Source organism: Bradyrhizobium sp. IC3123, assembly GCF_020193625.1.
Lineage (GTDB): Bacteria > Pseudomonadota > Alphaproteobacteria > Rhizobiales > Xanthobacteraceae > Bradyrhizobium > Bradyrhizobium yuanmingense.
In genome coordinates this window covers 115,343-172,083 of the sequence record NZ_JADYVF010000010.1, presented here as the reverse complement: position 1 = coordinate 172,083, position 56,741 = coordinate 115,343, and the positions used below count along the sequence as shown (strand labels likewise).

At 63.6% G+C, this 56,741-nt stretch carries 54 protein-coding genes (2 of these 54 running past the window's edge); 21 read left to right on the top strand and 33 right to left on the bottom strand.

The annotated features are described in order from the left end of the window. Positions 1–410: the 3' portion of a hypothetical protein gene (locus tag I6F20_RS27850; protein WP_225128732.1), read on the top strand. Its footprint begins 13 nt before the window's first position; only the last 410 of its 423 coding nucleotides appear in the window; its start codon lies beyond the left edge, outside the window; the stop codon is at positions 408–410. A gap of 1,735 nt (positions 411–2,145) precedes the next feature. Here I6F20_RS27850 and I6F20_RS27845 read toward each other — a convergent pair. Both I6F20_RS27845 and I6F20_RS27840 read right to left on the bottom strand, forming a co-directional pair. Beyond that, positions 2,146–2,538, bottom strand: a complete 393-nt coding sequence (locus I6F20_RS27845) for a hypothetical protein (protein ID WP_109145158.1) — start codon at positions 2,536–2,538, stop codon at positions 2,146–2,148. A 259-nt stretch (positions 2,539–2,797) separates the two neighbouring features. Continuing rightward, positions 2,798–3,043: a hypothetical protein gene (locus tag I6F20_RS27840; RefSeq protein WP_225128731.1), complete on the bottom strand. Its 246-nt coding sequence runs from the start codon at positions 3,041–3,043 to the stop codon at positions 2,798–2,800. Between the two features lie 489 nt (positions 3,044–3,532). On the opposite strand from I6F20_RS27840, the gene I6F20_RS27835 reads away from it, so the two are divergent. The 5 genes from I6F20_RS27835 (at position 3,533) to I6F20_RS27815 (ending at position 11,163) form a co-directional block, all read left to right on the top strand. Then, complete coding sequence (locus I6F20_RS27835) at positions 3,533–4,210, top strand: response regulator transcription factor (protein ID WP_192893334.1); 678 nt, start codon at positions 3,533–3,535, stop codon at positions 4,208–4,210. A gap of 12 nt (positions 4,211–4,222) precedes the next feature. Beyond that, positions 4,223–5,647 (top strand): sensor histidine kinase, encoded by a 1,425-nt coding sequence (locus tag I6F20_RS27830; protein WP_225128730.1) that lies wholly within the window; start codon positions 4,223–4,225, stop codon positions 5,645–5,647. A gap of 60 nt (positions 5,648–5,707) precedes the next feature. Continuing rightward, on the top strand, positions 5,708–6,631 hold the full coding sequence (gene rpoH / locus I6F20_RS27825; protein WP_036011601.1) for an RNA polymerase sigma factor RpoH: 924 nt from the start codon (positions 5,708–5,710) through the stop codon (positions 6,629–6,631). A gap of 81 nt (positions 6,632–6,712) precedes the next feature. Beyond that, positions 6,713–9,895 (top strand): efflux RND transporter permease subunit, encoded by a 3,183-nt coding sequence (locus I6F20_RS27820; RefSeq protein WP_225128729.1) that lies wholly within the window; start codon positions 6,713–6,715, stop codon positions 9,893–9,895. Beyond that, a complete protein-coding gene (locus tag I6F20_RS27815; RefSeq protein WP_036026697.1) occupies positions 9,892–11,163 on the top strand; it encodes an efflux RND transporter periplasmic adaptor subunit in 1,272 nt (423 codons plus the stop codon). Before I6F20_RS27820 ends, I6F20_RS27815 begins: the two co-directional genes overlap by 4 nt. 66 nt (positions 11,164–11,229) lie before the next feature. Here the strand turns inward: I6F20_RS27815 and I6F20_RS27810 are convergent, their stop codons facing one another. Continuing rightward, positions 11,230–11,541: a hypothetical protein gene (locus tag I6F20_RS27810; protein WP_225128728.1), complete on the bottom strand. Its 312-nt coding sequence runs from the start codon at positions 11,539–11,541 to the stop codon at positions 11,230–11,232. 365 nt (positions 11,542–11,906) lie between these two features. Here I6F20_RS27810 and I6F20_RS27805 point away from each other — a divergent pair, with 365 nt between their 5' ends. Continuing rightward, positions 11,907–12,287 (top strand): hypothetical protein, encoded by a 381-nt coding sequence (locus tag I6F20_RS27805; protein ID WP_225128727.1) that lies wholly within the window; start codon positions 11,907–11,909, stop codon positions 12,285–12,287. A gap of 115 nt (positions 12,288–12,402) precedes the next feature. On the opposite strand, the gene I6F20_RS27800 is transcribed toward I6F20_RS27805, so the two are convergent. From I6F20_RS27800 to I6F20_RS27785, 4 genes are all read right to left on the bottom strand, one after another. After that, positions 12,403–13,218, bottom strand: coding sequence for an IclR family transcriptional regulator (locus I6F20_RS27800; protein ID WP_036011591.1), 816 nt, complete (start codon positions 13,216–13,218; stop codon positions 12,403–12,405). A 113-nt stretch (positions 13,219–13,331) separates the two neighbouring features. Beyond that, the gene (locus I6F20_RS27795) at positions 13,332–14,426 is read right to left on the bottom strand and encodes an extracellular solute-binding protein (protein ID WP_036011588.1); all 1,095 of its coding nucleotides are present in this window, start codon (positions 14,424–14,426) and stop codon (positions 13,332–13,334) included. 32 nt (positions 14,427–14,458) lie between these two features. After that, entirely contained in the window at positions 14,459–16,249 is a 1,791-nt protein-coding gene (locus I6F20_RS27790) for an ABC transporter permease subunit (protein ID WP_225128726.1), read from the bottom strand. Further along, on the bottom strand, positions 16,246–17,400 hold the full coding sequence (locus I6F20_RS27785) for an ABC transporter ATP-binding protein (RefSeq protein WP_225128724.1): 1,155 nt from the start codon (positions 17,398–17,400) through the stop codon (positions 16,246–16,248). The genes I6F20_RS27790 and I6F20_RS27785 overlap by 4 nt, the downstream gene beginning before the upstream one ends. A 265-nt stretch (positions 17,401–17,665) precedes the next feature. Here I6F20_RS27785 and I6F20_RS27780 point away from each other — a divergent pair, with 265 nt between their 5' ends. From I6F20_RS27780 to I6F20_RS27745, 8 genes are all read left to right on the top strand, one after another. Then, entirely contained in the window at positions 17,666–18,451 is a 786-nt protein-coding gene (locus I6F20_RS27780; protein ID WP_225128722.1) for a CoA transferase subunit A, read from the top strand. After that, positions 18,451–19,209: a CoA transferase gene (locus I6F20_RS27775; RefSeq protein WP_225128721.1), complete on the top strand. Its 759-nt coding sequence runs from the start codon at positions 18,451–18,453 to the stop codon at positions 19,207–19,209. The genes I6F20_RS27780 and I6F20_RS27775 overlap by 1 nt, the downstream gene beginning before the upstream one ends. Next, positions 19,206–21,515 (top strand): molybdopterin-dependent oxidoreductase, encoded by a 2,310-nt coding sequence (locus tag I6F20_RS27770; RefSeq protein ID WP_225128719.1) that lies wholly within the window; start codon positions 19,206–19,208, stop codon positions 21,513–21,515. The genes I6F20_RS27775 and I6F20_RS27770 overlap by 4 nt, the downstream gene beginning before the upstream one ends. 14 nt (positions 21,516–21,529) lie before the next feature. After that, positions 21,530–22,099 (top strand): peroxidase-related enzyme, encoded by a 570-nt coding sequence (locus tag I6F20_RS27765; protein WP_036026687.1) that lies wholly within the window; start codon positions 21,530–21,532, stop codon positions 22,097–22,099. A 126-nt stretch (positions 22,100–22,225) separates the two neighbouring features. Beyond that, positions 22,226–22,885: a hypothetical protein gene (locus tag I6F20_RS27760; protein WP_346276767.1), complete on the top strand. Its 660-nt coding sequence runs from the start codon at positions 22,226–22,228 to the stop codon at positions 22,883–22,885. 19 nt (positions 22,886–22,904) lie between these two features. Beyond that, positions 22,905–23,597 carry an L-fuculose-phosphate aldolase gene (locus I6F20_RS27755; protein ID WP_036011567.1) on the top strand — a complete coding sequence of 231 codons (693 nt, stop codon included), beginning with the start codon at positions 22,905–22,907 and terminating at the stop codon, positions 23,595–23,597. Positions 23,598–23,629: 32 nt separating this feature from the next. Further along, a complete protein-coding gene (locus I6F20_RS27750; protein WP_225128716.1) occupies positions 23,630–24,592 on the top strand; it encodes a carbohydrate kinase family protein in 963 nt (320 codons plus the stop codon). A 58-nt stretch (positions 24,593–24,650) separates the two neighbouring features. After that, positions 24,651–25,397, top strand: a complete 747-nt coding sequence (locus I6F20_RS27745; RefSeq protein ID WP_225128714.1) for an SDR family NAD(P)-dependent oxidoreductase — start codon at positions 24,651–24,653, stop codon at positions 25,395–25,397. 27 nt (positions 25,398–25,424) lie between these two features. Here the strand turns inward: I6F20_RS27745 and I6F20_RS27740 are convergent, their stop codons facing one another. From I6F20_RS27740 to I6F20_RS27685, 12 genes are all read right to left on the bottom strand, one after another. After that, positions 25,425–26,399: a tripartite tricarboxylate transporter substrate-binding protein gene (locus I6F20_RS27740; RefSeq protein ID WP_225128712.1), complete on the bottom strand. Its 975-nt coding sequence runs from the start codon at positions 26,397–26,399 to the stop codon at positions 25,425–25,427. A gap of 24 nt (positions 26,400–26,423) precedes the next feature. Continuing rightward, a complete protein-coding gene (locus I6F20_RS27735; protein WP_050991723.1) occupies positions 26,424–27,140 on the bottom strand; it encodes a GntR family transcriptional regulator in 717 nt (238 codons plus the stop codon). Between the two features lie 23 nt (positions 27,141–27,163). Further along, the gene (locus I6F20_RS27730) at positions 27,164–27,904 is read right to left on the bottom strand and encodes an SDR family oxidoreductase (RefSeq protein ID WP_057026127.1); all 741 of its coding nucleotides are present in this window, start codon (positions 27,902–27,904) and stop codon (positions 27,164–27,166) included. Positions 27,905–27,928: 24 nt separating this feature from the next. Further along, a complete protein-coding gene (locus I6F20_RS27725; RefSeq protein WP_225128710.1) occupies positions 27,929–28,699 on the bottom strand; it encodes an SDR family oxidoreductase in 771 nt (256 codons plus the stop codon). 16 nt (positions 28,700–28,715) lie between these two features. Next, positions 28,716–29,096: a carboxymuconolactone decarboxylase family protein gene (locus I6F20_RS27720; protein WP_036011548.1), complete on the bottom strand. Its 381-nt coding sequence runs from the start codon at positions 29,094–29,096 to the stop codon at positions 28,716–28,718. Between the two features lie 29 nt (positions 29,097–29,125). Then, entirely contained in the window at positions 29,126–30,361 is a 1,236-nt protein-coding gene (locus I6F20_RS27715) for an ABC transporter substrate-binding protein (protein ID WP_036011543.1), read from the bottom strand. A 31-nt stretch (positions 30,362–30,392) separates the two neighbouring features. Then, the gene (locus tag I6F20_RS27710) at positions 30,393–31,625 is read right to left on the bottom strand and encodes an ABC transporter substrate-binding protein (RefSeq protein WP_225128708.1); all 1,233 of its coding nucleotides are present in this window, start codon (positions 31,623–31,625) and stop codon (positions 30,393–30,395) included. Between the two features lie 31 nt (positions 31,626–31,656). Then, positions 31,657–32,364 (bottom strand): ABC transporter ATP-binding protein, encoded by a 708-nt coding sequence (locus I6F20_RS27705; protein WP_036011537.1) that lies wholly within the window; start codon positions 32,362–32,364, stop codon positions 31,657–31,659. Then, positions 32,351–34,123, bottom strand: a complete 1,773-nt coding sequence (locus I6F20_RS27700; RefSeq protein ID WP_225128799.1) for a branched-chain amino acid ABC transporter ATP-binding protein/permease — start codon at positions 34,121–34,123, stop codon at positions 32,351–32,353. The genes I6F20_RS27705 and I6F20_RS27700 overlap by 14 nt, the downstream gene beginning before the upstream one ends. A 2-nt stretch (positions 34,124–34,125) precedes the next feature. Next, positions 34,126–35,061, bottom strand: a complete 936-nt coding sequence (locus I6F20_RS27695) for a branched-chain amino acid ABC transporter permease (RefSeq protein WP_036035780.1) — start codon at positions 35,059–35,061, stop codon at positions 34,126–34,128. A 79-nt stretch (positions 35,062–35,140) separates the two neighbouring features. Beyond that, positions 35,141–36,535, bottom strand: coding sequence for an MmgE/PrpD family protein (locus I6F20_RS27690; protein WP_225128706.1), 1,395 nt, complete (start codon positions 36,533–36,535; stop codon positions 35,141–35,143). Between the two features lie 30 nt (positions 36,536–36,565). Next, positions 36,566–37,459 carry an NAD(P)-dependent oxidoreductase gene (locus tag I6F20_RS27685; protein WP_057026133.1) on the bottom strand — a complete coding sequence of 298 codons (894 nt, stop codon included), beginning with the start codon at positions 37,457–37,459 and terminating at the stop codon, positions 36,566–36,568. A 247-nt stretch (positions 37,460–37,706) separates the two neighbouring features. On the opposite strand from I6F20_RS27685, the gene I6F20_RS27680 reads away from it, so the two are divergent. The 3 genes from I6F20_RS27680 to I6F20_RS27670 are packed head-to-tail and all read left to right on the top strand — an operon-like array spanning position 37,707 to position 40,295. Then, complete coding sequence (locus I6F20_RS27680; RefSeq protein ID WP_225128704.1) at positions 37,707–39,059, top strand: MmgE/PrpD family protein; 1,353 nt, start codon at positions 37,707–37,709, stop codon at positions 39,057–39,059. A gap of 28 nt (positions 39,060–39,087) precedes the next feature. Next, positions 39,088–39,477 carry a carboxymuconolactone decarboxylase family protein gene (locus I6F20_RS27675; protein WP_036011521.1) on the top strand — a complete coding sequence of 130 codons (390 nt, stop codon included), beginning with the start codon at positions 39,088–39,090 and terminating at the stop codon, positions 39,475–39,477. Between the two features lie 8 nt (positions 39,478–39,485). Beyond that, the gene (locus I6F20_RS27670; RefSeq protein ID WP_109145135.1) at positions 39,486–40,295 is read left to right on the top strand and encodes an N-acyl homoserine lactonase family protein; all 810 of its coding nucleotides are present in this window, start codon (positions 39,486–39,488) and stop codon (positions 40,293–40,295) included. 455 nt (positions 40,296–40,750) lie between these two features. On the opposite strand, the gene I6F20_RS27665 is transcribed toward I6F20_RS27670, so the two are convergent. The 12 genes from I6F20_RS27665 to I6F20_RS27610 all read right to left on the bottom strand — a co-directional run bounded on the left by I6F20_RS27665 (position 40,751) and on the right by I6F20_RS27610 (position 51,985). Then, positions 40,751–42,091, bottom strand: a complete 1,341-nt coding sequence (locus tag I6F20_RS27665) for a metal-dependent hydrolase family protein (protein ID WP_225128702.1) — start codon at positions 42,089–42,091, stop codon at positions 40,751–40,753. 539 nt (positions 42,092–42,630) lie between these two features. Next, a complete protein-coding gene (locus I6F20_RS27660; RefSeq protein ID WP_225128700.1) occupies positions 42,631–45,078 on the bottom strand; it encodes an efflux RND transporter permease subunit in 2,448 nt (815 codons plus the stop codon). Continuing rightward, complete coding sequence (locus I6F20_RS27655) at positions 45,075–46,316, bottom strand: efflux RND transporter periplasmic adaptor subunit (RefSeq protein WP_225128698.1); 1,242 nt, start codon at positions 46,314–46,316, stop codon at positions 45,075–45,077. Before I6F20_RS27655 ends, I6F20_RS27660 begins: the two co-directional genes overlap by 4 nt. Before the next feature lie 65 nt (positions 46,317–46,381). Further along, entirely contained in the window at positions 46,382–46,621 is a 240-nt protein-coding gene (locus tag I6F20_RS27650; protein ID WP_225128696.1) for a hypothetical protein, read from the bottom strand. Between the two features lie 38 nt (positions 46,622–46,659). Continuing rightward, entirely contained in the window at positions 46,660–46,938 is a 279-nt protein-coding gene (locus I6F20_RS38425; protein ID WP_157784060.1) for a twin-arginine translocation signal domain-containing protein, read from the bottom strand. A gap of 16 nt (positions 46,939–46,954) precedes the next feature. After that, positions 46,955–47,512 (bottom strand): HdeD family acid-resistance protein, encoded by a 558-nt coding sequence (locus I6F20_RS27640; protein WP_036026649.1) that lies wholly within the window; start codon positions 47,510–47,512, stop codon positions 46,955–46,957. A 147-nt stretch (positions 47,513–47,659) separates the two neighbouring features. Then, a complete protein-coding gene (locus I6F20_RS27635; protein ID WP_128262852.1) occupies positions 47,660–48,145 on the bottom strand; it encodes a DUF992 domain-containing protein in 486 nt (161 codons plus the stop codon). Beyond that, a complete protein-coding gene (locus tag I6F20_RS27630) occupies positions 48,146–48,745 on the bottom strand; it encodes a hypothetical protein (RefSeq protein ID WP_036035737.1) in 600 nt (199 codons plus the stop codon). Continuing rightward, on the bottom strand, positions 48,742–49,881 hold the full coding sequence (locus I6F20_RS27625; protein ID WP_192893330.1) for an AI-2E family transporter: 1,140 nt from the start codon (positions 49,879–49,881) through the stop codon (positions 48,742–48,744). The genes I6F20_RS27630 and I6F20_RS27625 overlap by 4 nt, the downstream gene beginning before the upstream one ends. Before the next feature lie 29 nt (positions 49,882–49,910). After that, positions 49,911–50,156, bottom strand: coding sequence for a hypothetical protein (locus I6F20_RS27620; protein ID WP_036011617.1), 246 nt, complete (start codon positions 50,154–50,156; stop codon positions 49,911–49,913). 30 nt (positions 50,157–50,186) lie between these two features. Beyond that, positions 50,187–51,626, bottom strand: a complete 1,440-nt coding sequence (locus I6F20_RS27615) for a basic amino acid/polyamine antiporter (RefSeq protein WP_225128694.1) — start codon at positions 51,624–51,626, stop codon at positions 50,187–50,189. Positions 51,627–51,754: 128 nt separating this feature from the next. Beyond that, positions 51,755–51,985, bottom strand: a complete 231-nt coding sequence (locus I6F20_RS27610; RefSeq protein ID WP_225128691.1) for a DUF6894 family protein — start codon at positions 51,983–51,985, stop codon at positions 51,755–51,757. A 238-nt stretch (positions 51,986–52,223) separates the two neighbouring features. Here I6F20_RS27610 and I6F20_RS27605 point away from each other — a divergent pair, with 238 nt between their 5' ends. After that, entirely contained in the window at positions 52,224–52,934 is a 711-nt protein-coding gene (locus I6F20_RS27605; RefSeq protein ID WP_225128689.1) for a Bax inhibitor-1/YccA family protein, read from the top strand. An 18-nt stretch (positions 52,935–52,952) separates the two neighbouring features. On the opposite strand, the gene I6F20_RS27600 is transcribed toward I6F20_RS27605, so the two are convergent. Next, the gene (locus I6F20_RS27600; protein WP_057026468.1) at positions 52,953–53,456 is read right to left on the bottom strand and encodes a DUF1269 domain-containing protein; all 504 of its coding nucleotides are present in this window, start codon (positions 53,454–53,456) and stop codon (positions 52,953–52,955) included. Between the two features lie 204 nt (positions 53,457–53,660). Beyond that, positions 53,661–53,846, bottom strand: coding sequence for a DUF3551 domain-containing protein (locus I6F20_RS38420; protein ID WP_225128688.1), 186 nt, complete (start codon positions 53,844–53,846; stop codon positions 53,661–53,663). Positions 53,847–54,149: 303 nt separating this feature from the next. Between I6F20_RS38420 and I6F20_RS27590 the strand changes: the two genes are divergently transcribed. Beyond that, positions 54,150–55,241, top strand: coding sequence for an efflux RND transporter periplasmic adaptor subunit (locus I6F20_RS27590; protein ID WP_225128686.1), 1,092 nt, complete (start codon positions 54,150–54,152; stop codon positions 55,239–55,241). Beyond that, positions 55,238–56,741, top strand: the 5' portion of a protein-coding gene (locus tag I6F20_RS27585) for an efflux RND transporter permease subunit (protein WP_225128684.1). The gene runs 1,565 nt beyond the window's last position; only the first 1,504 of its 3,069 coding nucleotides appear in the window; its start codon is at positions 55,238–55,240; its stop codon lies beyond the right edge, outside the window. The genes I6F20_RS27590 and I6F20_RS27585 overlap by 4 nt, the downstream gene beginning before the upstream one ends.

Below are 56,741 nucleotides of genomic sequence, written 5' to 3'. Positions count from 1 at the left end.
TTACGGTCTTGAAGATCCTGGTGAGCTATCCGGATGGCTTTGCCGTCATGGAAGACCTCAAGCGCGACATGGCGATCCTGGCGACCAGCGGCCGCGATTGGGCCGACCGGACGAGGCGTCTTGCCAGCCGGGTGCCGGACCTCGACATCTTTTCACAGGGGCTGGTCGAGCGCATCAGCGGTGGCTGGAGACTGACGTCGAAGGGGCGAGACATCTTGGCGTTCATGGAAGCCCGACCGGTACCAAGCGAGCCCAGCCTGGCGGCCCCGGTCGATGAGACGTCCCAGCCGGTATTGGAGATTGCTCCGCTTTCCCCGCTGCCGCAGCCAGCCGACCGGGCCAAGCGTCGGCGCGAGCGCCGAGAGCGCCGCCGCGAAGCCCGCGAACGGGCGCGGGCGAACGCCTACTGAACCGGGATTGAGGTCGGCAACGAACTAGCGGTCCATCGCCGCGCTCGAAGGGGCGCCAAGCCGGCGGCGACGCGGAGGCGACGGGGTGCTAACCACCCCATCTCTCGTAAGGATTATGACCTGGCTCTGGTTGATCATCATAGTGCGGGGCCGGTTGACGGCGGTCCGGCCGTGCCGGTGAATAAGCCCAGGCCGCAGTACTCCCAGTCGTCAGAACACGAGGATGCGCTTTTGCATGGTGCCGATGGACCTGGCCTGCCACCGCGGCGCTGACGGGGGCCCACAGGATAATCAAAAGGCTCAAAACGAGACCCGATCGCATGGGAGTTTCTCCGATAGACCTACGATGATGAGTTAGATGAGCCTCGGTCCACGCCCTCGCAATCGGTGACGCCTGCAAGACTGGTAACGTCCTCGGCATCACGCGCGGGTTGGCGGTCGAATTCGTGCGAATCTGTAAACCCCGCACTCGGCTTCATGCTGGCAGTTGCGTCACGGTTTGGAGTCTTTCGTCTCCGGGGTGCGTCACGCGATGATGAGCACACCGATTTGCCATTCGCGCAGGCGTGATTGTTCACCCACGTGTTTTTCCCGAGCGCATACCCACCTAATGCTCAACCAAGAAATTCGAAGGAAGCGCATTTCAACAGAGCAGCCGGTTCGAGTCAGCGCGAATGCTCCGCACGAAAACAACAGCCGTTCGGAGCACGACCATGACTGGATTCAGGACCTTTGTTATTGCAGCGATGATGTCGATTGGCGCGATAAGCTCTGCAAGCGCCCAGTGCCCATTGTGGGCGACTCAACATCCAGATTTGTTTCAGGCGCAATATCCCGATCGGGATGTGTTGAACGACTGCGAATTGACGCCAGCAGGCAGAATGGGCCTGGAACGCCCTGGCGGCGCGGCTCCCTTGTTTGGGCCCAACAGGGCCTACCAGACAACGCCTGGCGTTGCCCAGCACCGCGGCTTTCACCACCGATCGCGGTGAGTATCTGAAAATGGATCCGGATGGTCGGATTCCGGCGGAGAAACCGTAGCGCGCCAAGTCGAAATGATCAGAAATCAATCCGCGCACCTTCGGTACGCGACCGTTTTCAGCGATTCCTGAGTGCTGTCGGGACCAATCAAATGCGAGTCGATTAAGTCATTGGTTTCGCGTCCGTCGCCAAAAGATCGCGAGTCGTTTTAGGTCAATTCCAAAGATCTGCTAGTCGAATGGGTGATGACGCTAGATCTTGGGTTGGATGCCGCGATTTGTTGTCCAGATGTCGTGGTCTTGTGGAGCTGGGTGCTGCGAGCGCGGCCCGCAATGAGCAACCTGCTCGAGGAAAACCGTCGGGGCCAATTTAGTACAAGTCGTCTGAAGCGGTGGAACGCTATCGAGAGACCGATGTGCGATCGTCGAGCGCCGCGCCGGTCGAGGCTTTATAGTCGGGACGGGCCCAGGGGAGCGCAACAGCCTCCTCGATCGCGAGAGATGAGCGGGGCTCCGCCTTAGCTATTCTGCGGTCGCGCAGACCGCATCGCAGCGATTAGGCCGCCTTGCAGAAGTGCACGGAAGCACAGCGCGGGCAGCGCACCTCGGAAGAAGGAGGCGATGCTCACGAGCTTACCGCAGGGCGTGCCTGACGTGGCCACGCGCATAGAACGACGCACTTCATCGACTCCTGCCTCGACGCGAATGGCAATGCGCCCCCGCTGCTCCAGACCAATGGTTGCAGAGTGCGGCGGTTAGCTGCAGCTCAGCGGTAACGGCAGGTCGGGATGCAACTCGTACCAGTCGTAGCAATCTGGATAGGCGCCGTAGAATCCATAGCCGCCTCGGCGGAAGTGGTGAAACGCGTGCTGGCGCAGGCCTACGTCATGACCACCGAGGCCAAGGTGCTCGCCGCCGAACCGGGCGCCGCCGGCAAAATCTCCCTCATGGCCCATGCCGCCGAAATGCGCGCCGCCGCCGAAGGCCGCATGTCCACCGCCGAAGCCTGCATGTCCGCCGCCAAAGCCGCCACCGCCAAAACCACCGCCGTGGCCACCGCCACCACCGCCGCCATGGGCATTGGCCGCGCCAACGGCGAGCGTCGAGGCGAGTGCTGCTGTCGCCAGAATCATGATTGCACGTTTCATGGATGACTCCTCTTGTTGCGCTGTCCGGCCATGTTCCGCGCGAGGTTGCCGATGGCCGGGTCAGTGATGAGGGAGAGGTAGCTCCGGTACGAGGCGATCCAACTGAATTCGATGTCAGAATATCAGGCAAGCCGCTCGCGAAGAGCGTCTCGCGGATCGGCGCGACGCACGCGTAGGAGCGGGCCGACCAGCGCAGTCCGCTCCTCGTTATTGCAAAACGCGGCGAAGCTATAGGGCAGGCCGCGTCACCCAATCAGTACTAGCTGCCTGTGCCCGGCTCGCACGGTACGTTGTTGCCGGTCCACGGCGCGGTTGCAAAGGCGCCGACGCGCGGCGCCGGAACGCAGGCGCGCTCGCCCGGATAATGGAACGGCGTGGTCGCCGCGACTGTATCGGCGGCCACGTCGGGCTGCTGCGCGGCGCGCTGGTGCTCGCGCGCCATGACTGGGCCACCCAGCATTGCGGCCGCGATCAATCCTATCGACAATAGTTTGAACGTGGTCATTCGCTCTCTCCTCTGACGACATCAGGCCGATCAAGCCGGCTCAGCGACGATGTGTGAACGATCGGCCACGTTTCCAACGCACGTTTTGCTCACTGCATTTCAACCGCCCGAGAGCCGCTGCGGTGTCGCAACCACGATCGTGCGAATGCATAACATCCGTGGTCCCTGAGACGACGGCACGTGCGTTGACGGCATATGTTCGATCCAGTCGGTTGGCAGCGGAGCGCGGAAGATGATCATTGCATTTGTAACACGCGTGGTGCGGGTCCTCGTGCCGTTGGCGGCACGCACAGCCGACAACATGAACCGCAATTTAGTGGCGCGGTGCGCGCGGCAGAGCTACCTCATAGCGCAGCGGGCGACCGGCAACAGGCGGCATCAGCGACGCGCGTCCGACGTACGCGGGCACTGAGCATGACACGGCCCGACGCCGTACCCGTGCTGCCCAACCGCGCGTCGAGACGCCGTGGGAATTATGGTACGAGGCTCATGACCCGGATTCTCCTGATTGAGGACGACACTGAAACCGCCGAGGCGATCCTCGCCGAACTCGGCGATCGCGGCTTCGAGGTGCAGTGGGCCGGCAACGGCGTCGACGGTCTCGAGCGCGCGCGTGCGTCGAGCCCCGATGCCATGATCGTCGATCGCATGCTCCCGGGAGTTGACGGGCTGACCGTCATCGAGGTGCTGCGCAAGGAGCAGGTGAGGACGCCTGTGCTGGTGTTGAGTGCGCTTGGCGCCGTGAATGACCGGGTGCGCGGGTTGCGCATGGGCGGGGACGACTATCTCACAAAGCCGTTCGCGCTCATCGAACTGGTTGCGCGAATCGAGGCGCTGCTGCGCCGGCCGAGCGACAGCCGCGAAACCATCCTGCATGTCGGGCCCCTCGAGCTCGATCTGATCGAGCGCACCGCGCGACGCGGCGAGCGCAGGCTCGACCTGTTGCCGCGCGAATTCCGCTTGCTCGAGTACATGATGCGCCGGAGCGATCAGCTCTTGACGCGCGCGATGCTGCTCGAGGAGGTCTGGAACTACAAGTTCGTTCCGGCGACCACCAACTTGATCGACGTGCATATGGGCCGGCTTCGTCACAAGGTGGACGGTCCCGGGGAGACACAGCTCATCCACAATGTCCGAGGCTCCGGCTTCGTCCTTCGCTCGCGGTAGGAGAGACGGGCGATGCAGCAGACACAGTTGATCCGCTCCAGCACATTTCTCTGGGCTCTGGCCGTGGCGGCGTCCTTCGCGCTGTTCGTGGTCGCCTTGTTCGCCTTCATCTACTGGAAGCTCGATGCCTATCTGGTCGCGCGGTCCGATCGCATGATCACCACGCAGATCCACTTCGTCGCGGAATTGTCCCCGGCCCGCCGCGTCAGCGCCATCGCGGATCACCTCGCGCAGGATTCCAGGGGCGTTCAGTACGCGGGACTGTTCGATGCTGCCGGCAAAAGGCTGGCCGGGAATATCGACCGCCTGCCGCGCGAACTCGGGCTCGATGGGGCGGCGCAGGGCGTGCAACTCGATCTGCTGGAGAAGCCGACGGCGCATGGTCCCGTCGTCAGGGTGGTCGGCAGCCGTCTCGAGGACGGCGATGTCTTGGTGATGGGACGGAACGTCGACGAGACGCGCGAGATATCGATCGTGGTGGGCCAGGCCCTGGCCCTGGGTCTGCTGCCGGCCTTCAGCCTCTGCCTGCTTGCGGGTGCCTGGCTGAGCTTGCGCGCCCAGCGACGCGTAGAGGAGGTCAACCAGCGGGTCCAGCGCATCGTGGCCGGCGAGCTGCGCGAGCGGCTTCCGGAGGGCGGGACGGACGACCCGTTTGCGCGGCTGGCCGGGATCGTCAACGGCATGCTCGACGAGATGGAGACGATGATCAATGCGCTCGCCGGCGTCGGCAACGACATCGCTCATGATCTCAGGACGCCGCTGACCCGCGTCCGTCTGGCGCTGGAGCGCGGCCGGACCCATGCGGCGACGCTGGAACAGCTGCAGGACGTTGCGGACAAGGCCATCGCCGGCATCGACCAGTCGCTCGCGATCGTCACGGCCTTGCTGCGCCTGACAGAGATCGAGAACAACCGCCGTATGGCCGGGTTTGGCGACGTCGCGCTCGACGAGATTCTGCGGGAGGTGTGCGACGTCTACGAGCCGATCGCCGAGGACAAGCATGTCGGGCTCGGCGTCGTCACCGAGTGCAATGTGCAGGTGTGGGGTGACCGCGACCTGCTGTTCGAGGCAGTCGCCAACCTCGTCGACAACGCCATCAAATTCACGCCGTCCGGCGGGCGGGTGGACCTCGCCCTGCAGGCGGAGGACGAGACCGCGCTGGTGCGCGTTAGCGATACCGGGCCCGGCATCAGCGAGCAGGAGCGCGAAGCAGTGCTGCGGCGGTTTTACCGCTCCGACAAGATGCGCAATACGCCGGGCGTCGGGCTTGGACTGAGCCTGGTGGCGGCGATCGTCAAGCTGCACGGCTTCCGGCTGATCATTGGCCCGGCTCCCGGTGGGCGGATCGAGATCCTCGCCTGGACCGGGAGTGCGGGCAGGCCCATCGCGCGCCGGTCACGCGCATTGCTGCACGCAGAGGCCGGCCAGATGGGATGAGCCAAATGACGTGCGGTGCCTCCGAGATCAATCAGCCGGCCCGGACTATAGGAGTGACAAATGCAGACGAGCCATGAGGTGGTGTGCCGCGATCCTGTTGCCGTGCCGATCGCAGCGGTGTCGACGCCGTTCCTCACCGCCTATTCCGCCGCAATCCGGCGCTACGAGCTACTTGAATCAGGTCAGGAGCAGCAGCTGGCGCGTCGCTGGCAGGAAACGCGGGACCGGCGCGCCGCGGATGCGCTCGTCACCAGCCATCTTCGGCTCGCCGCCAAGTTGGCGAGGGGTTACAAGGGATACGGTCTGCCGCTGGTCGATCTGATCGCGGAAGCGAACCTCGGCCTCGTGATCGCGGCGTCGCGCTTCGAGCCCGGGCACGGCGCCCGATTCTCCAGCTATGCGATCTGGTGGATCAAGGCCACCATTCACGACTACATCCTGCGATCGTGGTCCCTGGTCAAGATCGGGACGACGGCTGCGCAGAAGAAGCTGTTTTTCAAACTCCGCGGCGAGATCAGGAAAGCCACCAGCAGTGCGATGGCCGGGCTCACACCCGACGTCGCCGAATTGATCGCCGGGAAGCTCGAGGTGACGGCGCGCGAGGTGATCGAGATGGACGCGCGACTCCACCGCGACATGTCGCTGAACGCGCGCGTCGGTGACGAGGACGGTGGAACCGAGCTGGAGGCCCTGCTGGTCGATGGTGCGGTCGACGCCGAGACGATGCTTGCCGATCACGACCAGACGGAGCAGCGCAGCAGGGCTTTGCGCGCTGCACTGGACGGGCTCGCGCCGCGGGAGCGTCATATCTTCGAGGCGCGGCGCCTGAAGGAATGTCCTGTTACGCGCGATCAGCTCGCCCGAGAGCTGTCCATATCCAGCGAGCGGGTTCGGCAGATCGAGATCCGTACCTTCGCCAAAGTCAAACGGGCCGTCGTGAACGCTGCGCATGATGTGTCACACGCCGCCGCGTGCAGCGACTGAATTCGTTTTCATTTGAACGGAGGCGCGGCCGCCCTCACTTGTCCGACGATCCTGCGTAACCCTGTTTCAGGCAGACCAATCATGGGAATTGTTCGCTTCGCGCTGCGGCTTCCGCATACTTTCTACGTGCTTGCGGCGTTGATCCTGTTCCTCGGCGGCATCGCAATTCGCTCGATGCCGACAGACATCTTTCCGGAGATCCGGATTCCCGTCGTCACTGTCATCTGGAGCTACACCGGCCTTTCCACGCCGGAGATGGAACAGCGCGTCAGCACCTACAGCCAGTATTCGATCAGCGCCAATGTCAGCGGTATCAAGAATATCGAGGCGCAGACCCTCAACGGCTTGTCGGTTCAGAAGATCTACTTTCAGCCGGACGTCAATCTCGATCTCGCGATCTCGCAGATCGTCTCGGCGACCAACGCCATCCGCGCTCTGATGCCTCCCGGCATCCAGCCGCCGATCATCGTGCAGTTCAATGCCTCAAGCGTGCCGGTGCTCCAGCTCAGCCTCGAATCGAACAACCTGAATGAGCAGCAGCTCTACGATTTCGGCATCTACCGGGTCCGCCAGCAACTGGCTCCCGTTCCAGGCGTGACCCTGCCCACGCCTACCGGCGGCAAATACCGCCAGATCATGGTTGACCTCGATCCGAACAAGCTGCTGGCGCGCGGATTGACACCGCTCGACATCGTCAACGCAGTGAACACGCAGAACCTGACGCTGCCGACCGGCACGACCAAGATCGGCGACACCCAGTACACCGTTCGTACCAACGCGACGCCGGCGACGATCCAGGATCTCAACATGATCCCGGTGAAGTTCGCGAACGGGGCGACGATCTTCCTGAAGGACGTCGCCCAGGTCCGCGACGGCGCCCAGGTTCAGCAGAACATTGTGCGCGAGGATGGCCACCGCGCCGTCCTGCTCAGCGTCATCAAGAACGGCAATGCCTCCACGCTGGTCGTCGTCAACGGCGTGAAAGCGGCCCTGACGTCGATCCGCGCGTCGGCGCCCGCGGGGCTGAAGGTGAACGAGCTGTTCGACCAGTCAATCTTCGTCACACACTCGGTCGATGGTGTGCTGCGCGAAGGCGCGATCGCGGCGGGCCTGACGGCATTGATGATTCTGGTGTTCCTGGGATCGTGGCGATCGACGCTCGTCGTCCTGATCTCGATCCCGCTGGCGATGCTGTCCTCGCTGATCGTCCTCTATTTCCTCGGCGAGACCCTCAACACCATGACGCTCGGCGGCCTTGCTCTTGCCGTCGGTATTCTCGTCGACGATTCGACGGTGACGATCGAGAACACGCACCGGCTCTGGACCGAGGAAGGCATGCCGCTGCCGGACGCGACTCTGCACGGAGCCGCCGAAATCGCCATTCCGACGCTGGTCTCGACGCTCGCGATCAGTTGCGTGTTCATCTCGGTCGTATTCCTCGAGGGTCCGGCCAAATATCTGTTCACGCCGCTTGGCCTTGCCGTGGTGTTCGCGATGCTGGCGTCTTATGGCCTGTCGCGGACGCTGACGCCGATCACCATTGGCCTGCTCCTGAAGGGCGAGCAACGTCATGGCGAGGGCAATCGGCCGTCAAACATCCTCGCACGCGCCTCCGCGGCATTCGAGCGCGGTTTCGAACGCCTGCGCGACGGCTACTCCGATCTGCTGCTGAAACTGCTGCGGCACCGCGCAGTGATACCCGTCGTCGCCGTGCTGGTGCTGGCGCTCGGCGCCACGATGTTCGCCTATGTCGGCCAGGACTTCTATCCCCTGATCGACGGCGGCCAGATCCAGCTCCATGTTCGCGCCCCCGCGGGCACGCGGATCGAGCGGACGGAAGCGATCTTCCAGGCAGTTGAGGACAAGATCCGCGAGGTCATTCCCGAGCACGACCGGGCGCTGATCGTCGATAATATCGGCCTGCCGGCGCGGCCCTATAACCTTGCTTTCACGGACGGTTCCACCATCGGGGTGAACGACGGCACCATTCTCGTGTCGTTGAAGGAAGGGCACCAGCCGACGGCGGATTACATCAGGAGGCTGCGGCAGGTGCTGCCGAGGGCATTCCCGGAGGACACGTTCTATTTCCAGGCGGCCGATATCGTCACGCAGATCCTGAACTTCGGTCTCCCGGCGCAGATCGATGTCCGCACGGTCGGTTACGGCAACAACAATCTCGCCGTCGCCAAGGAACTGCAAAAGAGTCTCGCCACGATCCCCGGCGTGGTCGATGCCCATCTGCAGCAGGAGGTCGATGCTCCCGCATTCTACGCCGACATCGACCGCACCCGCGCCGCGCAACTCGGTCTCAATGCGAGCACGGTGGCAACCAACATCAATGTCAGCCTCTCATCGTCCGCGCAGGTCTCGCCGAACTTCTGGACGGATCCGACTTCCGGCATTCCCTATTACCTGGCTGTGCAGACGCCAGAGTACAGGACCAATTCGCTGAACGCGCTGGGCAATACGCCGGTTTCGGCCTCGCTTGCCGCAAGCGGGCAGACGGTGCCGGGCCTGCTCAGCAATGTTGCGACCTTCAAGCGGGGCACCGTTTCGACCAACTCGAACCAAGCCAATGTGCAGCCGGTTTACGATGTCTATGCGAGCGTGCAGGGCCGTGATCTCGGCAGCGTCGCGGCTGACATCGAGAAGGTGACGTCCACGCTGCAGAAGCAACTCCAGCCGGGCAACTCGATCCAGGTTCTCGGCCAGATCCAGAGCATGCACCAATCGTTCCGCGATCTCTCCCTTGGACTGCTGTTCGCGGCCATCCTCGTCTACCTGCTGATGGTCGTGAACTACCAGAATTTTGGCGATCCCTTTGTCGGCATCCTGGCACTGCCGGCGACATTCTGCGGCATCGTGACGATGCTGTTTATCACCGGGACGACGCTGAACGTGCCTTCGCTGATGGGAGCCATCATGGCGATCGGCGTAGCCTCCGCGAACTCCATCCTGCTCGTGACATTCGCACGCGACGAGCAATTGAAGGGGCATTCGGCATTCCAGGCGGCGCTGAGCGCAGGCCGGACGCGAATCCGGCCCGTGCTGATGACCGCGGCGGCGATGATCGTCGGCATGATCCCGATGGCGATCGGCGGGCCCGGCGAGGAGCAGAATGCAGCGCTCGCGCGGGCGGTCATCGGCGGTCTGCTGTTTGCAACACCGACTACTCTGCTGATCGTGCCTTATCTCTTCGCCATGCTGCGCAAAGGCAACGACGGCAAGCCTCATCATGGGGTATTCGAGGAGCAACCGGAATGAGTGACGTTCGCGCAAGGACCGATGACGACGGGGCGACACACCGCCCGGGGGCGGAGAGCCTCCGGATTGTGGAATTGCCGGGAAAGGGCCCTCGATCCGGACGCCGTTACGGCGGCGCGCTGCTCGGCGGAGGCGTGCTCCTCATGCTTGCGTGCGGTCTCGGCATCGGCGGCTGGCGGCACTATGAGGCCATGCGTGGCGTTGCCGCTGTGGCAGAACAGGCTCGAACCAACCTTCCCGAGGTTCGGGTCGCGACGGTGAAGCCCGGAGGCGACATCATGAAGGTGAGCCTGCCGGCAACGACGACCGCGTTCGAGGCGGCCAACATCTTCGCGCGGACCAGCGGCTACATCGAGAAGCGCTACGTCGATATCGGCGATCGGGTCAAGAAGGGCGAGCTGCTCGTGGAAATCACTGCGCCCGAGCTCGACCAGCAGATCGCGCAGGCGCAAGCGACGCTCGCGCAGGACCAGGCCGCGCTTCAGCAGGCGGAGGCAAGCCGGGAACTGGCCGACGTGACCAACTCGCGCGACAGCAATCTCGTCAAGCAGGGCTGGTTGACGGCACAACAGGGCGACAACGATCGTCTCACCCTGCGCGCGCAGCAAGGCGCGGTGGGTGTCGCCCAGTCGAATATCACGGCGCAGGAAGCGCAGATCCGAGTTCTTCAGCAGGAGAAGTCCTATCAGCGTGTAGTGGCGCCATTCGACGGTGTGGTCACGCAGCGTAACGTGGACAACGGCAGCCTGGTATCAGCCGGGTCCACCTTCATGTTCACGCTGATGCATTCCGACGTGATCCGAACCCAGGTGTTCGTGCCACAGGACGAAGCGTTCGGCGTTGGCCCGGGCGTCGATGCGGATATCCGCGTCCCCGAGATTCCGGGGCGGACGTTTGCGGGCAAGGTCACGCGGATCGCAACCGCGCTGCAGCCGGGAAGCCGGACGCTGCTAACCGAGATCGACGTGCCCAATCCGGATGGCCTGCTCAGTCCGGGCATATATTGCACGGTCGAACTATCGATCCCGCGCAGGACAGCATCGACGACGATCCCATCCGATGCGCTCGTCTTCGACCAGAACGGCCTGCATGTCGTGGTCGTGCGCAACAACACGGTCCATTTTCAGCAGGTCTCGATCACCCGGGATTTCGGCACCACGGTGGAAGTGCGCGACGGCGTGCAGCCCGGCGACCAGGTCGTGCTCAATCCCGCGGTCAATCTGGCGGAGGGAAGCAAGGTCACCGTTCGCAAGAGCGAGGCGAGCTAGGACGCGAAAGATGATGCGAATTGTACTCGCAGCCACGACGGCGTTGCTGCTCGGAGGCTCTGCTGGTCAGGCACAGGTCGCAACGACCGGCACTACTGCAATGGATCTGCCGACGGTGCCGGGCGCGATCGTGGTCTCACCGCTCAACAGTCCCGGGCCGTTTTCCGCAATGACCGTGTCGGGTGCTCCGGACACGACGCTGGCGCCGGTTCCGCTCGCGTCGGATCCGACGACGCCGGGGACGGTGGTCGTCTGCGCTCCGCCGTCGTCATCGCCGACGCCGGTGCCGGCGACGCCGACCGTATCGCCGACAGGCCTTGCACCACCGGACATCGCGGCGCCGTTGCTGCCGGTGATAAGGCGGAACAGCAGCGCCACCGGTACGATCTCCTCAGCTGCGCCCTCAGAAACAGGTACGACGGTCGGATGCAGCTCGACGCCGGGGGGAGAGGTGACGAGCGCTGCGTCCCTGCCATTGTCGATCCCGCAAGTGGCTACAAGCCCCGCACCTGGTACGATTCAGGCGGAAGCCAGTGGTGCCGGTGGGACGGGTATAGACCCGAACGCTGCGGTTGTGCCCAGCCCGAACAGCTCGGCTTGCATGGAAGGCGTCTCGATGAATCTCGCCTCGCCTGCGTCTGTGCTGCCGGCGAACGCTTCAGGCGCAGCACCAACGCCCGGCGTGTCGCCGGTGCTGCCGCCCGGATGCTGAAGTCGGACGCAGATCGAACCCCTAGCGGCAGGTGCAAGACGCAGCAAGCATCGCACTGAAATTCATCAAGAAGGCTCGGCGCGATCCCGGCCCGTGTGTGGCCTATTGTTCGATGAGTGCTGTTTATGCATGGAGAAGGCTCCACCTGATTGCATTGACATTAGAAACCTGCGCTCGGGCGGGTATTTCCAGAACGCACGTCCTGCTCCCACGGCTGCACGACCGCGTTGCGCGCATCGCCTTGCCTTCGACCCTTGAGCGGCATTTGCTATCTCAGGACGGCCCGCGCGCGTGCGATCTCCCGGCTGCACGCGTCGATGTCGCCGCTGCGATCGGCGGCGCGGGCGCGGTCGAGCGAATCGAGCGCGTCCGTGAAGCCGATGCCGTTGTCGCCCTCGGCTTTTGCGAGTGAGCGGGGGGATGCCCACTTCCTGGCCGGGTATACGGGTGCGGACCTCGATCTGAAGTCCGCGATGGACGAGCAGCGGCTGCTTCCGTTGCCCGGCACCAACGCCGTCCTGGAAAGATCAGGTGGCTCGTCGTGATTGATGTGACTGTCTAGGACCGCCTCGCATTGCTGGATATGCCGCCGGCCTACTGGAATAGCCGAGGGCAGCGCCGATGGTTCGGGCTGCCTCCATCACGTGAACCGAATATTCTTTTATCTGCTTGCGCTTGATGCGGCTGTCGGGCCCGGACATGCCAATCGCTCCCACGAGTTCGCCGGAACGACCGAGGATGGCACAAGCGCAGGCCGCGATGCCTTCGCGCCACTCGCCGTGCAGCACGGAGGAGTAGCCCTGCGCGCGTGCCAGCTCGATGTCCTCCCGCAGCTCCTCGATCGTCGTTCGCGTCGTTTCCGTGTAGCGCCTCAGATGCGGACGGAACCGTTCCAGGTAGTCATCAGGCATATGTGCGAGCATCGCTTTGCCTGTCGCCATGGTGAAAGCGGGTGCGCGCATGCCCACGCTTGTATGGGCACGGATATGGTGAGCGCTTTCGATCTTGTCGACGTAGACCACGTCGGTGTCCTCGAGCACCGACAGGTGAATGGTTTCGCCGGTGATCTCGGCAAGCTTCGTCATTGCCGGTCGCGCGACGTTGATGAGATCCATCCGATGGATGACATGGCTGCCGAGCGCCCAGATCTTGGTCGTGAGCTCGTAGGTGCTGTGCGGGGGGATCTGGCGCACATAGCCTTGAGATTGCAAAGTCATCAGCAGCCGATGCACGTTGCTCTTGGTGAGCTTCAGCTCGCTCGCGAGGTCAGTGACGCCGCGGGGCTGCTCGCTCAGAGCAAGTGCTTCCAGGAGACGCAGTCCCTTGGTAAAAGCCTTATCCATCCACCAGCCAAAATAGAATGATATTTCACTCGATCTAGCATGGCCGCGCGAACGGCAATAGCCCGGGTGTGGAATTAACCCCGATCCTTTCGGATCGGGGCTGATCAGCCTGCTTACTGGGCCAGCAAGGCGTTGAGCTTCTCCTGCCCGTACTCTTCATTGGTGGAATTTCCAGCCGGCGAAGTCGCGCCCCAATAATCCGGGCTCCATTCGATCGCTTTCGAGACGTTGTCCGGGTTGTTGGCCCAGTAGCGCGCGAGCTTCTTGTCGGTTGCGGCCTCGAACACGACCTGGGAGGGAAGGGCGACCGGGAAGGTCGAGGTGAGCTGCGCCGCGCGCTTGGGCTCGAGCCGCCAGGACAGCAGTTTCAGCGCGTTGTCGTAGTTCGGCGCTCCCTTGGGAATCGAGAAGAAGTCGTAGTAGATGAAGCCCTGATTGAAAGTCAGCTCGATCGGGGCGCCCTCCAGCGCGAGCTTGCTCATCGAACCGGTGTAGGCCATGCACATGTCGGCCTCGCCGTCGAGCAGGAGCTGCGGCGGCTGTGCGGATGTCGTCCACCATTTGGCAATGTGTGGCTTGATCTCCTTGACCTTCTTCAGCGCCCGCTCCATGTCGATCGGGTAGAGCTTGCTCTTCTCTACGCCGTCGGCCATCAGCGCCGCCTCGAAGACGAAACGCGGCCAGGCGGGCATGCAGCGCCGGCCAGGGAATTTCTTCACGTCCCAGAAGTCGGCCCAGCTGGTCGGCACGTTCTCGCCCTTGTACTTGTCCTTGTTGTAGACGAGGCCGACGCCGATCACCTGCAGCGCCACGCCCTTCTTGCGCTTAAGATTGTCCGGCATGGCCGCCAGCGTCTGCTTGGCCGCGTCGGACAGCTTGGAATAGTCGATGTCGGCGAGACAACAGTCGCCGAGCAGCTTGGTCTCCTGGTCGAAGATGAACGTCAGGTCCCATTGAGCTTTGCCGGCCTCGGCCTGAGCCTTGATGCGTGGGCCGCTACGCGCCTCCTGGACGGTGACCACCTTGATGCCGGTCGCCTTCTCGAACGGATCGTACATGACCTTGCGCAATGCATCGCCATATCCGCCGCCCGGGTCCTGCATGATCACGACGTTGCTCTGAGCCTGAGCCGGGCCCGTCCCCATCGCGATGCACAGGGCCGAGGCCAATACGGAAACCGACAGTCGCCAGCGTTTCATTCCCAGCATTTTCTCTTTCCTCCAGTTGAAATTGATCTGTGTCACGTTGCCTTCCGCGACGTGGCGAGAACGGGCCGTGCAAGGACGAGCCCTGCGACCACCAGCAGCACCTCCAGCGTCGAGACCACGGCCAGCACCGGATTGAGCCGGTAATTGATGTCGCCCCACAGCATGAGCGGGAGCGTCTTCAGCTCCGCGCTCGACAGGAACAGCGTCAGCACCAACTCGTCGAACGAGTGCAGAAAGGCGAAGAATGTCGCTGCAGCGAGGCCCGGCATGATGGCCGGCAGCGTCACCAGGCGGAACACGGTCAGGGACGATGCGCCATGGACGGAAGCTGCCTGTTCGAGCCTGGTATCGACGCCTTGAAGCGATGCGGACAGGATCACCACGACGAGCGGAAGGCCGCCGATCGCATGCGCCGCGGCAAGGCCGAAGACGGAGCCGACCAGGTCGAAACGCAGGAACAGGCTGTAGAGCGACAGGCCGAGCACGACCGGAGGCACGATGATCGGACTTACGAGCAGCAGCATGATGGTGGACTTGCCGCGAATGCTGCTCCTGACGATGCCGAGGGCGGCCGACGCGCCCAGCACGATCGCGATTCCGGCCGACATCGCCGCGACGACCAAGGATGTCCAGAACGCCCGCATCCAGTTCGAATCGGAGAAGAACTGCTCATACCAGCGAAATGAGAAGCCCGGCGGCGGGAAGGTCAGATAGCTTGCGCTGCTGAACGAAATGATCATCACCACGATGATCGGCAGGATGAGAACGGTAATGACCAGTCCGCCCAGAAGGCGAACTGTCCAGGTCCCGAAGCTCGCCGGCAGCCGCCCGAAAAGTCTCAGAAGCGGCCAGCCTATCAAGTCGGCAGCTGAGGCGCCGAAACTACGGCGGCCGACATCGGCAGCGTGGCGGTCAGTCGTCGTCGGTGCGGCCTCGGTCAGCTTGCGGCCGCCCCAGATGAACTCGAAGCCGAGGAAGCGTCCGGCCACCGCGACCACCGCCAGCGTGATCGTCAGCAGCACCACGCCCAAGGCCTGCAGGAATCCCTCCGATGTGACCGAGTCCGCCTGCTGGGTGATATGCATGGCAAACATCTGGTCGCCGGGTCCCCCGAGCAGCGTGGGCGTAATGAAGAACCCGATCGCTGCGACGAAGACCAGCAGGAAGCCGGCGCCCATCCCGGGTAGGGTCAGCGGCAGCAACACGCGCCAGAACGCCGCAATGGGCCCGGCGCCGCTGGCCAGCGCCGCGCGGGTCAGGCTTTGATCGAGGCGCGCCACGCTGGAATAGATCGTCAGCACCATCAGCGGCAGAAGCACCGCGGTCATGCCGAGAAGTACCGTGCCGCGATTGAAGAGGAGCTGCACCGGCTCGCTCAATATTCCGACCGAAACCAGCAGCTTGTTGACCGGCCCGTTGCGGCCGAGCAGGACCATCCAGGCGTAGGTTCGGATCAGGATGGCGATGAAATAGGGCAGCACGATCGCGGTCGCGATCAGGGCCTGGGTCATGCCGCGGCTGCGGTGAATGAGCAGCGCCGTCGGATATCCGAACAGCAGGCACAGTCCGGCGACGGTGACCGAGATCTGCATCGTGCGGACGAGCGAATCCCAATAGAGCGGTATGGCGAATACCCGCTCGAAATAGGTCGACCACGACGGCCCGCTCACGCTGATGCGGATTAGATCGATCAGCGGGAGCAGATAGATGAAGGCCAGAAACGCGAGCGCGGGCAGGAGCAGCAGCGTCGGATCCTTCAACCTCCTGACGAGATCGAGATCCGCAGGACGGCCTGCTTGGGTGCCGATCGATGCCGCGGTCATGCAAGCACCCAGCAGTCCGCGGCGCCCCAGCTCACGTGCAGACGATCCCCGACGTTCGGCAATGGCCGGTCGGCCATGTCGGTGCAGCGGATCAGGAGCGGATCTCCGCCCTCCATTTGCGCCTCGATCCGCAGGATCTCGCCGAGGAAGATCGCAGACGTGACGCTGACGGGCGTGGAATTCGCAGCCGGCTCGTTCGACACGGCGATGCGTTCCGGACGCACGAGCACAGTTGCGCGTCCGACGTCGATCGAGTCCCGGCTTTCGGCGCTGAACACGTATCCTGCACGGTTCTTCATCGTCAGTGTCGATCCGCGCTTCTGCAGAATCTCCGCCTCGATCAGATTGCTCTCGCCGACGAACGAGGCGACGAAGCGATCTGTCGGATGCCGGTAGATGTCCAGGGGGCGGCCGATCTGAACGATCTTGCCGGCGTTGAGTACCGCGATCCGGTCGCTCATCGTCAGGGCTTCGCCCTGGTCATGGGTGACGAACAGGATTGTGCTGCCGATGGTCTGGTGAAGGTCGCGGATCTCGATCTGGATCTGCTCGCGCAACCGCCGGTCGAGGGCGCTGAGGGGCTCGTCCATCAGCACGACCTTGGGCTTCCTGACGATGGCGCGGGCAATCGCGACGCGCTGCTGCTGTCCACCCGACATTTGCGAGGGAGACTTCGTCGCATGCTCCGTCAGCCGCATGATCTCCAGCGTTTCGGCGACGCGCCGCTCCGCAGTCGCCCGGTCGACCCCCGCCATCCGAAGCGGAAACGCGACGTTCTGGCTGACCGTCATGTTCGGGAACAGCGCGTAGCTCTGGAACACCATGCCGAAGCCGCGCTTGTGCGTGGGTACGTTGTGGACCGGCTTGCCGTCGACGAGGATCTCGCCGCTGTCGAGGCTCTGGAATCCGGCGACAAGGTTGAGCAGCGTCGTTTTTCCGCTGCCGGATGGGCCAAGAAGCGTGATGAACTCGCCGGGCTCGATGTCGATGCTGATCCGGTCGACCGCATGAAAGTTGCCGTAAGCTTTCACCGCTTCGCGGACGGCAATGCTCGATCCGATCGCGTCGCGGTCCCGGAGGCGGCCGGTTGGCAATGTCCGAACGTTCGCATTGCCAGAGCGCATCACACGCTGAGCCGAAGGCTCGCCCATTCTATCCTCCCAGTGTGTTCTATATTGTAGAACGCTATTCCAATTATTGTTGGAGCAGCGCGTCGTCTTGTCAAGTCGCGCCGCCTGATCGCGGCGCAAAAGTGCGCTGCTGCGGCCGGCTGCGCGCGAAAGTCCTGGAAATGAAGGCTCCGCCGGCGAAGCCAGATTGACAGCATCGTCCAAATCCGCCTAACATAATTTGGAATTGCGTTCTACAATATAGAACAAAGCCGGGAGGGTGATGGTGTTGAGCGAGCCTCGCGTCATGGCGAAGCACATCGAGCCGGGCATGCGCGTCGCGCTGCCCGTCGATTACGCCGGCGTCTCCATGGCCATGACGCGTCCAATGATCGAGCATGGCGCGGGCGATCTCGATCTGGTCTGCGTGCCAACCGGCGGATTGCAGCTCGACCAGCTTGTCGGCGCAGGTCTGGTCCGGACGGTGGAGACCAGTGCGGTCTCGCTGGGCGAAGCAGGTGGAGCGCCCCGGTTCAACGCGGCGGTCAAGGAAGGCGCGGTTCGACTGAAGGACGCGACCTGTCCTGCCATCCATGCGGGCCTGATGGCGGCGCAGAAGGGCAGCCCCTTCATGCCCCTTCGCGGGCTGATCGGAACGGATCTGCTGCGCCACCGCGACGATTGGCGTGTCGTCGACAATCCGCTGGCGGATGGAGGCGATCCGATCGTGCTGATTCCCGCCATCAAGCCTGACGTCACGATCTTCCATGTGCCGATGGCTGATCGCTTCGGCAATGTCTGGATCGGGCGACGCCGCGAGCTTGCCGCAATGGCCTACGCTTCGCAGACAGTTCTCGTCACGGTGGAGCGCATCGTCGAGGAAAATCTGCTCGCCGACGAGATGAGCGCGGCCGGCGTGCTGCCGGCACTCTACGTCACGGCAGTCGCGCGCGCACCGAAGGGCGCATGGCCATACGGTTTATGGGGCGAGTATGCCGCCGATAGCGCGGAGATCGCGCGTTATGCGAAGGCCGCGCGAACGGCCGACGGCTTCTCGGCCTATATGGCGCAGGCGCAGATGGAGCCCGCGTGATGTCGGACGTTCTCCCTCGCGAAGTGCTGATTTGCACGATCGCGCGGCTGCTCGATGGCGTCAGGCATGTTGCCGTAGGCGCCTCCTCTCCGATTCCTGCCGCCGGCGCGATGCTGCTGCGTGCAATGAAGGAGGCGCGTGGCGCCGTTGGTCCACGCCTCTCCATCCTCGGTTCTGTCGAGCATAATTTCTTCACCAACGGTTCGGCGGAGCTGTTCGATTGTGCAGGTCAGGGCCGGATCGACGCGTTCTTCCTCGGCGGCGGCCAGATCGACGGCCTTGGCAACGTGAACCTCGTCGGCACCGGTCACTATCCGCGCTCCAGCGTGCGCTGGCCCGGCTCGTTCGGGTCGGCCTATCTCTATTTCGTCGTGCCGCGGGTCATCCTGTTCCGCGAGGAGCATACGCCGCGCGTCTTCGTCGAGAAGGTCGACTTCATCAGTGCCCCCGGCGTCAGTCCCGAGGGAGTGTTCCGGAGCGGCGGCCCCGTGGCTCTCTTGACCGGCAAGGGACTCTTTCGATTCGACAAGACGCGGCCGGGGTTCGAGCTGGAGAGTGTTCACCCCGGGCACGATCTTGCGGAGATCAAGCAGGCGACCGGCTTTCGATTCGAGCATGACGCCGAGCCGCGGCAGACCGCGCTGCCCGATCGATCGACACTCGACGTGCTCCGCGGCCGCGTGTTCGACGAACTCGCCGAGACCTATCCCGAATTCGCCGCGCAGATGCGGCGCGAACTTGGAGCGGTGGACGCATGAGCAGGATCAAACGGATCCCGCATTGCAGCCATTGGGGTGCGTACACGATCCTCGTCGAGGATAACCGCATCGTCGGCGTCGAACCGTTCCAGCACGATCCGGCGCCGTCCCCGATCATCCATTCCATTGCCGAATGGGCCAATCCCGAGCGGCGCGTGCTGCGGCCGATGGTCCGTTCCGGCTGGCTGGACAAGCGCGAGAAAAGCGATCGCCGGGGACGCGGCCGGGAAAAATTTGTGCCGGTCAGCTGGGACGAGGCGACAACGCTGGTTGCCGACGAAGTGCGCCGCGTCGCCGACACGTTCGGGAACGCATCGATCTTTGCGGGCTCCTATGGTTGGACGAATTCGGGGCGCCTGCATCATGCCTCTTCGCTTCTGAAGCGCATGCTCAATCTGGCCGGCGGCTTCACCCGGCACGTCGATACCTATTCCATCGCGGCGGGTCCGGTGATCCTGCGCCACACGCTGGGCAACGACGATGCGTGTGGCGGCCGCGCCAATACGCTCGACACGATCGCGCAGCACACCGAGACGCTGGTGGTGTTCGGCGCTCTGTCGCCACGAACCGCGCAAAACGAGGCCGGAGGAATTGGCAGCCACCGCCTCGAGACTTATCTCAGGAAAATCGTCGAGCGTGGCGTCAAGGTCATCCACGTCTCGCCGCTGAAGGACGATCTGCCGGACTGGGTCGATGCCGAATGGTGGCCGATCCGGCCGAACACCGACACTGCGCTGATGCTCGGCCTCGCCGGCGAGATCGTGAAGGCCGGCCGGCACGACACGGATTTCCTTGCGCGCTGCACCAGCGGCGCGGATCGTCTTCTTCGCTATCTCGAAGGCAAGGCGGATGGCGGACGAAAGGACGCCTTGTGGGCCGCCGGCATCTGCGGGCTCGGTGCAGGCCAGATTGCCGAGCTCGCAAGGCGCCTGGTCGACACGCGGAGCATGTTGACGGTGAGCTGGAGTCTGCAGCGTGCCCATCACGGCGAACAGCCGTTCTGGGCGGCGCTCGGACTGGCCTCGATAATCGGCCAGATCGGGCTGCCGGGCGGCGGTGTCGGCTACGGCTATGCTTCGCTGGCAGGTGTCGGGGCCCCGCTCAATCTCGGCAAGTCTCCAGCCATTTCACAGCTGAAGAGGCCGATCGACAGCTTCATCCCGGTGGCGCGCATCAGCGACATGCTGCTCAATCCCGGTCGGCCATTCAGCTATGAAGGCGAGATCCGCTCCTATCCGGATACGAGGCTGGTCTATTGGGCGGGCGGCAATCCTTACCACCATCATCAGGATCTCAACCGCCTGTCGGAAGCCTGGACGAGGCCCGAAACGATCATCGTGCAGGACCCGATGTTCACCGCGACAGCCCAACGGGCCGACATCGTGCTGCCGGCAACCACGTCGATCGAGCGTAACGATCTTGCCGGCAACAGGCGCTCCGACTTCATCCTGGCCATGAAGAAGGCCATCGAGCCGCTGGGCGAAGCCCGCTCCGACTTCGATATCTTCAACGCGATTGCAGGCAAGCTCGGTGTGGCCGAGCGCTTCAACGAAGGCCGCGACGAAATGGGTTGGGTCCGGCATCTCTACGAAGCCTGCCGCGACGACGCCTCGAAGCGCTTCGGCTTTGAGATGCCGGAGTTCGATGCGTTCTGGGAATCCGGCTATGCCCACTGCCCGGTCAAGGCAGACCACACGTTCCTGGCCGACTTCCGCAACGAGCCCGAGGAATACCCGCTCAACACCGAAAGCGGGAAGATCGTACTCGGCAGCGAGACGCTTGCCAGGCTCGACTATCCCGACTGCCGCTCGCATCCTGCCTGGATCGAGCCCGCCGAATGGCTCGGCACTGCAGAAGCTGGCCAAATGCACCTCATCTCGCATCAGCCGGCTGGTCGTCTTCACAGCCAGCTTGAAACCGGCCCATCGAGCCGCGTCATGAAACGCAATGGCCGTGAACAGGCCCGTCTTCATCCTGACGACGCGGCTGCTCTCGGCATCGTCGACGGCCAGACGATCCGCATCTGGAACGACCGCGGGGAATGCCTTGCGACTGCTGAGGTCAGCGACGAGGTCCGCCGGTGGGTGCTTGTGCTCCCGACCGGCGCCTGGTTCACACCGACCGGCAATAGCGGCCTCGAGGTCGCCGGCAATCCGAACGTGCTCACGCTTGACATCGGCACGTCTCAATTCGGCCAGGGCTGCTCGGCCCATACCTGCCTGGTGCGGGTCGAGCCCTACGCCGCCGATCGGCGCGATGCGTTCGAGGCCTATCAGGAAACGCTCGTCGCGCTTGCGGCAGTCTAACAGGAGCTTGGAACATGTCTGCAACCGCGATCAGCCGCTTTCCCGTTCCCGATATCGCGACGCTGCCGGAGGATATCCGCGCACGGATCGAGGCCGTTCAGGAGAAGTCTGGATTCGTCCCGAACGTCTTCCTGACACTCGCGCATCGTCCGGACGAGTTCCGGGCGTTCTTCGCCTATCACGACGCTCTCATGGACAAGCCGGGGCCGATCACCAAGGCCGAGCGCGAGATGATCGTCGTCGCGACCAGCAGCGCCAATCAATGCCAGTATTGCGTCGTGGCGCACGGCGCCATCCTGCGCGTGCGGGCGAAGAATCCGCTGATTGCGGACCAGGTCGCCGTCAACTACCGCAAGGCCGATATCACCGCGCGGCAAAGGGCGATGCTCGATTTCGCGATGAAGGTCTCGGTGCGCGCCTATGAGGTGGACGATTCCGACCTCGTGGATCTCAAGGGACATGGATTCACCGAGGAGGACGTCTGGGACATCGCAGCCATCGCTGCATTCTTCGGCATGTCGAACCGCCTCGCCAACGTCACCAGCATGCGTCCGAACGACGAGTTCTTCGCGATGGGACGCTAAACGCCGCGAACGAGAGCTGCAATGGTATCGCTGGTCATCGACAGGCGCTTCCGGGGCCCACCCAACTCCGGCAACGGCGGTTATGTATGCGGATGTCTCGCAAGGCACGTCAGTGGAGACGCCGAAGTGACGTTGCGCGCCCCGCCGCCGCTGGAGCGGTCGCTCGACGTGCTGACGGGGGCCGACGGCGGGATCGAGTTGCGCGAGAACGACAAGCTGCTCGCGACGGTGCGTGCAACAGACATCGATGTGCCGGACGTTCCCAGGGTAAGCTACGAGGCGGCCGAAGAGGCGGCCGGCCGAACACCCTACGAAGAGCAGACCCATAACCTTCCGACTTGTTTTGTCTGTGGCCCCGCGCGTGGTCACGGCGATGGTCTTCGCATCTTCGCAGGCCCGCTGCAGGCGGGCGCTGTCCCGGGCAAGCCCGTCGTGTTCGCGGCCTCCTGGGTACCTCATGGGAGCCTGTCCGGTGCGGACGGCCATGTCGCGCCCGAATTCGTCTGGGCCGCGCTCGATTGCCCGACCGGCTATTGCAGCGTTGGCGCCCGTCACCTGGGATTGAAGGGCGACGAAACGGCGCTGCTCGGACGCATGGCCGCTCGGATCGAACGCCGGCCGCGTCCCGGAGATCGATGTGCGGTGGTGGCGTGGCCGACCGGGCGGGAAGGCCGCAAGTTGTTTGCCGAGAGTGCTTTGCTCGATGCCGAGCAGGAGGTGCTGGCGACCGCGCGAGCCACCTGGCTGTTGGTCGACCGTCAGGTCCAGCTCGGAGCAAGTGCATGAACCAGAGTGGAAGCAAGGTATGACCGGCCGCGAAGCAGAGCTCGAACTTCGTCAATCCATCATCGACGCGTGCCGCGAGATGGCGGCGCAAGGCATCAACCAGGGAACGTCCGGAAACATCAGCGTTCGAGCCGACGACGGCATCCTGCTGACGCCGTCCGGTCTTCCCTACGACCGCATGAAGCCCGAAGACATCGTGGCCATGAAGTGGGACGGCTCATGGACTGCATCGGCCGGCAATGTTCCGTCGACCGAATGGCGTTTTCACCTCGACATCCTCAAGTCGAAGCCGGAGGTCGGCGCCGTCGTTCACGCCCATCCGGTCTTCTGCACCATCATCGCGATCATGAATCGCTCGATCCCTGCGATTCACTACATGATTGCCGCGGCCGGCGGCAACGACATCCCCTGCGCGCCCTATGCGCAATATGGTACGGCCGAACTGTCGCAGGCGGCCCTGAACGCGCTTCGCTATCGCCGCGCCTGCCTCCTCGCACATCACGGGCTGATCGCCATCGGTCCCAACCTGCGCAAAGCCTTGTGGCTCGCGGTGGAGGTCGAGGTGCTCGCCAAGCAGTATCACGGCTGTCTTCAACTCGGCTCTCCTCCGCTGCTACCGGACGAGGAGATCGACAGCATCCTGAAGCGATGGGGGCATTACGGCCTGCGCGATAACGAAGGCGCTCCCAAGATTACCCAGCTGTCGAGCTAGATCACGATCAAACCACTGTCCTGCGAGAAATCATGGCTCATTCTCACGACGTCAGCGTCTGCGGTACTTATATTCTGGACATTCTGGGGGTCCCGGTGACCGAGATTCCGCCCGGTGGCGGCCGCCTGCTGATCGAAGAAATCCGGCTCGCGGTCGCCGGCACGGCCGGCGGAACGGTCGTTCCTTGCGCGCGGCTCGGCTTGAGGGCGCTCGCGGTTGGTGCCGTCGGCTCCGACGAGAAGGCTGATTGGATGCTGAACGCGCTGGAGCGCGAAGGCATCGATATCGCTCTGATGGAGCGAATGACCGGCGCTCCAACCTCTGCAACGATTTTGCCGATCCGGCCCGACGGCTCGCGTCCGGTCATGCATGCGAGGGGCGCCTCAGCCCGATGGCGGATCGCGCCCGAAACGCAAGTAGCCGCATGCCGGAGCAAAATTCTCCATCTCGGCGGGGTCGGCTCTCTGCTTGCGATGGATGGAGCGCCTTCCGTCGCATTGCTGCAGGACGCGAAAGCCGCTGGTTGCACGACGACGCTCGATCTCATCCAGGCGCGGCGTGAGACGCTGGCGCTGGTCGAGCCTCTGCTGCCTTACGTTGACTTCTTCATGCCGAGTATCGACGAGACCAGTGCCATGGTGGGAACCGACGATCCCGCCGCATGCGCCCGGTTCTTCATCGACAAGGGAGCAGGGGCCTGCGCTATCTCTCTCGGCGCCGACGGCTCGTTCGTGATGACCCGCGACGGACGCCAGTTCACGGTGCCGGCGTTCGACGTTGCCGTTCGCGATACGTCGGGATGCGGCGATTCCTATACGGGCGGCTTCATCGCGGGGCTGGCTCGCGACTGGGACCTGCTCGACTGCGCCAAGCTCGCGACCGCGACGGCCGCGATCGTCGCGACGGGGCTGGGTTCGGGCGCCAATCTCGTATCGTTCGAGGAAACCGTGAAGGCCATGAACACCTTGCCAGTCCGCAAGCCGGCTCGCGCCTGATCTTTTCAACGCCGGTAAAGAACCAACATTCATTGGAAATAACAGGGGAGAACGCAACATGGCCCGACATGCGATCGTGACGGGAGCAAGCCGCGGCATTGGCCGTGCAATAGCCATTGGGCTTGCAAGGCGAGGCTACGATCTCGCGCTGACCGACATCGCGGCCCAGGAGAAGGTTCTGCTCGAGACCGTCGCCGAGGTCGGCAAGCTTGGCGGCCGCTGCATCCAGGTGCTGGGCAACGTCAGCGATATCGGCGATTGCAGGCGTGCGGTGGCTGAAGCCGTCCAGGGTCTCGGGCACGTCGATGTCCTCGTCAACAATGCGGGCATCCTCAGGCTGGCCACCATCGACGAGCTGACGACGGATACATGGGATCAGACCTTCGCCGTCAACACGCGCGGCGTCTTCCAGATGACCCAGGCCGTGGTGCCACATATGAAGGAGCGCAAATACGGGCGGATCGTCAACATCGCCTCGCTCGCCGCTCGAACGGGCGGTCCGGGACAGTCCCACTATGCTGCATCGAAGTCGGCGGTGGTCGGCTTCACCCGGGTGTCGTCCATGGAGTTCGGCGGCTACGGCATCACGGTCAATGCCGTATGCCCGGGCATCATCGTGACGGAGATGGGGATGAACAATCTCCGCGATCCCGAGCGTGTCGCCTATTTCGAGAAGGTCACGGACCTGCACCGGCTCGGGCAGCCGGAGGACGTCGTCGGGCCCGTTGCGTTCTTTGCGTCTGACGATTCTGCGTTTGTGACCGGCCAAGCCCTCAACGTGGACGGAGGCATCTTTTACAGTTAGCAACGGGGTCGATCCGCTCTAACTAACCTATTGCGGCTCGATGCCGGCTGCCTTGATAATCCTTCCCCATTTGCCGATCTCAGCCTTGAGAAAGGCTTCAAGGGCTTCCGGCGTCGCGCGTTCGGGTTCAACCGGGGACATGCTGAGCTCACCAAACCGATTGATCAGGGCGGGATCCTTCAGCGCGGTCTGCAGCGCGCCGACGAGTTGGTCGACTACGGGCTTCGGCGTGCCGCGCGGGGCGTAGAGGCCATACCAGGTCGTCACGTCGAACGCGGGAAGGCCGGCCTCGGCCGAGGTCGGCACGTTCGGCAGCGTTGCAACCCGCTTCTTGCTCGTGATCGCGTAGCCCTTGATCGTGTTCGACTGAATATAAGGCGTCGGCCCGGTTGCAGGGTCGCAATAAACGTCGATGTGGCCGGCGATGACGTCGTTCAGTGCTGGGCCGCCGCCCTTGTAGTAGATCGGGGCGAGCTTGGTATCGGTGGTGCTCATGAACATCAAGCCGCAGAGCTGTGAGGCCGAGCCGAGACCGACATTGCCGAAGGTGATCTTGTCGCCGGCATTGCGGATCCGCGCGATGAGCTCGTTGAGATCCTTGGCAGGAAAGTTCGGCCGCGCCACGAGGATCATCGGGACGTCGGTGACGAGCCCGATCGGGGCGAAATCGCCGACCGGATCGAACGGCAGCTTGGCGTAGAGGGCCGGCGCGGTGGCCTGGCCGACATGCATCAGCAGCAGCGTGTAGCCGTCGGCGGCCGCCTTGGCGACACGGTTGGTGCCGAGCGTGCCGCCGGCGCCGACGACGTTTTCGATCACGATCGACTGTTTCAGCGTCGCACTCATGGCGCCGCCGAGGATGCGTGCGATCACGTCGCCGGGACCACCAGCTGAGAACGGCACGATCATCGTGACCGGGCGGGTGGGGTAGTCTTCCGCAATGGCTGCGCGGCAGGGATAGAGCAGGACAAGCAGGATCAGCGATCGTACGAGATACGTCATCGAACACTCCCTGGCGGCAATGTTTTAGTCGTCGGAAGGCGCCGCCTCCTTGGCTGCCGACGATTTTTCGATCATGTCGAGCGCGGCCACCGCAGCCGCATTGATGTGGTCGACGCAGCAGCGCTCGGCGAGGTCCGCATCGCCGTTCTGGATCGCGCGCCAGATCGCGGTAACCTCGCGCAAGCTCTTGTTGATCCGCTTCGGCTGCGACATCGAGGTGATCCGCAACAGCTGGATTCGGTCATGCAGCGGCTTGAGCATGCGCTCGATGAACGCGTTGCGGCAGCCACCGATCAGAGCGGCGTAAAAGTCGGTCTTGGCTTCCAGGCATCCGACGAGGTCCTGCTTGGCTGCGGCTGCCTTCAGCCGGGTCAGGGCTTCCCCGATCCGGCGAGCCACTTCCGGGTCGTGAAGCCTGGCGCATTCACGGCCGGCGAAGCCTTCGAGCACCGCGCGGGCGGCGTAGAGCTGCCGGGCCTCCTCCAGGCTGATCGTGGAGACCACGGGGCCGCGGTGAGGGACCGTATTGACCAGCCCGTCGGCCTCGAGGGCGCGTAGTGCTTCGCGGATCGAGGGGCGGCTGACGCCCATCATCTCGCAGAGCTCGCGCTCGACCAGGCGCTGGCCCGGTTTCAGCGTGCCGGACATGATCGCCTCGCGCAGCTTTTGCGCCACCATCGCTCGGACGGTCGGTACGTCATCGATGCGGAGTGTCGACTGCAATTCGCGGCGTCTTTCCATGTCCGGGCCTTGGTTGGAATGATTCAATACCGGTTTACAGGCAGAATCATCATTTCGGCAATTTGAACGTGGGCGGGCTGATCCAGGGCGAACACGATCGAGCGGGCGATGTCGGCCGGCTCAAGCGCCATCCTGAACTGGTCGAAATAGTCCTTTTCCTTCTGCTTGTCGCCGCGGTAGCGGGTCAGGATGATGTTGGTCCTGGTTAGGCCGGGCTGGAGCTCGGTGACCCGGATCGCGGTGTCCGCCAGCTCGCCCCGGAGGGTCTCGGTGAACATGTGCACGCCCGCCTTGCTGGTGCTGTAGGCCGCCATATCCGGGACTATACGGACGGCGTTGATGGAGCTGATGTTGACGATATGGCCGGCGTTGCGCTTGACCATGTCGGGGAGGATCGCGCGGGTGACGCGCATCAGGCCAATCAGGTTGGTCTGGATGATGTTGGACCAGTCGTCGGCGGAGCCGGCGTCGAAGCGTGTCCGGCCGCCGATGTCATGCCCGGCATTGTTGATGAGGATTTCGACCGGCTTGAAATGAGCAGGGATGGCCTCCGGCAGACTATCCACGTTCCGGGAATCGCTGACGTCGAGCTGAATCGGAAACACCCTGTCGCCGACGGTGGCCGCCAGCTGCTGAAGCGCCTCGGCGTCACGATCGACCAGCACGACGCGGCGGCCGCTGTCCAGCAGCGCCTTGGTGATGGCACGTCCCATGCCGCCGGCAGCGCCGGTCAGGACGACGGTCTGGCCTGGTTGTTCGGTCATCTCAGCACTCCCATTCCAATGCTCTCATGCGATTGACCAGCCGCCGTCGATGGGCAGGCTGGCGCCGGTGATGTCATTTGCCGCGGTGCCGCAGAGAAAGATGACCATGGCGGCGACCGCATCCATTTCGACGAAGCGCTGCGTCGGCTGGCGCTCGCCAAGATATTCGCGGGTCACGTCATCGACGGGGCGTCCGCTATTCGCTGCCATCGTCGCGATCTTGTTCAGGATCGCCGGCGTCGGCAGCGTACCCGGGCAGAGCGCGTTGCAGGTGATTCCGCTGCGGGCGGTCTCGATGGCCACCGCGCGGGTCATGCCGAGGATCGCCGCTTTGGTCGTGACGTAGTCGATGCGATCTTCGACCGCGCGGCTCGAATAGATCGAGCCGATATTGATGATCCGGCCCCAGCCGCGCTGCTTCATCGCGGGCAGCGCAAGGCGGATCAGGTGGAACGGCGCCGACAGGTTAACAGCGAGCGCCTGGTCCCAGCGATCGGGTGGAAACTGCTCGATCGTCGAGAAATGCCTGACAACGGCGTTGTTGACAAGGATGTCGATGGCTCCGCAGCGGTCGAGCAGGCCGACCATCATGCTCTCGATGTCGTCGCGCCCGGACAGATCGGCAGCGGCGGGGATGACCTCGATGCCGAAGCGGGCGCTGAGGTCGTCCGCGGGCTGCTTCGGCGCAACGAGGTCGTGCAGGACAATGTTGCAGCCCGCGCCGGCCAGGCCTTCCGCGATGGCGAGGCCAAGGCCTGCGGTCGCGCCGGTCACGAGTGCCCATTTGCCCTTCATCGCAGCCCGCGCGCCCTTATTTCTTGTCGAGCTCGGCGAAGACTTCCTTCGCGTTGCGGAACGCGTCCACGCCGGCCGGCACGCCGCAATAGATCGCGACCTGCATGAAAACCTCGCGGATCTCCTCTTTGGTCGCGCCATTGGCGAGGGCGCCGCGGACGTGGGTCTTCAGCTCGTGCGGACGGTTGAGCGCGCAGAGCATCGCCAGATTGAGGAAGCTGCGCGTCTTTCGCGTCAGCCCTTCGCGGCCCCAGACGTAACCCCAGCAATACTCGGTGGTCAGATCCTGCATCGGGCGGTTGAACTCGTCCGCGGACGCGATCGCCTTGTCGACGAACTCGCTACCGAGCACGCTTTTGCGGATTTCGAGGCCGCGGTCGTAGGTCGCCTTGTCCATTCTGTTCTCCGTTTCTCGTTCGGGCGTTCTCAGGTCTTCGGCCAGAACGGTTTGGCCAGCGCAAGCTCAGGCGGGAACACCGTCACCGGCACGCCGGATTGCCACTGCACGATGGTCATGCCGGCGCCGACGCGGCGGCCTTTCTGGTCGAACTTGATCTCGCCGAGCGGGTAATATTTCGAGGGGCCTGCATCCATGGTGCGCAGCGCTTCGCCGACGGCAACGCGGTCGGCCTTGCCGGCCTTCTCCAGCGCGTCCTTGATCACCCACATGTCGCCATAGGTGGAGATCGCATTCTGCGTCATCCACGGCTCCTTGTAGCGGGTCTTCAACTCGGCGATCAGCGCCTCGTGGCCCTTGGCGCCCCAGCTCGCAACGCAGGTCAGGACTCCCTGGAGCAGTTCCGGGCTCACGGTCTGCAGCATGTCAGGCTCGGCGATGGCGATGCCGAACGAGATGGTCGGCACCTTGCCCTGGCCGAGGCCGAACTCGTTCATCTTCTCGAGCAGCAGCTTGGCGTCGGAGATCACCGTCGGCAGGAAGAAGAGCAGGTCGGGCTTGGCCGAGCGAATCTTCTGAACCAGCGACGTCGCGTCCGCCAGCGGCGGCGTGAAGGTCTCGTCCACGATCAGCTGCAGCTGGTTCTCTGCCAAGAGGCCCTCGCGCATCGATTTCGCCGAGGCGATCGACGCGGCCGTGTTGTCGGTGAGGATCGCGACCGTCTTCGGCCGCTTGCCCGATGCCGTCTCGGCCAGCTTGATGATTTGCGGCAAGGCCTGACGGGCCTGTGAGGCTGCCGTGGCCGAGGTCTGGAACACGTATTTGAAGCCGCGATCCGTGATCAGATCGGAGTAGGAGAGGGTGAGGACGGGCAAGTTGGCGCGTTCCGTGACCTCGGTGACCGCGAGCGTGAAGGATGACAGGTAGGCGCCGCTTGCCGCGACCAGGTCGCTCTCCTGCGCCACCATACGCTGGGCGGCGTTCTTGGCCTTCTCAGTTGTGTCGCCGGAATCGAGCACCACGAGCTTCAGCTTGGCGCCGCCGAGCGCCTTGACTCCGCCTTGCGCGTTGATGTGCTCGACCGCCATCTCGGCGCCCTGACGCATCACCGTGCCGGGACGGGCGTAGATGCCGGAGATCGGCACCAAGAGGCCGACTTTCACCTCAGATGGCTGCTGTGCCCAGGCACGGGATGCGATCAGCGTGCCGGACGCGCCCGCAAGCAGTGTTCGACGGGTGATCCTGATCTTGCTCGTTGTTCTCATGACAATCCTCCTCCCTGAAAAGCGTGCGATGCTATTTCTTCGGCCAGAACGGCTGCGCCTGCGCGAGCTCGGGCGGATAGACGGTGACTGGCACGCCCGATTGCCATTGCACGATGACGACGCCGGCGCCGACCCTGCGGCCCTTCTCGTCGAACTTGAGCTGTCCGCCGGGATAGTATTTCGACGGTCCGGCATCCATGGTGCGGAAGGCCTGCGCGACCGCATTGCGGTCGGCCTTACCGGCCTTTTCCAAGGCTTCCTTCATCAGCCACATGTCGCCATAGGTCGAGATGACGTTCTGCGTCATCCAGGGCTCCTTGTATTTCGCCTTGAGCTCGGCGATCAGAGCCTCGTGACCTTTCGAGCCCCAATTGGCGACGATGGTCATGATGCCCTGCACTGTCTCCGGGCTCACACTCTGGAGCATGTCCGGCTCGGCGATGGTGATGCTGAAGGACACGGTCGGGATCTTGCCCTGGCCAAGGCCGAACTCGCTGATCTTCTCGAGCCCCAGCTTGGCGTCCGACACCGCGTTCGGCATGAACAGCAGCAGATCGGGCTTGGCCGAGCGGACTTTCTGGATCAGCGGCGTCGCATCCGACAGCGGCGGGGTCCAGACTTCCTCGACGACGAGCTGGAGGACTTCCTGCGCGAACAGCTTCTCCTTCAGCGCCTTGGCCGTGGCAACCGAAGTCGCGGTGTTGTCCATCAGCATCGCGACCGTCTTCGGCTTCTTGGCCGAGGCGTTCTCCGCGAGCTTCATCAGAGTCGGCAAGCCGAGCTCGGACTGGCGGCTCGCGGTCGCGGCGGTCTGGAAGATGTATTTGAAACCGCGGTCGGTCAGAAGGTCCGAATAGGACAGCGTCAGCACCGGCAGCTCGGCACGCTCGGTCACCTCGGTGACCGCCAGCGTGAAGGACGACAGATAGGCGCCGGTGGCCGCGACGAGATCCGGCTCCTGCGCCACCATGCGTTGCGCCGCGTTCTTGGCCTTCTCGGTTGTGTCGCCGCAATCGATCACGACGAGCTTCAGCTTGGCGCCGCCGAGCGCCTTGATGCCGCCCTGCGCGTTGATGTGCTCGATACCCATCTCGGCGCCCATCTTCATCACCTGGCCGGGGCGGGTGTAGATACCCGACAACGGCACGATCAGTCCGACCTTGATCTCGGCCGGTGTCTGCGCGCGTGCCACGCCGGCAAGGCTCACGGCGGCGGCGCCGGACAGCACGGTCCGTCGCGAGAGTCCCTTCGATGTCTTGTTCATTTTGTTTGCTCCCTGGTCTTTTTTATGGTTGTCACATGCCGAGATAGGCCTTGCGCACGCGGTCGTCGGCGCGCAGCGTGTCGTTGTTGCCTTCGAGCACGACATGGCCGGCTTCGAGGACGTAGCCGTGGTCCGCGGATTCCAGCGCTTCCGCCACGCGCTGCTCGACCAGCAGCATGGTCAGCCCGGACTGGCGGCGAATCTCGATCAGCCGATCGAAGATGAAGTCGGCTGTTGAGGGCGCCAGCCCCATCGAGGGTTCGTCCAGCATCAAGAGTTTCGGCGAGGAGGCGAGGCCGCGGCCGATCGCGAGCATCTGCTGCTGGCCGCCTGACATCGTGCCCGCGAATTGGCTGCGGCGCTCCTTCAGCACCGGCAGCCATTCGAAGATGCGCTCGATGTTGCTCTGCCAGTCGCGTCGACCGCTCTCCGTCATCGCACCCATCTCCAGATTCTCCATCACGGTCAGTGACGGGAAGACTTGGCGGCCCTCGGGGACGTGGGCGATGCCGAGATGGGCGCGCTGCGGCGGCGGTACTGCGAGGAGGTCGACGCCGTCGAAGGTGATGGCCCCGCCGCTCGGTTTGACGATGCCGGAGATGGTCTTGAACAGCGTGGTCTTGCCGGCGCCGTTGGGCCCGACGATGGCGACGAACTGGCCGGCGCCGACATTGATCGAGATGTCGTTCAGGACGGGTTTGGCGGAATAGCCCGCGCTCAATCCCTCAATTCGCAGCATGGCCCACCCATTTCTTGCCGAGATAGGCCTCGATCACCCGGTTGTCGCGCGTCACCACTTCCGGCAGGCCTTCGGTGATGACGGCGCCGTGGTCGAGCACGACGAATCTGTCGACCAGCCGGACCATCGCCTGCATCGTGTGCTCGATGATCGCGATGGTCATGCCGTCGCGCGCGAGCTGCTGGATCACGGCGACGACCTCGTCCGCCTCGCCGTGGCCGAGGCCCGCGAGGGTCTCGTCGAGCAGCAGGATGCGTGGCTGGCCGGCGATAGCGCGGGCAAGTTCCATCAGCCGCAGCTCCTTGGTCGAAAGCTCGCCGGCGACACGGTCGGCGACGGCAGAGAGCCCGACACGGGCAACTGCATCGGCGGCAAGCTTGCGGGCTTCGTCGTCGGACCGCGCGCGCACATAGGCACCGACCACGACATTGTCGAGGATCGACATGCGCAGGAATGGTCGCATCACCTGGAAGGTGCGGCCGATGCCGGCCTCGCAGATCACGTGCGGCCGTTGGCCGGACATGTTGCGGCCATCGATCAAGACCTCGCCCTCGCTCGGTTTCAGGAAGCCGTTGAGGAGATTGAACAGCGTGGTCTTGCCGGCGCCATTGGGGCCGATGATGCCGAGGATCTCGTTCTGGTGCAGCTTGAAGCTGACATCCTGCACGGCCTTGAGGCCGCCGAAGGACCGCGACAGGTTCTTGACTTCGAGCATGACTTCCCCGGTGGCAGCCCGCTGTCGCGGTGCGGGCTTCAGCGTGGTGACGTTGGCAGCCGATGTTTCGGGCAGGTCGGAGGCAGGCGCCTTAGGCGCGATCCGTTTGCGCAGGAGATCGCGCAGCTTCCAGAACAGGCCTTCCGGTGCCAGCAGGATGACGCAGACGATGGCGAAGCCGAAGATCACGCCCTGGATGCCCGGGAAGCGTGCGCCGGCCTCGGCGTGAAGGATCTCGGCGAGCGGGATCAGGATGACCGAGCCGATCACCGGCCCCCAGACTGTGCCGACCCCGCCGAACATCGCAACCGTCAGCGCCTGGGCCGACACCAGCATGCCGAACACCGATTGCGGCGTCACGACCAACAACACCTGCGCGTAAAAGCCGCCGATCGCCGCGGCAATGGCCCCGCTCAGCGTGATCGCGCGCAGCTTCCAGGCGAGCGTATTGATCCCGGCTGCCTCGGCGGCGGCCTCGTTCTGCTTGATTGCGAGCAGTGCCATGCCGAAGCGGGAGCGCTCGATGAATTGCGTCAGCACGATGGTGGCAAGCATGATTGCGAGTCCCAGCAGCGTGTAGATGCGCGGATCGGCGAATTGCATGTAGGCGATCGGCGCGTCGCGCTTGATCGGAAGGGTCACCTCCTGGAAGCCGAGCCACTCGAACACGTAGAGGATGGCAAGCGGGTAGGCGAGCATCGCCAGGGCGAAATAGTGGCCCTGGAGGCGGAAGGTGGGAAATCCGATCAGCAGCCCGGCGATGCCGCCGAGCACGGCGGCGATGGGGATCAGCAGCCAGGGCGATATGTCGAAATAGATCTGGCCAAGCGCGGTGGCATAGGCGCCAATGCCGAAGAAGGCGGCATGGCCGAACGAGATCAGTCCGGTGTAGCCGCTAAGCAGGTTCCAGGACAGGCCGAACACCGCCCACACCGGCACCAGCGTCAGGATCAGCTGGTAGTAAGAATTGGTGACGCCGAGCGACAGCGCGGCATAGGCGATGGTGAAGAGCAGGGGAGGAAGAAAGGAGCGCATCCGGAGCATGATCACGTCCTCTCCACCATCCGCCCGAAGAAGCCTTGCGGTCGGAAGAAGATGATGAGGAGGAAGACGGCGAAGATCGCGGCGTTCTGCAGCTGCGTCGGCAGGATCAGCGTCGACATCTGCTGCACGAGCCCGATCGTCATGCCGCCCCAGAACGCGCCGATGATGCTGCCCATGCCGCCGAGCACGACGCCCGCATACATGACGATGACGTATTCGAGGCCGACGAACGGGTGGAACGGATAGTTCGTAGCGAGGAGGCCGCCGGCGATCGCCGTGATGCCGCAGCCGAGCGCGAAGGCGGTTCGGTGCGCGCGGTCGACGTCGATGCCCATATAGGTCGCGGCGGTCGGATTATCCGCGGCGGCGCGAAGCGATTTGCCGATCCGCGTGCGCGTGATCAGCAGCGACAGCAGGATCATCATGACCAGCGAAACGATCATGTCGATGCTGCGGGCCTTGTTGAGAAAGATGCTCATGTCGAAGAAGGGGCCGAGCTCCCAGGCCGAGCTCGACAGCGGCGTGCGGATCGAGGCCAGCACCGAGCCGAACACGATGAGGCCGCCGTTCTGCAGGATCAGCGCGATGCCGAGCGTGAGGATCAGCTGGGCGTAGTGTCCCTCGCCTTCGAGCGAGGCGGTGCGCGTCCCCGAGACGTGCGAGATCAGTGCCCGGTGGACGAAGTAGCCGAATACGGCAAGCACGGGGCCGGCCAGCAGGATGGAGACGAACGGTCCGACGGCATTGCCGAAGAACGACTGAACGCCGGCGGCGGTGAACAGATAGAAGGCAGTGTACATGCCGAGCATCATGAAATCGCCATGGGCGAAGTTGATGACGCGCATGACGCCGAAGATCAGGCCGAGCCCGACGCACATCAGGCCGTAGACGGCGCCGATCAGAAGGCCCGCGGCGAGCGCTTGCAGAAATCCTTCCATCAGCTTCGCCTCCGCGCGGCTGACGAACCTAAGCGGGTCTCGAAGTCGACCATGTTTCCCCCGTACTCTCCGGCACTTCTTATGATGCCGATCGTAAAACCCGTTCCGCCGTGTCCAGGCGGCATAGTGCTGCGATATCGCCGGCGTTGCCGAGCCGTTCGCAGCTCTCGATGAGTTGCTCCAACTGGCACGTGCGGTCCTCACCGAGGACTCCCTGAGCGGCCGTGCGAAAGCGCGTGCGAATATCTGAAGGTGTTGCGGCGATGACGTCGGGTAGCGCGTGCCGGATCGTCCGGCCGCTCTGCAGATGCACGGTCACATCCGCGCCCTGCTTGTCGGGGAAAGCGGTGGTGAAGCCGACATCCGGCTCAAGCTTCGTGATCGCAACCAGGCGGATGATATCGACATCATCGAGTTCGGCGTAGTTGCCTTCCTCGATCTCGCCCCTCACGAGGGTGGCCGCGACGCTGAAGGGAATGCTCATCTTGGCCTGGAGCGCGTTCCGATACGGGCCGGTGGAGGCGCACCCAGGATAGCGCACGGCGGCATCGGGAGCGCGAACGACGACGCGGTCGATCTCCTCGGTGCCGGCGAGTTCGTGCGAGACGCGAAGGGCCGCTTGCGCGGCGGTCTGCGCGAAATTGCAGGCCGGGACCGGCTTGTTGTAGACCGCCATGATCTCGCATTCGCCATTCGGGAACAGCGCGATGCTGTCGGGCGCGGCCTGGCGACGATAGGCGGCGAACAGGCCCGCTTCGCCTTCGAGGATCGTTTCGGAGCCGAAAGCGCCGGCTGCGGCGAGGCCGATTGCCTTGATCGCATTGCTGGCGGCGAAGCCCGGATGAAAATACATGTCGGAGCCGCCTGCATGCGGCCACTCGTTGAGACCGCTGGACGTGTTGGCCGCAATCGCGATGGCGCTGGTCGCTGCGTCTTCGGACAGGTTGAGCGCGAAACTTCCGGCGAGCGCCGCGCCCAGAGGGGCCACGAGGCCGGTCGGACGATAGAGCCGGGCGAGATCGGAGGTCAGCAACGCGCGGCCGATCCGCGCGCCGGTCTCATAGCCGATGATGGCGGCTGCGAGCAGCCTTGAGCCGTGCAGCTGCGACGGTTCGGACAGCGCGAGCAATGTCGGCCAGATCACCACGCCGTGGTGCGCAATGCTGGCGGCATGCATGTCTTCCCGCACGAGTCCGTGCCCCATCACGGCATTGGCGAAGGCGGCATCGGCCGGCGAGGAGAGTCGCGACATTCCGACGATGGTTGCGCTGCCGCCACCTTGTGCGATCGCGATTGCCTGACGACTCCAGGGATGATGACCCGCCTCGAAGGCGCAGGACAGGAAGTCGAGCAGGCAGAGCTTGGCCTTGGCGACCACTTCAGGTCCGAAATCTCCGAGATCAACGGCAAGTGCGCTCCGCGCCATCTGGCGCGCGAGAGATACCTCGCCTGATCCGGTCGGGCCGTTCGTCATCGCAAGTGTTTCTCCCAAAGGCTCTTGCGCTCAGCCGCGCATCTCGACTCCGGCCCACTCCTCGAGCACCTTGGCGATCGAGGTGAAATCGGATGACGGGCCGTATTTGGCGTTGGTGATCGCCAGCATCTGCCGTACCACTGCGCCGCAGACCATCGGCACGCCCATGGCCTCGGCCTCGTCCACGCAGAGACGGACGTCTTTGTAGGAAAGGCCGGTGGTGAATCCGAAATCGAACGTGCCCGGCAGCACCGAACGGGGAAATTTGTCTTCGGAGGCGCTGTTGCGGCCGCTGCTGGCGTTGATGATATCGATCAGCACCTTGGCGTTGACCCCGCCCTTGACGCCCATGGCGACCGCTTCCGACGTGATCACCAGCGCCGCCGCCGCCATCAGATTGTTGGCGAGCTTGGCGGTCTGCGCCACGCCGGGCTTGTCGCCGGTGTAGAACAGCTTGCCGAAATTCTTCAGGATCGGCTGCACGATGTCGTAAGTCGCTTGCGGGCACGATACCATAACGGCGAGCGTGCCGTTCACGGCGCCCTTGATGCCGCCGCTGACGGGCGCATCGACCAGCGTCATGCCTTTGGCTTTCAGGCCTTCCGCAACGAGCTTCGCCGCGCCGGGACCAGAGGTCGAGAGATCAACGACGATCTTGGCGCGGTTGCCGCTGCTGATGCCGTCCTCGCCGAGAGTGACGGCCTTGACGATGTCGGGCGTCGGCAGACTGGCGAGCACGATGTCGGCGCGCGAGGCGACGTCGGCCGGCGACTTGCCGACCAAGGCGCCGCGCTTGACCAGCGGCTGCGTCGCGTCGGTCTGCGTGTCGTAGACGACGAGCGAATAGCCCGCGTCCATCAACCGCCCCGCCATGGGGCCGCCCATGCGGCCCGTTCCGATCACACCGAGCGTCTCTCCCGCCATCGTTCACTCCCTGTCGCGCGATCCCACGCGGGGCGCGCCGTCTTGATCTTGTCGTTGTCAGTTCGCCGGCCGGCCCTGACGACCGCCGTCGTTGCGGCGGCGGGTTCCCGTGCCAGCGTGCCGGATTGTTATGATTGTCAGACAAGCTGTCAAGCATAACATTTGGGGTCGACAGTTTGCCGCGGATCGGCATAAGGTCCGAAAAACGAGGAAGACGCCCCGCGTGCCGCAAGACCCAATTCCCAGCGTGAGCAGGACGCTCGCCGATTTCGTCGCGGCGACATCGTGGGCGGACGTGGAGGCGCAGAGCGGCGAGGCGCGACGCTCGATACTGAATTTCTTCGCCACGGCACTCGGCTCCGCACGCGATCCGGTGGTGATGGCGGCGATGCGAACCCTGTCGCCGTTCAGCGGCGCCGCGACCGCGACGGTCATCGGTCATTCGCAGCCGATGGACGCGATGTGCGCATCGTTTCTCAACGCCATCTCAGCCAATCTGCTCGATTTCGATGACACCCATCCCGAGACGATCATTCATCCGGCGGCACCGGTCGCAGCTCCAGTCCTCGCACTCGCGGAGACGCATAAATTGTCTGGACGCGAATTGTTGACGGCGTTCATCCTCGGCGTGGATGTCGAATGTCGCATCGGCAACGCCGTTTCGCCGCGCCATTATGCGCGCGGCTGGCACATCACTTCGACATGCGGGATCTTTGGCGCCGCGGCGGCTTGCGCCAAACTATTGGGCCTGCCGGCGGAGGGTATTGCGAATGCCATCGGGCTCGCGGCGAGCCAGTCGGCAGGCAATGTCGAGAACCTGCCCAGTGCCGCGAAGAATGTCAGCGTCGGTAACGCGGCGCGCAACGGCTTGTTTGCGGCGCTGCTTGCAGAGCAGGGTTATGAGGCGGCCCCCCACGCCATTGAAGGCCCGCTCGGTTGGGCACGCACCATGGGTGACGAGCCGGATATTGCCCGCTTGCTTGATGGTCTCGGCAAGACCTTTGAGATCGCCAAGAACACCTACAAGCCCTATCCCGCCGGCATCGTTTTTCATGCGGTCATTGATGCCTGCCTTCAGTTGCGAGAGCGGATCGGTCGGCGATTCGACCAGATCGACACCGTGACCGTTCAAGGCTCGACGCTGCTGCTTGCGCGCGGCGACCGCCCCGTCAACAACGAGCGCGATGCGCGCGTCAGCATCCATCATTGCGTGGCGTGCGGATTGCTGCTCGGCAGAGCCGGCGTCGCCGAGTTTGCACGCGAGACGGTCGTCCGGCCCGATATTGTGCAGCTGCGGCAGAAGGTGAGGGCGGAGTGGGATGACGGGATGCCGGATGGTGCGGCACGCGCGACCGTGCGCCTGTCGTCCGGCGAGGTTTTCACCGAGACCGTCATCTCGCCGCGCGGCAGCCGGGCAGCGCCGCTTGAAGATCGCGATCTCGAGGCCAAGCTGCGCGAAAGCGTGCGAACGGGCCAGAGCAATTGGGACGCGGACGGTGTCATCGACGCCGTCTGGCGTCTCGATGCGGTGGCTGACGTCGCCGAACTGCTGCGATCGTTGCGGCCGCCCTCGGCGATGCGCCGAACAACTTCCATCTAGACTCTCGCAAGACCAGAAAGGGACGATCATGACCAAGACCGAACTGTTCGAAAAGGGCCTCAAAGTCCGCAAGGAGGTGCTCGGCGAGGACTACGTCAACAAATCGATCGCCGGTGCCGACGAGTTCACGCGCACGATGGCGGAATGGTCCACCGAATTCTGCTGGGGCGCGCTGTGGACGCGACCCGGCGTCGACCGTCGCACGCGCTCGATCGTCAATTTGGCGATGCTCGGCGCACTGAACCGGCCGCACGAGCTGAAGCTGCACGTGAAGGGCGCGTTGAAGAACGGGCTGACCAAGGAGGAGATCAAGGAGATCCTGCTCCAGGTCGCGGTCTATTGCGGCGTGCCCGCCGGCATCGACGCCTTCCGCAACGCACGCGAGGCCTTCAACGAGGTCGACGCGGCCGGCTCCTGAGCAAATCCATGGCTGACCCGATCTACGAACTCTTCGCCATCCGCTACGCAACGCGGGATGCGCAGCGGAGCGACCACTTCATCGGCGGCGATCCGCATGACGGGCCGATGCCGATGGACTATTTCATGTGGCTGGCGCGGGGAGGTGGGCGCACCTTCGTCATCGATACCGGATTCAACGCCGAAATTGCGAAGCAGCGCAGGCGGACATTCTTGCGCTGCCCGGTGGAGACTCTTGTGGCGTTCGATATCGAGCCGGCCGAGATCAAGGACGTGATCCTCACACATCTGCACTACGACCACGCCGGCAATTTCGACCGCTTTCCGAACGCACGATTTCATCTCCAGGAGCGCGAGCTTGCCTACGCCACCGGCCGCTACATGCAATATCCGAGGTTGTCGCATTCTTTCGAGGTCGAGGACGTCTGCGGCATCGTGCGGCTGAACTATGCGCGCCGAGTCCTGTTCTACGATGGCGATGCTGAGATCGCTCCCGGGCTGACGGTCCATGCGGCGGGGGGACATTCCGCCGGGCTTCAATTCGTCCGGGCCAACACGCGCCGCGGCCCGGTCGTGCTCGCTTCCGACGTCAGTCATTTCTACGAAAACCTGACCAGCGAGCGTCCCTTTACGACGGCGTTTCATGTCGGCGACATGCTGGTGGGGTTCGACAAGCTGCGCGCCGCAGCGCCGGATGCGGACCACATCGTTCCAGGTCACGATCCGCTCGTCATGATGCATTATCCAGCGCCGACCCCGGATCTGGACGGGATCGCGGTCCGCTTGGACGTGGCGCCGTCCGGGCCTGCTCACTCCTAGGGCGGCGAGAGGACCACGCACGGCATCCTTGTCGAGCTTCCGCATCTTCAACTCTGGCACGATCTGCGGCCGATCGGAGACGGCTGACCATCCTGCCAGAAAGCCGCCATCGATGGCGACGACGGTGCCGGTCGCGTATTGCGAGGCCGGCATGCAGAGGAACGCAACCGCGCAGCATCTAGATCATGATGCGGTCAGGTTGGAGGCGCCAAGCGGATTGGAACGAAAGGTCTTCGCCAAGCATCGCTACATCGGCTCGATGCCGATCTTCTTGATGATCCCGGCCCACTTCGTGGACTCGGAGCTCATGAAGTCGGTCAGGCCCTTGGAGTCCATCACATCTCGGCTTACCCAAGCGAAAGGTCTGCGCTGGTTGTCGAAATATCCGGTTTGACGTCCGTCAGGCAGGGTGATAGGCCATCACTATCGGTCACAGGCGCAGCCGTGAGAATAGGTCACTTGGGATTGGTGTCTTTGTAGATGATCCCGTCCTTCATGATGACGACAAGCCTATTTGCGGGGTCCTCGATAAGGCGAATGTCTTCCAGCGGATTGCCATCGACGAGCAGGAGATCGGCCAATGCGCCTTCCTCGACCACTCCGATCCTGCCGGGATAAGGATTCCGCGCACCGGAAAGCGCGAGCAGCTCTCCATTGGTTGAGGTCGCCATCGTCAGCGCTTCCGCCGGCGTGAACCACCGCGTGAGGTCTACGATGCCCTGACCCTGATGCTCGGCCAGTGGCTTCGAGAAGAGGATATCTGTTCCAAAGGCAGTCTTGATCCCAAACTTCTTGACGAACCCGTACACGGTGTCCGTTCCCGCAACAACCTGGCGCATCTGCGCCTGTTGGGCGGGGGGGAGCATGGCTGCGCCGCCGAGGTCTACGAACGGCTGAGTGCTCAGCCAGATTTGCTTTTCGGCGATGAGGCGTGCAGTCGGTTCATCCATGAGATGACCATGTTCGATCACTTTGACGCCCGCGGCGATGGAACGTCGAATTGCGCTCGGTGTATATGCGTGTGTTGCAACATACGTCCCCCAATCGGTGGCGGTTTCGACGGCCGCGCGCAAGTCCGCTTCGCTGAATGTGGTCACATCAAGTGGGCTGAAAGGCGAGGCGACGCCTCCCCCTGCCGTCAGCTTGACCTGGGACGCGCCCTGCATAAGCTGTTCGCGCACGCGCTTGCGGACCTCGTCGGGATCATCCGCGATGATGCTTCCGCCGAGCTGTTCGACGCGGCTTGCTCCGCCCTGACTTTGCGGCAGCTCCCAAAGCTCGCGGAAGTCTCCATGGCCGCCGGAGACCGTGATGACGGCTCCCGATGGATAGATGCGGGGACCCGGGACGAGACCTTCATCGATCGCGCGTTTGAGTGAGAAGGTGGGGCCGCCCATGTCCCTGACTGTCGTGAATCCGCGCATCAGTGTCGCTGTCGCTTCCGCGCTGGCCAGCAGGGTCGTATATCCGAGGTCGCTCGACAGCATCTGCGCGGGTGTCGGACGGACCATCATCGCGTGCCAGTGCATGTCGCTGAGCCCGGGCATCAGCACGCGTCCACCGCCTTGTATGACGCGGGCGTCCACGCGACGATCGGTTGGAATGGGCGCGGTCACGATCCGCTCGATGATGTTTCCGCGGATGACGACATTCGATGGGACGGAAAGCGTCTCGCTCTTCCCGTTAAAGATGCGCACGTTCTCGAAGACGGTGACTGCAATTCGCTCTTGCGGCTCTGCCGGCGTGAGAAAGGTGCACGTCGCAACAATGATCGTGGCACACTCGGGTATCCGCATTTGCAGTGTTCCTTCCTAGCATGTTGTGTTCTCTCGCCAGCGGCGCGGAGCCCGGCGGAAGTTGTCGCGCCGCACACGAGTTCGTTCCGATTCGCTCGACCGACAACCATCGGACCGTGACCATTTGGCGAGAGCCATTCATCAGAACATTCGTGGCAAGGTCGGGTCCCTATGCTGTTACATTCGACTTGCGCCAGCTTCCGCTTGATGTGAGCTCCGTTGCACCAAAGGACCCGCATAGAAGTACGTCCCGCGGATTGAGCGGGGTCCCCGAGCCTTCCAGTCCGCCAGCTTAGAGACGCCGTCTGTCCCGTACATTAGGGATTCTCTGTACACCGGCGGAGCAGGAATCGGGGTGCCAACTGTGGAAATAGCGCTCTTTGAAAGCTCTACCCGGGTAAACTTGGTTCAACTTTCTGCGCAGCTTACTAATAATCTCTCGTAATCCGGCAGCGTACTCCTCAATCATCGAAGTAGCTCATCTAAGCCAGACGACATTCTTTCGTTACGTTCTATGTTTTTGTTAGGATCGGGCATTCTTAGCCGCTTTTGATTGTGCCTTTCGCGCGCTCCCGTATGCGCTGGAAGGTGACGTAGAGCATCGGCACCAGGAAGATCCCGATCGAGCTTGCTGCGAGCATACCAGCGAAGACAGCGGTGCCCACTGCTCTGCGGCTCAGCGCGGCAGCTCCGGTCGCAATGACCAGCGGCAGAAGGCCGAGGATGAACGCAAGTGACGTCATCATGACCGCACGAAAACGCATATGGGCACCCTGAACCGCGGCCTCACAGATCGGGATACCCGCCTCCCGCTGTTCCCTCGCAAACTCGACGATCAGGATGCCGTTCTTGGCGGCAAGAGCGATCAGCACAACGAGGCCGGCGCCGATCAGGGCGTTTGTCACGCTCGAAATCGCGGCTGGGCCCTGTCCTTCCAGAGCTTGAAGCTGGTACTCGAATCCGCCGCCGGTGGAGAGGCCGATGATCGGCGGCAGGTTGAACGGCAGCACATTGGCTTGTCGTACCTGGGCACCGGCTGCGAATGTCCTGGAGATTAGCGCCTGCGCCGAGTCTGCGGCCGCTGTCCGGTCGGAAAATGGCTTGAGCCGCGCCACCACCAGTGCGCTGTTCGATTGGGAGACGCCATCGAGCAGTGAAAAGCCGATCACCGCGAGCACGTGATCGACGGCCGGCATCTGTTTCAGGACGTCTTCGATCTGGCGCGTAACCTGGCTGGTGCGCGCGACCGACGCGCCGTCGGGCAGTTGTACGGAGGTGAAGAAGGCGCCCTGGTCCTCCTCCGGCAGGAAGCCGGTCGGGGTTAGCAGTGAGACACCGAAGATGCCGGCGGCGAATACCGCAACCAGCAGCAGCGAGAGGGCGGCCCGGCGCACGAGGTAGCGGACGCCGTTGCCGTAGCGCTCGCGCAACCAGTCGATGCCGCCGAGTACACGGCCGATGATGCCGCGGGGCCGTCTGCCGTGACGCATCAGCAGCGCGCACAGTGCAGGGGATAGCGTCAGGGCGTTCAGCGCCGAAATCAACATTGCGGCGCTGATCGTCACGGCGAACTGACGGAACAACGTGCCCGAAATGCCGGGAATGAACGCGATCGGCACGAAGACCGAGAGCAGCACCAGCGTGATCGCGATGATCGGCGCGGTGATCTGGGTCATGGCTTTCTTGGTGGCCTCGGCTGGAGCCAGGCTTGGTTCCGCCGCCATGACGCGCTCGACATTCTCCACGACGACGATGGCATCGTCGACGACGATGCCGATGGCGAGGACCATCGCGAGCAGCGATACCGTATTGGCCGAATAGCCGAACGCGAGCAGAACTGCGAACGTGCCGATCAGGCTCACCGGTACTGCGATGGCCGGGATCACCGTCGCACGGAGACTACCGAGGAAGATATAGACGACCAGCATCACGAGGACGAAGGCTTCGGCCAGTGTCCGCAAGACCTCCGCGATCGTGTCCCGAACGAAGCTCGTGGAATCGTATTGGACGAGATAGCTCAGTCCAGGCGGAAATCGCGTTGACAGCCGTTGCATCGTCTCGGCCACCGCTCGCGCCGTGGTCACCGCGTTCGCTCCCGGCGCAAGGTAGACTGCGATCGGAACGGCGGCGCGCCCGTCGATCCGCGCCTCGCTGTCGACGTTTTGCGCACCGATCTCGACGCGCGCGACGTCTTTCACCAGCAGCGAGGATCCGTCGGGATTGGCGCGTAGCACGATGTTGGCGAATTGATCGGCGCTGGCGAGTCGGCCGAGGGTCTGCACGTTGAATTGGAACTGCTGATCGTCGCTGATCGGCCGCGCGCCGATGCGGCCGACGGCAGCTTGGACGCTCTGCGCGCGGATCGCGGCAATCACGTCCGACGGGGTCAAGCTGAGGCTGGTGAGCCGCTGCGAATCGAACCAGATTCGCATCGAATAGTTCATCTTTGCGAACAGGTTCGCTTGGCCGACGCCCGGCGTGCTCGCGATCGCGTCCAGCACGTTGATGATGGCGTAATTGGTGATGAAGAGGGGATCCTGCTGGCCGTCGGCGCTGTAGAGCACGAGGAATTGCAGGATCGACGAGGATCGCTTCTGCACCCTCACGCCTTGCTGCTGCACCTCCGTCGGCAACTGCGACAGCGCGCTCTGCACGCGATTATTGATATTGACCGTGTTGATGTCGGCATTGGTGCCATGTGCGAACGAAATGGTGAGCGTGTAGCTGCCGTCATTGCCGCTGGTTGATTTCATGTAGAGCGCGCGGTCGACGCCGATCACCTGTGCTTCGAGAGGCTGGGCGACGCTGCTTTCCACGACCTCGGCGGACGCGCCTGGGAAGGTCGCGGAGACGGTCACCTGCGGCGGCACGATATCCGGAAATTGCGCCACGGGAATTTGCGTGAGTGCCAACGCGCCGGCAATGGTGATGAGAAGTGCGATCACTATCGCAAGGCGCGGCCGATCGACGAAGACGCCCGATATCATGGAGTGCGGTCCGCGGCGTGGGGCCGGATCGGAGTGCCGCGGCCGCTCCGCGGTGGCGCCTCGCTCGCTACGCCGTCCATGCTCGACCGCAGGAGTGCGCTTGCTGTATCCGGAGCGACGGTCTGACCCGCGCGAACCCGCTGCAACCCTTCGGCGATCACCTTGTCGCCGGCAGCAAGCCCGCCGATGACGGCGGCAATTGTTGCGGTCGATTGTCCGAGCTGAACGCGCCGCTGCTCTGCCTTATTGTCCTTGCCGACGACGAGAACATAGTCGCCGCGCTGGTCGGACAACACCGCCGCGCGTGGGATCGCAAGTACTTCGATCGGCTGGACGCCTTCGAGCAGAACGGTGACGAACTCGCCGTCGGTCAGCTCGTGCGCGGTCACGCCTGCGGCAGACGGGGCGCGCAAGATCGGGTTGGCAATCTCGCCGCGGACCGTGATCGTGTCGGTGTTCTGGGCGATGCTGTTGTCGACGAAGTTCAGTTTGCCGGACTGACCGTACATACGGCCATCGGGCAGCCGCAATCGGATCGTCACCGCCTCGAGACCGCCTTGTGGGAGGTACCGCTCGCGCAGCTCGAGCCCCTCTCGCAGCGGCACCGGGAAAGTGACGTGCATCGGGTCCTGGCTGACGATCGTGGTCAGCACGCCGGAGGAGGGCCCGACGATGTTGCCTTCGGTTACCGCCGTGCGACCGATCTTGCCGTCGATCGGAGCATTGATGACGGTGTAGTCGAGATTGATTTGGGAGGCCTGGACCTGCGCCTGGGCAGCCTGGACCTGGGCCTGTAAGCTGCGCTGGGTGGCGAGCGCGGCGTCATAGGTCGATTGCTGCCCGGCCGGCCCGCCGAGAAGGGTGTGCGCGCGCTCCGTCGTCAGCCTGGCGTTTTCCAGCATCGCCTCGAGTTGCGCCACCTGCGCCTGCTTGGCTGCGAGATCGGCCTCGAATGGGCCGCGCTCCAGCCGATAGAGCTGGTCGCCCTTTTTGATCTCGGCACCCTCGTTGAACAGCCGCTGCTCCAGAGCGGCGGTGACACGGGCCGTCACGTTGACCCGGTTGACCGCCTCAACTCGGCCGAGGAACTCGTTGCTTTCGGTGATCAGCCGGCGCGTTGCCTCCACAACGCCGACGGCAGGCGTGGAAGGCGTCGGCTGGGTCCGGACAGTCCCGCCGATCGAGACCGTAACCAATCCTGCCGCCAGTAATCTGGTCGCGACGTCAGCAAGGTTCATGGTCCGCTCCGTGTTCCAGAGCTCCGAACGCCGACGTCACTTCGTTCGGCGTCTGGCGGACTGCATTACTCGCGCTGCGTCCTGTTGCTGCGGGCTGGTTCGTCGTAACCTTTGCGATGGCTGTAGAACATCAGCGCGATCAGGCCGCAGCCTAAGATCAGGATGAGAATCACGGCTCCGGTCAGGATGACGTTTCCATAGAGGGGCATCGGCGTCGATCGCCAGACCGACACGCAAAACCAGCTCGCCCCGACCAGCAGACCGGCCAGCAAGGCGGCGATCGCCCATTGGTACCTGTCGCGCATCGTTACCTCCATCAGCTCGCAAGGCTTCGGAGACCCGCCTAGACCCAACGCCATCCGCAGCGGCGCCGGCCGCGATGCCACCAGCAGACCCAGCGCCGGTGCCGGCGACGGCGCGGTGGAGGGCCCCAGCCGGGTCGCGGAGGCGGTCCCCACTGCGTCTTGATCAGTTCTGATGACGTGGTGGCGCGTCGCGGATCTGGATCGATCGGCAGCGCTTCGGCAACGTCGATCAAGCGAACGCCGGTGGCGCCGAGCGCGGCAGCGGCAAGGGCGCTCGTTGCAAAGCCTAGGAAGGCTCGGCGGCTGGAACCAACCATGTGTCGTCCTCCTCTGTCACGCAGTCGATCGCAGCGATTGCAGGGCGTAGAGCAGCCATGCGAGGCCATGTGAGATCAGGTCGACGCCGAGCAGGAAGCCGAGCGCCCAGACGCTAATATCCGGGAAGCCAAACAGGATGAGCACGCCGGCGGCCATGGCGAAGACGCCAGAGATCAGCATCATCCAGCCGTTCTGTCGCCAATAGGCGAAACTCAGCACGCATCGAACGACGCCGGATGCGAATAGCAGCGCGCCGAGGAAATAGGTCAGGATCAGTGCACCCGACACCGGCTGGGTGAGAAGGATCAGGCCGAATGCGAGGTAGAGCGCACCGAGAATGATCCGCCACAGGAAACTGCCCCAACCCTTTGTCCAGAACGCATGCGCGATCTCGAAGGCGCCGGCAGCGATTGCGGTGAGCCCAATGAACTTGACACTGATGATCGTGGCGAAGGCGAGATCGCCGAGGGCGAGGAGGCCGGCGGCGATCAGGACAATTCCGAGGAGAGCGCAAGCCCATAGCGGTGGGGCACCCAGCGTGTTGAGATCGTCGCGGCTGTCGTAGACGGTCATGCGAACCTCCTGGGTGCTCACGCTCCGATCGACACGCCTTCGATCCTAGACTTGAACCAGCAGGTCCAACATCGGACGAAACCCGGAGTTGAGGGGCGGGAATATTCTCATTCCAACTTGTTGCGACCTTTCCTGAGCGGACACGGCTCATCGCGGTCCGCGCGGGCCCAGTGTCAGATGGGTCACGCCGGCCGCGAGATTGAGCCCGATCGAGCGTTCGATCGAGATCGGCTGGAGCATGATGCTCCTGCGCGAGCCGCCAATCAGGACGTTGGCGCCGAGGCCGGGGCCTAGAGCGAAATTGCCACTCGCGCCCACATAGCTGCCGCGCAAAGTGCCGGCACCAATCCGCGAAGTCCTGGCGAACACGGCCCAGGACAGCGTGCCGGCGCTGGTCACGCCGAGATCAAGGCCGAGGCGTCTGATCCGTCCCTCGTAGATGTAGCGGCGGGCAGGGCGCACCCCATCGAACACGCAGCGCAGCGACTGCGTCGATCCGAGCACCAGTCCAACGCGTGGCTCCGAGAAGCATAGCAGCCTGCCTATTCTGAATCTCTCGGCTCCTGCGGGCGAGGGAATCGTCAACAGCACCGCCACTGCGCCGACGGCCGCGAGATATGGCAATTGTCGCATTCAAGCCTCCGCCTGGTGCTTTGTTTCGGTCGGCGCCCGCGGCGGGCCGCCGTCCCGGCGCAGCCAGAACGAAATGGCCAGCCCGATCAGCAGCACGGCGCCGAGCAGGAAGAAGAAGATGGATTGCTTCAGCCACGAGATCGCCGGGACGGCTGCGCCCATTGCAAGGCCGAGAAAAGCGATCTGCAATGACAACAGGCTGATGCCTGCGAGGAATGTGCCGAGCGCGAGCAGCGTCAGCAGGACGAGACCGGTTGCCGGCGTCGGGAGCAGTTGCTGAACGCCGGAGACCAGGATGATGTTCATCGTGATCAGGACGGCGATCCAGTGCAGCGCCTGGGTCCAGATCAGACGAATCTGGCCCTCCCTGCCTTCGATCTCCGGCCATTTGGTGATGACGCAGACCACCCCGATCGCCAGCGCCAGGAATTCCCAATAGCCGATCAGCGGCTGGTGCGAGACGTTGGTATAGGCAACTCCTGCGATGGCGAGCAGCAGCGCGACGGCGTACGGAAGCTGCTGCCAGACAAGACGCCCCATTCCCGAGCGAGCCTGTTGAGGCACGTGGTCTTCACGCTGCTGTGCATCCGTTTCGCTCATGGCTGCTCACCCAGGATTGGGGGATCGGTCGTTGCCGGTTCGATCCTGTCTCCGAGATAATCCTCGACATACAACCTGATGATCGCCACCCGTCCGACCGCGACGAGCGGCATCGCGAGCGCAATGCCCATGACGCCGAACAAGGCGCCCAGCAGGACGATGGCGACCAGGGTCCAGGCTGGGGGGGTCTCGACCGCATGCCGCTGAATCAGCGGGCCGATGACGTAACCTTCGATCGACTGGATGATGGTGTAGACCGCGACCGCCCAGATCAGCGGCGAGGCTCCGAGCGGCATCGCAACGAGCGCGATCGGGATCGCGGCGACGATTGGCCCAAGATAGGGGATGAAGTTCGACAATCCTGCCTGCAATCCGAGAACGAATGGGCCAGGCAGGCCGATGAGATAAAGGGCAAGCCAGACGAAGAGCGTCATCAGGATGATGCGGATCAACTGGCCGACGAACCACAGCCGCATCACGGTGCCCATCTCGTCCATCACCTCGCGCGCGCGGGCCCGGTAAGATTGCCTGACCAGCACGACCACGCTGTCGCGGTAGCTGATGGGATCGAAGGCGAAGAGAATGCCGAGGAACAAGATCACGAGCACGGCGGTCAAAAGGCTCGAGGCGCCGCCGAGCAGGAATTGCGCATGGCTGAGGAACCGACCCTGGTCGGCGAACAGCCACTGCGCGAAGTCACGCCCCCATTCCGGGCCGAGCAGATCCACGCCATAAGACAACAAATGCTCTTGCAGGATGTCGACCTGGGCATCCATGACTTTCAGCAGCACACGCGTCTGCTCCGGCAGCTTACCGGTCCCCCAGGCCAGCCCGAAGCCTGCCAGCGCCGACAGCAGCAGGAGAACGAGCGTCAGACGCCAGACGCGGCTGAGAGGAAGAACCGGCGCCAAAGCCCGGGCTGCGGCATCGAGAAAGGCTGCGAAAAGCACGCCTGCGAACACGATCAAGAGACTCGACACCGTTTGCCAGACCAGGAAGAGGGCCACGGCCACGACGAGCACAGTGAGGCCGATCGCAAGCAGGCTCGGTCGTCCGGATTGGACCGAATCGTCGATCGGGCTCTCATTCCGAACGAGGCCGCGGACCCGCTCGGATCCGACCCTGGCGTCGCTCATCGATCGGTCCGCCGTCATGTGGTCACGCCTCACGAGCGGACGCGGCGGCTGCCAAAATGCGGATGCTTGCCGCCGCGATGACGCCAATAGCGATGCTTGAATGGATTCGTGTTGGTGTTGATGTTGGGCCTCGCATCGCCCGGGGCGGCCGCGCCGGTTTGCTTCGGCGCGGCCACGGTATCGTCCTTCGGCTGAGCCGGGGAAATGCTTGACGGCAGAGTGGCGGCTACGACTGCGGTGAGGAACAGGGTACGATAGTTGATCCACATCTTCATCCTCGCCTCCATGCGGTCAGCGACAATCGGTCAGATCGCGATGGCTCCGACAGCCAGGCCGTAGATTCCGATCCCCGCGGCGATGGCCACCGCGCCGAACAGGACGGACTCGACCGGCCTGAAAAGCCGCTCCTTGCGTTCGCGCTTGGCGATCAGGAACAGCAGCGTTCCCGGCGCGTAGAGGATCGCGGATAGCAGGAGAAATTTCGCCCCGCCGGCGTAGATCATTCCCGCCGCGTAGAGCGTCGCGACAGCCGCGAAGATCCCCTCGCTGGTGCGGGCGCGCTCGCCGGAAGCATAAGCCTCACCAGTCCATGCGAGCTTCAGGCCGTAAGCCGCCACGAGGAAATACGGGACCAGTGTCATTGCGCTCGTCATCTTGAGGGCGAGCGTGAAGGCATATTCGGCGAACCAGCTCACAAGAAGCAACGCCTGGATCACGCAGTTGGTGAGCCAGAGCGCGCCGACAGGGACCTTGTGAACGTTCTCGCGCGCCAGAAAGGCCGGCATCGTGCGCTGAATGGCCGCTGAGTGCAGGATCTCGGCCGCAAGGAGGGACCATGACAGGTAATTGCCGAGGATCGAGATCAGCAATGCGATACTGATGAACACACCGCCCCAGCGGCCGACCATGGCCTCCATCACGCCTGCCATCGATGGTGTCGGCAGGTCCGCGAGCCCGCTCCGCGGCAGGATACCGTAGGACAGGAGTGTCACGAGCACGAGAAGGCAGAGAACGGTCAGAAAGCCGGTGACCGTCGCGATACCGATGTCGTCGCGCCTTCGTGCGTAACGCGAATACACGCTCGCGCCCTCGATGCCGACGAAGACGAACACCGTGAGCAGCATCGTGCTGCGGACCTGGCTCAACACCTGCCCGGCGTCGGGCTCGGTCGTTCCCCAGAAATTGTCGGAGAAAAGCCCGCGGTTCAGGGCGGCCGCAGCCACCACGATGAACAGCACGATGGGGATGATCTTCGCGAAAGTTGTGATCATGTTGAGCGCGGCAGCCCCCTTGATGCCGCGCAGCACCAGAATTTGGACGCTCCAAAGCAGCACGGAGGCCGAAGCGATGGCTACCGGCGTGGTGCCGTCGCCGAACACGGGGAAGAATTGGCCGAGCGTGGCCTTGATCAGGATGAGGCAGGCGACGTCGGCTAGACAACAGCCGATCCAGTAGCCGGCGGCGGACGCAAAGCCGATGTAGTCACCGAAACCGGCTTTGGCATAGGCGTAGATGCCCGCATCGAGCTCCGGCTTGCGCCTGGATAGCGATTGGAACACGAAGGCCAGAGTCAACATGCCGGTGCCAGCAATCATCCAGGCAATGATCGCTCCCAAAGCGCCGGTGGTGCGCCCGAACTGAGCCGGCAATGCGAAGATGCCGGAGCCGACCATCGACCCGATCACCAGGGCGATCAGCGCATTGCGCGAAAGCTTCTGATCGGCCTCGCTTGTCGAAGCAGCCATGATGGATGCCTTCCGATCCGAGGCGGCTGCATTCGCGGCCTCCCTCCCGGAACCTTAGAGCCGCCTCCCGCGTGCGCACATCAGGGATTGTCTGTAGTAAGAGAGGCAGGAAATCGGTGGCCGCCGATTCAGATATCGCCACGGGAAGCGGCGGTGTCGTGCTCGCCCTTGTGCCAGGACGTCGGCAACGTATCCCGCGCGACCAGCACGACGCTGCCACGGAAGAACTCGCCGGACTTGGCGAGTTCGGCGGCCAGGCGCCTGGCATGTAGGACGGCCGCATCCTGCTCGCTAAGATCGCATCCGATCGTGTCGGGCGAGACGCCGTAGCGATCGGTGATATGGAAGAAGAAGCGCATGCCTCCGGTTAGGTCATCGCGCCTCCGGTCTCCAGTGACAAAAGCGCAAGGTGCCTCAGTCAAAAGTCTTACGACCCCGAAGCAGGTTCCAGTCTTACGGATCGGCAATCAGCGCCATGCCGTCCCCATTCAGGCAAGAGTGGTTTTCACCTGATGTCTTCGGGTGATTGTCCGATGTTGTTCCGTCGAAGCAGAGCCTAGCGTGGTCGCGCTTTAGGGGGCTGCACAGGAGGATGCGATGTCGAATCTCGATCAGAACTTGGCGGCGACAGACGTCGTCGGCGGCCGGATCACCGTGGATGCCGGACTGCGCCAGTACATGTTGCGGATCTATGGCTATATGGCCGCGGGTGTCGCCCTGACCGCCGTCGCCGCCGGCCTGACCTATCAGGTCACCGGCCCCGCGCTGCTGCAGAGCCCGCTGATGTGGGTTTTCATCCTGGCGCCGCTTGGGTTGGTGTTCTTCCTCAGCTCGCGCATCGAGACATTGTCAGTGCCAACCGCGCGCCTGCTGTTCTTCCTCTATGCTGCCCTGGTCGGTATCTCGCTCTCGATCCTACTACACATCTACACCAGTTCGTCGATAACCCGCGTCTTCGTGATCGCTGCTGCAATGTTCGGCGGGCTCAGCATCTTCGGCTACACGACCCGGCGCGACCTTTCGGGACTGGGTACCTTCCTGTTCATGGGGCTGATTGGGATCATCTTCGCGAGCGTCGTCAACCTGTTCCTGTGGTCGACTGCGCTCGACTGGCTGATCTCGATCGTAGGAGTCGGCGTTTTTGCCGGCTTGACGGCCTATGATACGCAGCGCATCAAGGCGATGTACGACAGCGCGGATGACCAAACCGCTTCGGGGCGAAAGTCGGTCCTTGCCGCGCTGTCGCTCTATCTCAATTTCCTCAACCTGTTCCTGATGCTGCTGCGTCTTGCGGGCGGCCGCCGTTGAGAAGGGAAGGGCGGCGGCTCAGGCCGCCGGCCGCTCCACCGTGCTGGCGAGGGCATCGCGCAACGCCTTTTCCTTCGTCTCGTCGAGGGAGGTCTTGAGTACGACGCCGCCCGCGTCCTTGATCTCCTTGATCACCTTGTCGGCGGTCATGTGCTTGATCAGGACGAACAGGGCGGCGTTGCCGGGCTGAAGGCTGGCGGAGAGACTCTTCATAAAGGCATCGTCGATTCCGACGTCCGAAAGAGCGCCGCCGAGTGCACCCGACGCTGCGCCTACGGCAACTCCGAGGATCGGATTGAGAAAGAGGACACCGATTAAAAGGCCCCAGAAGCTTCCCGTCACCGCGCCCATGGCGGTCGTGTTGACGAGTTGGTTGAGCTTGATGCTGCCCTGGTCCGTCTTTACGGCGATCACGGCGTCACTGATCGTGATCAGATATTCCTTCTGCAGCCTGAGCAATTGCTGACGCACTTCCTCGGCCTTCGCCTCGGACGGATATACGATGGCGACCAGATCTGACATGAAGACCTCCCATTGGAGCATGCAAGCGGACCCGAGGAAGCTACCGCGCGAGAGCTGCCTCAGGGGATCGGAGAAAACCCTCGGTCCCGGTGGGGAATGTTCCGAATGAGATTGGACGCTGTAGACTGCGTCCCGAAGGGGCGGCGCAAAGTGAAATTGCTGGCGCCGCCCGATCGATGCTACCTCGGCGATCAATTGCGGCATCTAGCGGCGCGGATTGGGGACGCAGGTGCCGGACCGCCCGTTCACCGACGCGCGGCATTGGGCACGAGTGTCATACATACAGGTCAGCGTTCCCCTGAACTTTCTGCACCATGCCAGATCCTGCGCTTGTCCTGGCGTCCACGAGCCCATGGCACCGAGCGCAATGAAGACGGCAGCGGAGAGCAAAGCCGCTTTGTCATCTTGGTTTCTCCTTGTCGTTGAGCAATCACGTCGAGCCGCGGATCGCAGGCTCGTCAAACCCGCCGCGGCTTTGACGAAGGGATCGCTTGCGCCGCAACGGCGGCAGCTGCAGGCTTATGCACCGTCTGCGCGCTTGGGCTATCGGGTGATCGCCTGACTTCGCCGCCGGAATCTTTCGGCTCCGCCGGATGTTCGTTCACGATTGCACCCGCGGATGCTCAGTAGATTTACCGATACAAGCGGGATGAATTCTCCGCAAAATCCTCAGCGGCACGGATGGGTCGATTCATGCAGCTGCGGTCACTGAGCACGACGCTTGTTGCAGGGGTTTCTGCGCTGCTGCTGGTCGCCTGTGAGAGGGAGGCGGCGACGGACTCCCTGCCGACGCCGGCGCGTCCCGTCCGCACCATGACAGTCGAAAAGCGGGATCAACTCACGCCCCTCACATTTTCCGGCCGCATCGAAGCCGAAGACGAAGTGAATCTGGCATTTCGAATTTCCGGTCGGCTGCACTCGAGCGACATCCGGCTCGGTGAGCGCGTCGAGGCCGGCCAGCTGTTGGCGCAGCTTGAATCGCAGGACCAACTCAGCGCGTTGCGGCAGGCGCAGGCCGCCCTTGCCGCAGCTCAGGGCCAGCTCACTCAGGCACGCAATCATTTCGAACGCCAGCAGACTCTGTTGGCGCAGGGATGGACCACGCGCGCCAACTTCGAGGCCGCGACGCAGGCGCAACAGACTGCGCAATCGAATGTTGAAATGGCCGAAGCTCAGTTGAATTCCGCCCACGACCAGGTCAGCTTCACCGAGCTGCGGGCCGATGCACCTGGCAAGATAACCGAAACGGGGCCCGCCGCCGGAGAGGTCGTCCAGGCCGGACAGACGATTGCGCGGATCGCGCGGCAGGATGGCCGAGACGCGGTCTTCGACATGCCGGCTCAATTCGTCCGCGCGGCACCGTCCAATCTGCAGGTGAGCGTCAGTCTGACCGACGATCCAGCGGTGACTGCGGAAGGGCGTATCCGGCAGGTTGCCGCGCAGGCCAATCCGGTCACGCGAACCTTTGAGATCAAGATAGGACTTCGTGATCCCCCTGCCGCGATGCGGCTGGGGGCGACTGTCACGGGGCGCGTCGAGATGAGCGCCGGACCAATGATCGACATTCCGGCAACGGCGCTGACCAGGATGAATCGCCAGCCGGCGGTCTGGATCCTGGATCCCGCGACGAAGACGGTCGCCATCCGCAATGTCGACGTCTTGAGGTTCGATCAGGCGCAGGTGATCATCTCGCAAGGTTTGGACATAGGCGAGGTCGTGGTGACCGCGGGCGTCCAGGCACTTCATCCGGGTCAGCGGGTGCGCGTCCTTGGGTCGGAGCCATGACCGGGCTCAACCTCTTGGAATGGGCGCTCGGGCGCCGCTCGCTCGTCATCTATCTGATGATTGCCGCCGTCATCGCCGGCGTGCTGTCCTATCTGCGGCTGGGCCGGAACGAAGATCCTGCATTCACCATCAGGACTATGGTTGTTCAAGCGGCCTGGCCTGGAGCGACGGCCGAAGAGACGATGAAGCAGGTGACCGAACGGCTCGAGCGGCGGTTGCAAGAGACGCCACATCTGGACTTCCTGCGCAGCTTCACTCGGGCCGGTCTCACCACTATTTTCGTGAACTTGAAGGGGAGCGCCAACGCAAGGGACGTCTCCGATACCTGGTACCAGGTGAGGAAATCCATCGGGGACATCCGTCACACGCTGCCGGCGGGCATCGTGGGACCAGCGTTCAATGACGATTTCGGCGACACGTTCGGGATCATCTATGGATTCACCAGTGATGGATTTACCCAGCGCGAGCTGCGTGACCGGGTCGAGGCGGTCCGCTCGCGTCTTCTAGACGTGCCCGATGTCGCGAAGATCGAACTGCTGGGTGCGCAGGACGAAGTGATCTTCGTCGAGTTCTCGAAACGGCAACTCGCAAGTCTCGGGGTCGATCGCACGGCTCTGATCGCCGCCCTGCAGGCACAGAATATCGTGAGCCCGGCCGGCACCATCCAGACCGGGACCGAGCGAATTTCGTTTCGGGTGTCCGGGGCGTTCCAGTCGGAGCAGGACATTGCCGACATCAACTTCAACGCGGGCGGTCGCACGCTACGTCTGAGCGATCTCGCGACGGTACGGCGGGGCTACGCCGATCCGCCGCAACCACTGTTCCGTGTCGATGGTCGTCCGGCGATCGCGCTCGCGATCGCGATGCGGGAGGGCGGCGACATTCTCGCTCTCGGCAGGAACATCAAGGCGGCGATGGCAGAGATCACCGCCGATCTGCCGATCGGAATCGAACCGAGCCTCGTGGCCGACCAGGCCGTCGTGGTCGACAAAGCGATCCGCGAGTTCATGACCTCGCTGGTGCAGGCGATCGCGATCATCCTCGTCGTGAGCTTCATCAGCCTCGGCGTTCGGCCGGGCCTCATCATCGCACTGGCTATTCCGCTCACGCTTGCGGTCGTATTCCCGACGATGGAGTTTCTTCGCATCGATATGCAGCGAATTTCCCTCGGCGCTCTCATCATCGCGCTCGCGCTGCTGGTCGACGACGCCATGACGACGACGGACGCCACGCTTAATCGGTTGGCGCTGGGCGACGGCAAGATCGCGGCCGCGGCCTACGCCTTTCGCACGCATGCAGTCGCCATGCTCACGGGCACACTCGTAACGATCGCCGGGTTCATTCCGGTGGGCTTTGCAGCCAGCGCGGCCGGCGAATACACGTTCTCGCTGTTTGTGGTGGTTACGATCGCTCTCCTGGCGTCGTGGTTCGTCGCCGTCATCTTCACGCCGCTGCTCGGCGTCGCTATCCTCGCGCCGCCCAAGACCACAGCCGATGCGC

Coding starts and splice junctions, on each gene's coding strand:
- rpoH (WP_036011601.1), top strand. CDS start 5,708: ATGCAGACGAGCCATGAGGTGGTGTGCCGCGATCCTGTTGCCGTGCCG.
- I6F20_RS27640 (WP_036026649.1), bottom strand. CDS start 47,512: ATGACCGTCTACGACAGCCGCGACGATCTCAACACGCTGGGTGCCCCA.
- I6F20_RS27845 (WP_109145158.1), bottom strand. CDS start 2,538: ATGAAACGTGCAATCATGATTCTGGCGACAGCAGCACTCGCCTCGACG.
- I6F20_RS27635 (WP_128262852.1), bottom strand. CDS start 48,145: ATGCGACAATTGCCATATCTCGCGGCCGTCGGCGCAGTGGCGGTGCTG.
- I6F20_RS27695 (WP_036035780.1), bottom strand. CDS start 35,061: ATGGAAGGATTTCTGCAAGCGCTCGCCGCGGGCCTTCTGATCGGCGCC.
- I6F20_RS27715 (WP_036011543.1), bottom strand. CDS start 30,361: ATGAGAACAACGAGCAAGATCAGGATCACCCGTCGAACACTGCTTGCG.
- I6F20_RS27670 (WP_109145135.1), top strand. CDS start 39,486: ATGGCTGACCCGATCTACGAACTCTTCGCCATCCGCTACGCAACGCGG.
- I6F20_RS27785 (WP_225128724.1), bottom strand. CDS start 17,400: ATGGGCGAGCCTTCGGCTCAGCGTGTGATGCGCTCTGGCAATGCGAAC.
- I6F20_RS27720 (WP_036011548.1), bottom strand. CDS start 29,096: ATGGACAAGGCGACCTACGACCGCGGCCTCGAAATCCGCAAAAGCGTG.
- I6F20_RS27755 (WP_036011567.1), top strand. CDS start 22,905: ATGACCGGCCGCGAAGCAGAGCTCGAACTTCGTCAATCCATCATCGAC.
- I6F20_RS27665 (WP_225128702.1), bottom strand. CDS start 42,091: ATGCGGATACCCGAGTGTGCCACGATCATTGTTGCGACGTGCACCTTT.
- I6F20_RS27780 (WP_225128722.1), top strand. CDS start 17,666: ATGGCGAAGCACATCGAGCCGGGCATGCGCGTCGCGCTGCCCGTCGAT.
- I6F20_RS27605 (WP_225128689.1), top strand. CDS start 52,224: ATGTCGAATCTCGATCAGAACTTGGCGGCGACAGACGTCGTCGGCGGC.
- I6F20_RS27655 (WP_225128698.1), bottom strand. CDS start 46,316: ATGAACCTTGCTGACGTCGCGACCAGATTACTGGCGGCAGGATTGGTT.
- I6F20_RS27740 (WP_225128712.1), bottom strand. CDS start 26,399: ATGACGTATCTCGTACGATCGCTGATCCTGCTTGTCCTGCTCTATCCC.
- I6F20_RS27600 (WP_057026468.1), bottom strand. CDS start 53,456: ATGTCAGATCTGGTCGCCATCGTATATCCGTCCGAGGCGAAGGCCGAG.
- I6F20_RS27795 (WP_036011588.1), bottom strand. CDS start 14,426: ATGCTGGGAATGAAACGCTGGCGACTGTCGGTTTCCGTATTGGCCTCG.
- I6F20_RS27650 (WP_225128696.1), bottom strand. CDS start 46,621: ATGCGCGACAGGTACCAATGGGCGATCGCCGCCTTGCTGGCCGGTCTG.
- I6F20_RS27820 (WP_225128729.1), top strand. CDS start 6,713: ATGGGAATTGTTCGCTTCGCGCTGCGGCTTCCGCATACTTTCTACGTG.
- I6F20_RS27840 (WP_225128731.1), bottom strand. CDS start 3,043: ATGACCACGTTCAAACTATTGTCGATAGGATTGATCGCGGCCGCAATG.
- I6F20_RS27660 (WP_225128700.1), bottom strand. CDS start 45,078: ATGATATCGGGCGTCTTCGTCGATCGGCCGCGCCTTGCGATAGTGATC.
- I6F20_RS27690 (WP_225128706.1), bottom strand. CDS start 36,535: ATGACGAACGGCCCGACCGGATCAGGCGAGGTATCTCTCGCGCGCCAG.
- I6F20_RS27710 (WP_225128708.1), bottom strand. CDS start 31,625: ATGAACAAGACATCGAAGGGACTCTCGCGACGGACCGTGCTGTCCGGC.
- I6F20_RS27750 (WP_225128716.1), top strand. CDS start 23,630: ATGGCTCATTCTCACGACGTCAGCGTCTGCGGTACTTATATTCTGGAC.
- I6F20_RS27730 (WP_057026127.1), bottom strand. CDS start 27,904: ATGACCGAACAACCAGGCCAGACCGTCGTCCTGACCGGCGCTGCCGGC.
- I6F20_RS27735 (WP_050991723.1), bottom strand. CDS start 27,140: ATGGAAAGACGCCGCGAATTGCAGTCGACACTCCGCATCGATGACGTA.
- I6F20_RS27830 (WP_225128730.1), top strand. CDS start 4,223: ATGCAGCAGACACAGTTGATCCGCTCCAGCACATTTCTCTGGGCTCTG.
- I6F20_RS27765 (WP_036026687.1), top strand. CDS start 21,530: ATGTCTGCAACCGCGATCAGCCGCTTTCCCGTTCCCGATATCGCGACG.
- I6F20_RS27625 (WP_192893330.1), bottom strand. CDS start 49,881: ATGAGCGACGCCAGGGTCGGATCCGAGCGGGTCCGCGGCCTCGTTCGG.
- I6F20_RS27685 (WP_057026133.1), bottom strand. CDS start 37,459: ATGGCGGGAGAGACGCTCGGTGTGATCGGAACGGGCCGCATGGGCGGC.
- I6F20_RS27630 (WP_036035737.1), bottom strand. CDS start 48,745: ATGAGCGAAACGGATGCACAGCAGCGTGAAGACCACGTGCCTCAACAG.
- I6F20_RS27615 (WP_225128694.1), bottom strand. CDS start 51,626: ATGGCTGCTTCGACAAGCGAGGCCGATCAGAAGCTTTCGCGCAATGCG.
- I6F20_RS27590 (WP_225128686.1), top strand. CDS start 54,150: ATGCAGCTGCGGTCACTGAGCACGACGCTTGTTGCAGGGGTTTCTGCG.
- I6F20_RS27815 (WP_036026697.1), top strand. CDS start 9,892: ATGAGTGACGTTCGCGCAAGGACCGATGACGACGGGGCGACACACCGC.
- I6F20_RS27620 (WP_036011617.1), bottom strand. CDS start 50,156: ATGAAGATGTGGATCAACTATCGTACCCTGTTCCTCACCGCAGTCGTA.
- I6F20_RS27705 (WP_036011537.1), bottom strand. CDS start 32,364: ATGCTGCGAATTGAGGGATTGAGCGCGGGCTATTCCGCCAAACCCGTC.
- I6F20_RS27770 (WP_225128719.1), top strand. CDS start 19,206: ATGAGCAGGATCAAACGGATCCCGCATTGCAGCCATTGGGGTGCGTAC.
- I6F20_RS27675 (WP_036011521.1), top strand. CDS start 39,088: ATGACCAAGACCGAACTGTTCGAAAAGGGCCTCAAAGTCCGCAAGGAG.
- I6F20_RS27800 (WP_036011591.1), bottom strand. CDS start 13,218: ATGGATAAGGCTTTTACCAAGGGACTGCGTCTCCTGGAAGCACTTGCT.
- I6F20_RS27745 (WP_225128714.1), top strand. CDS start 24,651: ATGGCCCGACATGCGATCGTGACGGGAGCAAGCCGCGGCATTGGCCGT.
- I6F20_RS27725 (WP_225128710.1), bottom strand. CDS start 28,699: ATGAAGGGCAAATGGGCACTCGTGACCGGCGCGACCGCAGGCCTTGGC.
- I6F20_RS27700 (WP_225128799.1), bottom strand. CDS start 34,123: ATGCTCCGGATGCGCTCCTTTCTTCCTCCCCTGCTCTTCACCATCGCC.
- I6F20_RS38425 (WP_157784060.1), bottom strand. CDS start 46,938: ATGGTTGGTTCCAGCCGCCGAGCCTTCCTAGGCTTTGCAACGAGCGCC.
- I6F20_RS27610 (WP_225128691.1), bottom strand. CDS start 51,985: ATGCGCTTCTTCTTCCATATCACCGATCGCTACGGCGTCTCGCCCGAC.
- I6F20_RS27775 (WP_225128721.1), top strand. CDS start 18,451: ATGTCGGACGTTCTCCCTCGCGAAGTGCTGATTTGCACGATCGCGCGG.
- I6F20_RS27835 (WP_192893334.1), top strand. CDS start 3,533: ATGACCCGGATTCTCCTGATTGAGGACGACACTGAAACCGCCGAGGCG.
- I6F20_RS27790 (WP_225128726.1), bottom strand. CDS start 16,249: ATGACCGCGGCATCGATCGGCACCCAAGCAGGCCGTCCTGCGGATCTC.